At 62.8% G+C, this 55,684-nt stretch carries 55 protein-coding genes and 2 tRNA genes (2 of these 57 cut by a window edge); 32 read left to right on the top strand and 25 right to left on the bottom strand.

Annotation, left to right across the window (positions count from 1 at the left end; genetic code table 11):
- From NL154_RS00820 to NL154_RS00835, 4 genes are all read right to left on the bottom strand, one after another.
- Positions 1–366 carry the 5' portion of a thermonuclease family protein gene (locus NL154_RS00820; RefSeq protein ID WP_210629317.1) on the bottom strand. It extends 339 nt beyond the left edge of the window, so 366 of the gene's 705 nt are visible here — the first part of the coding sequence; it begins with the start codon at positions 364–366; its stop codon lies beyond the left edge, outside the window.
- Positions 367–377: 11 nt separating this feature from the next.
- The gene (locus tag NL154_RS00825; protein WP_221145892.1) at positions 378–1,049 is read right to left on the bottom strand and encodes a S24 family peptidase; all 672 of its coding nucleotides are present in this window, start codon (positions 1,047–1,049) and stop codon (positions 378–380) included.
- Positions 1,050–1,376: 327 nt separating this feature from the next.
- Entirely contained in the window at positions 1,377–2,024 is a 648-nt protein-coding gene (locus tag NL154_RS00830; RefSeq protein WP_221145894.1) for a response regulator, read from the bottom strand.
- Positions 2,025–2,113: 89 nt separating this feature from the next.
- Complete coding sequence (locus NL154_RS00835) at positions 2,114–2,512, bottom strand: hypothetical protein (RefSeq protein WP_210629314.1); 399 nt, start codon at positions 2,510–2,512, stop codon at positions 2,114–2,116.
- 120 nt (positions 2,513–2,632) lie between these two features.
- On the opposite strand from NL154_RS00835, the gene NL154_RS00840 reads away from it, so the two are divergent.
- Both NL154_RS00840 and NL154_RS00845 read left to right on the top strand, forming a co-directional pair.
- Entirely contained in the window at positions 2,633–2,986 is a 354-nt protein-coding gene (locus NL154_RS00840; RefSeq protein WP_221145896.1) for a DUF952 domain-containing protein, read from the top strand.
- Positions 2,983–4,071, top strand: coding sequence for a quinone-dependent dihydroorotate dehydrogenase (locus tag NL154_RS00845; protein WP_434733432.1), 1,089 nt, complete (start codon positions 2,983–2,985; stop codon positions 4,069–4,071). The genes NL154_RS00840 and NL154_RS00845 overlap by 4 nt, the downstream gene beginning before the upstream one ends.
- On the opposite strand, the gene NL154_RS00850 is transcribed toward NL154_RS00845, so the two are convergent.
- Genes NL154_RS00850 through NL154_RS00860 form a run of 3 tightly spaced genes read right to left on the bottom strand, consistent with a single transcriptional unit; the run spans position 4,047 to position 6,183 of the window.
- Positions 4,047–5,390, bottom strand: a complete 1,344-nt coding sequence (locus NL154_RS00850) for an MATE family efflux transporter (RefSeq protein ID WP_210629311.1) — start codon at positions 5,388–5,390, stop codon at positions 4,047–4,049. The genes NL154_RS00845 and NL154_RS00850 overlap by 25 nt on opposite strands.
- A gap of 8 nt (positions 5,391–5,398) precedes the next feature.
- Positions 5,399–5,914: a CAP domain-containing protein gene (locus NL154_RS00855; protein ID WP_210629310.1), complete on the bottom strand. Its 516-nt coding sequence runs from the start codon at positions 5,912–5,914 to the stop codon at positions 5,399–5,401.
- Between the two features lie 2 nt (positions 5,915–5,916).
- The gene (locus NL154_RS00860) at positions 5,917–6,183 is read right to left on the bottom strand and encodes a DUF6460 domain-containing protein (RefSeq protein ID WP_064800579.1); all 267 of its coding nucleotides are present in this window, start codon (positions 6,181–6,183) and stop codon (positions 5,917–5,919) included.
- A gap of 143 nt (positions 6,184–6,326) precedes the next feature.
- Here NL154_RS00860 and NL154_RS00865 point away from each other — a divergent pair, with 143 nt between their 5' ends.
- Positions 6,327–7,259 (top strand): class I SAM-dependent DNA methyltransferase, encoded by a 933-nt coding sequence (locus tag NL154_RS00865; protein ID WP_221145900.1) that lies wholly within the window; start codon positions 6,327–6,329, stop codon positions 7,257–7,259.
- Between the two features lie 210 nt (positions 7,260–7,469).
- Complete coding sequence (locus tag NL154_RS00870) at positions 7,470–8,105, top strand: YitT family protein (protein ID WP_221145902.1); 636 nt, start codon at positions 7,470–7,472, stop codon at positions 8,103–8,105.
- Between the two features lie 308 nt (positions 8,106–8,413).
- Here the strand turns inward: NL154_RS00870 and NL154_RS00875 are convergent, their stop codons facing one another.
- From NL154_RS00875 to NL154_RS00885, 3 genes are read right to left on the bottom strand one after another with little or no spacing between them, the layout of a single operon-like run.
- On the bottom strand, positions 8,414–8,575 hold the full coding sequence (locus tag NL154_RS00875) for a hypothetical protein (protein ID WP_434734164.1): 162 nt from the start codon (positions 8,573–8,575) through the stop codon (positions 8,414–8,416).
- Between the two features lie 54 nt (positions 8,576–8,629).
- Positions 8,630–9,091, bottom strand: coding sequence for a carboxymuconolactone decarboxylase family protein (locus NL154_RS00880; protein WP_221145912.1), 462 nt, complete (start codon positions 9,089–9,091; stop codon positions 8,630–8,632).
- A 21-nt stretch (positions 9,092–9,112) separates the two neighbouring features.
- On the bottom strand, positions 9,113–9,613 hold the full coding sequence (locus NL154_RS00885; RefSeq protein WP_210629306.1) for an RrF2 family transcriptional regulator: 501 nt from the start codon (positions 9,611–9,613) through the stop codon (positions 9,113–9,115).
- A 126-nt stretch (positions 9,614–9,739) separates the two neighbouring features.
- Here NL154_RS00885 and NL154_RS00890 point away from each other — a divergent pair, with 126 nt between their 5' ends.
- From NL154_RS00890 to pdeM, 3 genes are read left to right on the top strand one after another with little or no spacing between them, the layout of a single operon-like run.
- Entirely contained in the window at positions 9,740–10,372 is a 633-nt protein-coding gene (locus NL154_RS00890; protein ID WP_210629305.1) for a YitT family protein, read from the top strand.
- Positions 10,373–10,421: 49 nt separating this feature from the next.
- Positions 10,422–12,941 (top strand): ligase-associated DNA damage response DEXH box helicase, encoded by a 2,520-nt coding sequence (locus tag NL154_RS00895; protein WP_434733433.1) that lies wholly within the window; start codon positions 10,422–10,424, stop codon positions 12,939–12,941.
- A 23-nt stretch (positions 12,942–12,964) separates the two neighbouring features.
- Positions 12,965–13,690, top strand: a complete 726-nt coding sequence (gene pdeM / locus NL154_RS00900) for a ligase-associated DNA damage response endonuclease PdeM (RefSeq protein ID WP_210631697.1) — start codon at positions 12,965–12,967, stop codon at positions 13,688–13,690.
- 38 nt (positions 13,691–13,728) lie between these two features.
- Here the strand turns inward: pdeM and NL154_RS00905 are convergent, their stop codons facing one another.
- A complete protein-coding gene (locus NL154_RS00905; RefSeq protein ID WP_221163584.1) occupies positions 13,729–14,310 on the bottom strand; it encodes a transglycosylase SLT domain-containing protein in 582 nt (193 codons plus the stop codon).
- A gap of 287 nt (positions 14,311–14,597) precedes the next feature.
- Positions 14,598–15,155 carry a dihydrofolate reductase family protein gene (locus NL154_RS00910; protein ID WP_221145918.1) on the bottom strand — a complete coding sequence of 186 codons (558 nt, stop codon included), beginning with the start codon at positions 15,153–15,155 and terminating at the stop codon, positions 14,598–14,600.
- 194 nt (positions 15,156–15,349) lie between these two features.
- Between NL154_RS00910 and NL154_RS00915 the strand changes: the two genes are divergently transcribed.
- The gene (locus NL154_RS00915; RefSeq protein WP_434733434.1) at positions 15,350–15,958 is read left to right on the top strand and encodes a TetR/AcrR family transcriptional regulator; all 609 of its coding nucleotides are present in this window, start codon (positions 15,350–15,352) and stop codon (positions 15,956–15,958) included.
- A 12-nt stretch (positions 15,959–15,970) separates the two neighbouring features.
- On the top strand, positions 15,971–16,258 hold the full coding sequence (locus NL154_RS00920) for a YciI family protein (protein ID WP_210629300.1): 288 nt from the start codon (positions 15,971–15,973) through the stop codon (positions 16,256–16,258).
- A gap of 35 nt (positions 16,259–16,293) precedes the next feature.
- Here NL154_RS00920 and NL154_RS00925 read toward each other — a convergent pair whose 3' ends face one another.
- The 4 genes from NL154_RS00925 to NL154_RS00940 form a co-directional block, all read right to left on the bottom strand.
- Positions 16,294–17,094 (bottom strand): TIGR02186 family protein, encoded by an 801-nt coding sequence (locus NL154_RS00925; protein WP_221145923.1) that lies wholly within the window; start codon positions 17,092–17,094, stop codon positions 16,294–16,296.
- Positions 17,094–18,017, bottom strand: a complete 924-nt coding sequence (locus NL154_RS00930; RefSeq protein WP_210629298.1) for a sulfite exporter TauE/SafE family protein — start codon at positions 18,015–18,017, stop codon at positions 17,094–17,096. Before NL154_RS00930 ends, NL154_RS00925 begins: the two co-directional genes overlap by 1 nt.
- A gap of 315 nt (positions 18,018–18,332) precedes the next feature.
- Positions 18,333–22,085 (bottom strand): peptidoglycan-binding protein, encoded by a 3,753-nt coding sequence (locus NL154_RS00935; protein ID WP_221145925.1) that lies wholly within the window; start codon positions 22,083–22,085, stop codon positions 18,333–18,335.
- A gap of 338 nt (positions 22,086–22,423) precedes the next feature.
- The gene (locus tag NL154_RS00940; protein ID WP_210629296.1) at positions 22,424–23,107 is read right to left on the bottom strand and encodes a DNA-3-methyladenine glycosylase I; all 684 of its coding nucleotides are present in this window, start codon (positions 23,105–23,107) and stop codon (positions 22,424–22,426) included.
- Positions 23,108–23,347: 240 nt separating this feature from the next.
- On the opposite strand from NL154_RS00940, the gene NL154_RS00945 reads away from it, so the two are divergent.
- From NL154_RS00945 to NL154_RS00955, 3 genes are all read left to right on the top strand, one after another.
- Positions 23,348–25,144, top strand: a complete 1,797-nt coding sequence (locus NL154_RS00945; RefSeq protein WP_434733435.1) for an acyl-CoA dehydrogenase C-terminal domain-containing protein — start codon at positions 23,348–23,350, stop codon at positions 25,142–25,144.
- A 171-nt stretch (positions 25,145–25,315) separates the two neighbouring features.
- Entirely contained in the window at positions 25,316–26,524 is a 1,209-nt protein-coding gene (locus NL154_RS00950) for an acetyl-CoA C-acetyltransferase (RefSeq protein WP_210629294.1), read from the top strand.
- Between the two features lie 68 nt (positions 26,525–26,592).
- A complete protein-coding gene (locus tag NL154_RS00955) occupies positions 26,593–28,809 on the top strand; it encodes a 3-hydroxyacyl-CoA dehydrogenase NAD-binding domain-containing protein (RefSeq protein ID WP_434733436.1) in 2,217 nt (738 codons plus the stop codon).
- Between the two features lie 315 nt (positions 28,810–29,124).
- On the opposite strand, the gene NL154_RS00960 is transcribed toward NL154_RS00955, so the two are convergent.
- A complete protein-coding gene (locus NL154_RS00960; protein ID WP_210629293.1) occupies positions 29,125–29,625 on the bottom strand; it encodes a MarR family winged helix-turn-helix transcriptional regulator in 501 nt (166 codons plus the stop codon).
- A 58-nt stretch (positions 29,626–29,683) separates the two neighbouring features.
- Here NL154_RS00960 and NL154_RS00965 point away from each other — a divergent pair, with 58 nt between their 5' ends.
- Both NL154_RS00965 and NL154_RS00970 read left to right on the top strand, forming a co-directional pair.
- Positions 29,684–30,088 (top strand): GFA family protein, encoded by a 405-nt coding sequence (locus NL154_RS00965; protein ID WP_221145933.1) that lies wholly within the window; start codon positions 29,684–29,686, stop codon positions 30,086–30,088.
- Between the two features lie 102 nt (positions 30,089–30,190).
- Complete coding sequence (locus NL154_RS00970; RefSeq protein ID WP_221122733.1) at positions 30,191–30,634, top strand: YybH family protein; 444 nt, start codon at positions 30,191–30,193, stop codon at positions 30,632–30,634.
- 15 nt (positions 30,635–30,649) lie between these two features.
- Here NL154_RS00970 and NL154_RS00975 read toward each other — a convergent pair whose 3' ends face one another.
- Positions 30,650–31,846, bottom strand: a complete 1,197-nt coding sequence (locus NL154_RS00975; protein ID WP_210629291.1) for an MFS transporter — start codon at positions 31,844–31,846, stop codon at positions 30,650–30,652.
- Between the two features lie 135 nt (positions 31,847–31,981).
- On the opposite strand from NL154_RS00975, the gene NL154_RS00980 reads away from it, so the two are divergent.
- The gene (locus NL154_RS00980) at positions 31,982–32,539 is read left to right on the top strand and encodes a TetR/AcrR family transcriptional regulator (protein WP_210629290.1); all 558 of its coding nucleotides are present in this window, start codon (positions 31,982–31,984) and stop codon (positions 32,537–32,539) included.
- A 9-nt stretch (positions 32,540–32,548) separates the two neighbouring features.
- On the opposite strand, the gene NL154_RS00985 is transcribed toward NL154_RS00980, so the two are convergent.
- Positions 32,549–36,052: a PAS domain-containing hybrid sensor histidine kinase/response regulator gene (locus NL154_RS00985; protein WP_221153879.1), complete on the bottom strand. Its 3,504-nt coding sequence runs from the start codon at positions 36,050–36,052 to the stop codon at positions 32,549–32,551.
- Positions 36,053–36,274: 222 nt separating this feature from the next.
- On the opposite strand from NL154_RS00985, the gene mscL reads away from it, so the two are divergent.
- The 6 genes from mscL (at position 36,275) to NL154_RS01015 (ending at position 43,728) form a co-directional block, all read left to right on the top strand.
- Positions 36,275–36,712, top strand: coding sequence for a large conductance mechanosensitive channel protein MscL (mscL, locus tag NL154_RS00990; protein ID WP_037143248.1), 438 nt, complete (start codon positions 36,275–36,277; stop codon positions 36,710–36,712).
- 186 nt (positions 36,713–36,898) lie between these two features.
- On the top strand, positions 36,899–38,065 hold the full coding sequence (locus tag NL154_RS00995; RefSeq protein ID WP_434733437.1) for a pyridoxal phosphate-dependent aminotransferase: 1,167 nt from the start codon (positions 36,899–36,901) through the stop codon (positions 38,063–38,065).
- A gap of 203 nt (positions 38,066–38,268) precedes the next feature.
- Positions 38,269–39,303 (top strand): UDP-glucose 4-epimerase GalE, encoded by a 1,035-nt coding sequence (galE, locus tag NL154_RS01000; protein ID WP_210629287.1) that lies wholly within the window; start codon positions 38,269–38,271, stop codon positions 39,301–39,303.
- Positions 39,304–39,419: 116 nt separating this feature from the next.
- The gene (locus NL154_RS01005) at positions 39,420–41,381 is read left to right on the top strand and encodes a putative bifunctional diguanylate cyclase/phosphodiesterase (protein ID WP_221145947.1); all 1,962 of its coding nucleotides are present in this window, start codon (positions 39,420–39,422) and stop codon (positions 41,379–41,381) included.
- An 83-nt stretch (positions 41,382–41,464) separates the two neighbouring features.
- Positions 41,465–42,517 (top strand): enoyl-CoA hydratase/isomerase family protein, encoded by a 1,053-nt coding sequence (locus tag NL154_RS01010; RefSeq protein ID WP_221122735.1) that lies wholly within the window; start codon positions 41,465–41,467, stop codon positions 42,515–42,517.
- 242 nt (positions 42,518–42,759) lie between these two features.
- Complete coding sequence (locus tag NL154_RS01015; protein ID WP_434733438.1) at positions 42,760–43,728, top strand: MBL fold metallo-hydrolase; 969 nt, start codon at positions 42,760–42,762, stop codon at positions 43,726–43,728.
- Between the two features lie 47 nt (positions 43,729–43,775).
- Here the strand turns inward: NL154_RS01015 and NL154_RS01020 are convergent, their stop codons facing one another.
- Positions 43,776–45,836: an ATP-dependent helicase gene (locus NL154_RS01020; protein WP_434733439.1), complete on the bottom strand. Its 2,061-nt coding sequence runs from the start codon at positions 45,834–45,836 to the stop codon at positions 43,776–43,778.
- A 96-nt stretch (positions 45,837–45,932) separates the two neighbouring features.
- Positions 45,933–46,199, bottom strand: a complete 267-nt coding sequence (locus tag NL154_RS01025; RefSeq protein WP_210629282.1) for a hypothetical protein — start codon at positions 46,197–46,199, stop codon at positions 45,933–45,935.
- A gap of 227 nt (positions 46,200–46,426) precedes the next feature.
- On the opposite strand from NL154_RS01025, the gene NL154_RS01030 reads away from it, so the two are divergent.
- Positions 46,427–46,690 (top strand): hypothetical protein, encoded by a 264-nt coding sequence (locus NL154_RS01030; RefSeq protein WP_210629281.1) that lies wholly within the window; start codon positions 46,427–46,429, stop codon positions 46,688–46,690.
- Between the two features lie 222 nt (positions 46,691–46,912).
- Here the strand turns inward: NL154_RS01030 and NL154_RS01035 are convergent, their stop codons facing one another.
- Together NL154_RS01035 and NL154_RS01040 are read right to left on the bottom strand one after the other, a co-directional pair.
- Positions 46,913–47,155, bottom strand: coding sequence for a DUF982 domain-containing protein (locus NL154_RS01035; protein WP_210629280.1), 243 nt, complete (start codon positions 47,153–47,155; stop codon positions 46,913–46,915).
- A 346-nt stretch (positions 47,156–47,501) separates the two neighbouring features.
- Positions 47,502–47,576: transfer RNA gene (locus NL154_RS01040), tRNA-Thr, on the bottom strand.
- A gap of 156 nt (positions 47,577–47,732) precedes the next feature.
- Here NL154_RS01040 and NL154_RS01045 point away from each other — a divergent pair.
- The 10 genes from NL154_RS01045 (at position 47,733) to NL154_RS01090 (ending at position 53,817) form a co-directional block, all read left to right on the top strand.
- Entirely contained in the window at positions 47,733–47,927 is a 195-nt protein-coding gene (locus NL154_RS01045; RefSeq protein WP_011423945.1) for a hypothetical protein, read from the top strand.
- 92 nt (positions 47,928–48,019) lie between these two features.
- A complete protein-coding gene (gene murA, locus NL154_RS01050) occupies positions 48,020–49,312 on the top strand; it encodes a UDP-N-acetylglucosamine 1-carboxyvinyltransferase (RefSeq protein WP_210629279.1) in 1,293 nt (430 codons plus the stop codon).
- Between the two features lie 156 nt (positions 49,313–49,468).
- The gene (locus NL154_RS01055) at positions 49,469–49,900 is read left to right on the top strand and encodes a DUF2948 family protein (protein ID WP_210629278.1); all 432 of its coding nucleotides are present in this window, start codon (positions 49,469–49,471) and stop codon (positions 49,898–49,900) included.
- 57 nt (positions 49,901–49,957) lie between these two features.
- Positions 49,958–51,253 (top strand): histidinol dehydrogenase, encoded by a 1,296-nt coding sequence (gene hisD / locus NL154_RS01060; protein ID WP_210629277.1) that lies wholly within the window; start codon positions 49,958–49,960, stop codon positions 51,251–51,253.
- A gap of 10 nt (positions 51,254–51,263) precedes the next feature.
- Positions 51,264–51,737 (top strand): UPF0262 family protein, encoded by a 474-nt coding sequence (locus NL154_RS01065; protein ID WP_210629276.1) that lies wholly within the window; start codon positions 51,264–51,266, stop codon positions 51,735–51,737.
- Positions 51,734–52,219, top strand: coding sequence for a low molecular weight phosphatase family protein (locus NL154_RS01070; RefSeq protein WP_210629275.1), 486 nt, complete (start codon positions 51,734–51,736; stop codon positions 52,217–52,219). The genes NL154_RS01065 and NL154_RS01070 overlap by 4 nt, the downstream gene beginning before the upstream one ends.
- A gap of 122 nt (positions 52,220–52,341) precedes the next feature.
- Entirely contained in the window at positions 52,342–52,560 is a 219-nt protein-coding gene (infA, locus tag NL154_RS01075) for a translation initiation factor IF-1 (protein ID WP_003545338.1), read from the top strand.
- Between the two features lie 36 nt (positions 52,561–52,596).
- Positions 52,597–53,217, top strand: coding sequence for a Maf-like protein (locus NL154_RS01080; protein WP_210629274.1), 621 nt, complete (start codon positions 52,597–52,599; stop codon positions 53,215–53,217).
- A gap of 131 nt (positions 53,218–53,348) precedes the next feature.
- Complete coding sequence (yacG, locus tag NL154_RS01085; protein ID WP_064800614.1) at positions 53,349–53,561, top strand: DNA gyrase inhibitor YacG; 213 nt, start codon at positions 53,349–53,351, stop codon at positions 53,559–53,561.
- Between the two features lie 180 nt (positions 53,562–53,741).
- A tRNA-Phe gene (locus NL154_RS01090) sits at positions 53,742–53,817 on the top strand.
- Positions 53,818–54,031: 214 nt separating this feature from the next.
- On the opposite strand, the gene NL154_RS01095 is transcribed toward NL154_RS01090, so the two are convergent.
- Entirely contained in the window at positions 54,032–55,027 is a 996-nt protein-coding gene (locus tag NL154_RS01095; protein ID WP_210631695.1) for a HupE/UreJ family protein, read from the bottom strand.
- Positions 55,024–55,684 carry the 3' portion of a peptidyl-prolyl cis-trans isomerase gene (locus tag NL154_RS01100; protein WP_434733440.1) on the bottom strand. 257 nt of this gene lie beyond the right edge of the window, so the window shows 661 of its 918 coding nt (coding positions 258–918); its start codon lies off the right edge, out of view; its stop codon occupies positions 55,024–55,026. Before NL154_RS01100 ends, NL154_RS01095 begins: the two co-directional genes overlap by 4 nt.

Here is a 55,684-nt window from a genome sequence, read left to right on the forward strand (position 1 = left end):
ACTGCCCGCGTTCTCGACCAGCGGCCGCGGCAGCTCCAGCGCCTTTTTGCCGGCGGGACCTGCCGTTTCGCCGCCGACTGGCGCCGCTTGCTGCGCGATGGTGGCTGGTTTGGGCGCCGCGCCATCAGCCGCAGGCGGCGGAGCCGCCGGCTCCGCCGAGCGGGCGATCATTTCGGCGCGTTCGTCGGATATCGTCGCCGGTCCGGCGGTCTCGGGGGCAACATCGGGCGCTGCGACCGCCGTTTCCTCTGCGGCTGCGGTTTCTTCCCCTGCCGTGCCGCCGCGAAGCCTCGCTTCGCCTGCCATCAGCAGGCCGACCACCACCGCCATCCCCGTGATACCTGTAACGACGGCGGCAGGGCGCATGGAATATCTTCCTACTGACTGGCCCAGATGATGCGGGCGATCCAATCGACATCGGCGAGATCGAGCGTGCGGTTGGGATGTTCGGGATTGAGCGACATCAGCTCGATCGACCGCGGGCTTCGGCGCAGCAGCACCTTGGCCATCACCTCGCCCGCGCATGTGCGCACGACGACGCGGTCATTGCGGCGCACCTGCGCCCCGGGCTCGACGATCAGCACATCGCCGTCGCGATAAAGCGGCATCATGCTTTCACCCTGCACCTCAAGCGCATAGACGCCGGATCGCTGCGACGGGTTCGTCGGAAACTCCACCACGTCCCAGCCATGACCGGCCGGAAAGCCGCTATCGTCGAAGAAGCCGCCGGCGCCGGCCTGGGCGAAGCCGAGCAGAGGAATGGCGCTGCCCGGCGGGGGGGCGGCACGCTCGCCGATCCGCTCTCCGGCGGAACTGGCGGCCGGTTGCATGAAGGCGAAAAACTGCTCCATGCTCGCCCCTGTCGCGTCGAGCACCTTGGCGATCGATTCCGTCGACGGCCAGCGCAGCCGCCCATCGGCCGAAAGCCGTTTCGACTTGTTGAACGAGGTGGGGTCGAGCCCGGCGCGGCGCGCAAGACCGGATGGCGTCAGCTCGTGCCGTTCGGCAAGCCTGTCGATCGCCTCCCAGATCTGCTTGTGTGACAGCATATGCGCCCGATTCCGTGCGGCCTGTTAGAGGCCGCGCTTTAGAGCAATTCCAGGAAAAGTGCGAAGCGTTTTCCGTCCGGAATTGCGTAAATCCAAAAAGCTAGAGCGGCTCTGCCTTTCCGTGAAAAGCTGAACCGCTCCAGCGCGCGCCGGGCGTCCGTTCGGACGCACAAAGGACGCTCTGACCCTTCAAATCTACGCTTCGGCCCGAAAATCGATTCCGATTTTCGGGCCGAAGCGTAGCCGGACGGAATAGTAACCGACCGTCCGCCGCCCGTAAAGGTAAAGGAGGAATAAAATCCTGCTGTCGACGGTTTCGGTCGACCCTCAGGCTACCATCGCCATATTGATCTTGCCGAGCTGGATGACCGCCTGTGTGCGGCTGTCGACATCGAGTTTCAGCAGGATTGCCGATACATGCGCCTTGATCGTCGCTTCGGAGACGCCGAGTTCATAGGCGATCTGCTTGTTCAACAGGCCTTCGGCCAGCATGGTCAGCACCCGGCTCTGCTGCGGCGTCAGCGTGTGCAGGCGGCGGATCAGGTCGGCGACGTCAGGATCCTGCTCCTGGCCGTCGCGATAGCTTTCCGGTGTGGCGATATCGCCGGCAAGCACCGTCTGGATGCCGCGGCGAATGTCTTCGATGCCCGAGGATTTGGAAATGAAGCCGGAAGCGCCGAGTTCCAGCGCCCGGCGGATCGTCGTGGCGTCGTCGCTCGCCGAAACGATGATGATCGGCAGGCTGGCGAATTCGGCGCGCAGCGCCATTAGGCCGGAAAAGCCGCTGACGCCGGGCATGGCGAGATCGAGCAGCATCAGGTCGGCGTCTGGATGGGTGCCGGCGGCGGTGCGTGCGGCTGCGAAATCGCCGGCTTCGACGATCGACTGGCGTCCCTCCATGCCGATCACCGCCTGGCGCAGCGCATCGCGAAACAGCGGATGATCGTCCGCAATGATGATGGTCTGTTCCTGCATCGAAAACTCCCTCCCAAGAGTCCGATCATGCCGCATGCGCGCCGTCCCCTCGGCGTTGCATGCAGGCATTCTGAAATGACTATATCAGATCATGTCTTCTGCGGAAGGGGATTGGCTTTTTCGTCAGCCTGGAACTCCTTCACCATCCCCATGAAACTCTTCATCATCCGCTCCATGATGCTGATCGAGCGGTCGATTTCCGCATCGCTCGGCAAAGCCCGCTGGATGAGGCCGCTTTGTTCCAGCTTGGCCACCCGTTCTGAAAGCCGGTCGAGCTCATCCTCATAGGCCGCCCGCTCATCGGCCGCCATACGGCAGACCAGGGCGCCGTCCTTGTCCTGGCAGATCGACATGGCGCCGGTCTGGCGATCGAGCCGGACGAAATGGTCGCCGCTCTTCTCCAACTGGAACCGGCCCGCATCTGCCTCGGCCGCCGCGGCCGCGAGCGGCAGCAGAACAGCGCCAAGTGCGAGAACCAAAATCTTCATCGTCTCATCCTCCGGATTTTGCCTGGGCTGGCCCCGCTTTTTGAGTGCCGGGGCGTGGACATCGCCGCCTCTTTCCGGCAAAGCGCTCATGACCCAAGGATCAGCAATCGCGAGGCCATGATGACCGTGCCACCGACCCTTTACAAGATCGTGACGGAAACGCTTTGGCAGCAAGCCAGACAAAGCGGTGTTTTTCATGGCGCCGGCGTCGATCTCAAGGACGGCTTCATCCATTTCTCCACGGCGGACCAGGTGAAACAGACCGCGTCCCTGCATTTTGCCGGCCAGCCCGGCCTGGTGCTGGTCGCCGTCGATGGCCGCGCTTTCGGTGACAAGCTCCTCTTCGAACCCTCCCGCGGCGGCGATCTCTTCCCGCATCTCTACGCCGATCTGCCGCTGGCGGCCGTGCTCTGGGAGGCGCCGCTGCCGCTCGATGAGAACGGCGTTCATATCTTCCCGGAGCTGCAGCCATGATCGATCCCTTCAAGCGCCTCGCCCGCAAGGGTCTCTTCCTGTTCGACCCGGAAACGGCGCACGGCATGTCGATCGCCGCGCTGAAGTCCGGTCTCGTGCCCGCCTGCCGGATCGCTCCCGATCCGCGCCTGCGCCAGACCGTCGCCGGCCTCACCTTCGAAAACCCGCTCGGCATGGCGGCCGGTTACGACAAGAATGCCGAGGTGCCCGAAGCGCTCTTGAAGCTTGGCTTCGGCTTTACCGAGATCGGCACGGTGACGCCGAAGCCGCAGGGCGGCAATCCGCGTCCGCGCATCTTCCGCCTTGTCGAGGATGAAGCCGTCATCAACCGCCTCGGCTTCAACAATGAAGGCCATGATGCCGCTTTCGAACGCCTCTCGGCACTGACGGGTGGCGGCATGATCGGCGTCAATATCGGCGCCAACAAGGACAGCGATGATCGCATCGCCGATTATGTCGCCGGCATCCGCCGCTTCTATTCCGTCGCGCGTTATTTCACCGCCAATATCTCCTCGCCGAATACGCCCGGGCTGCGCGACCTGCAGGCACGCGAAAGCCTGGCGGCGCTGCTGTCGGCCGTGCTGGCGGCGCGCGACGAAATGGCGCAGAAATCCGGCCGGAAGATCCCGGTCTTCCTGAAGATCGCCCCTGACCTGACCGAGGAAGGCATGGACGATATCGCGGCGGAAGCGCTCGCGCATCCGCTGGACGGACTGATCGTCTCCAACACCACGCTGTCTCGCGACGGTCTCAAGGATCAGCGCCAGGCGAAGGAGGCGGGCGGTCTTTCCGGCGCGCCGCTGTTCGAAAAATCGACGGCGGTGCTTGCCCGAATGCGCAAGCGCGTCGGCCCTGATCTGCCGATCATCGGCGTCGGCGGCGTCTCCTCGGCCGAAACCGCGCTGGAGAAAATCAGGGCGGGCGCCGATCTTGTCCAGCTCTATTCCTGCATGGTCTATGAGGGCCCTGGTCTTCCCGGCGATATCGTCCGCGGTCTTTCGGCGCTGCTCGACCGCGAAAAGGTGGGCTCGATCCGCACATTGCGTGACAGCAGGCTGGATTACTGGGCGGCGCGGAAGGTCTGATCGGCCCGCGGCCTGACCAGCATGGCGAGGAAGAAGCCACGGAACAGCAGGAAGGCGTTCATACCAAGCCACAGGCCGTGGTTGCCGAAGAGCGGCACGAAGACGGCGAGCATGACGAGGTAGCCGGCAAAGGACATCAGCATCCGGTTGCGCATGTCGACCGACCAAGTCGCACCGATGAAGACGCCGTCCATCAGGAAGGCGAGCGCCCCCGTCAGTCCGGTAATGGCAGCCCAGGGCAGATAGGTTTCGGCCGCCTGCCGCACCTCCGGCGAGGTGGTCAGTACCGAGATCAGCCAGGGGCCGGCGAGAAAGAAGAAGCCGGAAACGAGGGCCGCCAATCCGAACGACCAGAAGGTGGTGAGCTTCAGCCCGCGCTCGAAGGCCGGCCGATAGCGCGCGCCGACGGCCCGGCCGGTGATCTGCTCGGCGGCGTTGGCAAGCCCGTCGAGATAATAGCCGGACAGCAGGAAGAAATTCATCAGCACGGCATTGGCGGCCAGCGTCACCGCCCCGAAGCCGGTGCCGATCCGCGTCATGATCGTGAAGGCGCCGATCAGCACGAAGGTGCGGATCAAGATGTCGCGGTTGAGGGCGAAAAGCTCCGCCAGCCGATGCCGGGAAAAGATCTCTGCCCAGGCCGGCCGCTCCGCCTTGGCAAAGCCGCGGAGCACGATAAAAAGCCCGGCGAGCGCGCCGGCCGTCTCACCGGCCATGGTTGCCCAGGCGACCCCGGCCACGCCCCAGCCGAGCGACAGGCCGAGATAGATGGAAAGCAGGATATTGATGCCGTTGATCAGTGCCTGCAGCACCAGCCCGACGCTGCCCTGTCCGCGCCCGAGGACGAAGCCGAGGATGGCGTAATTCGCGAGTGCGGCCGGCGCCGCCAGCATGCGGATCGAAAAATAGGTGCCGGTCGTCTCGGCGATCGCTCCTTCCGCGCCCATCAACCGCAATCCCGCCGTCTCGAGCAGCGGCGAAAGAAGGAGCAGCGCCAGCCCGCAGCCGAGGGCTGAAATAAGCGCTCGCCAGAAGACAGCCTGCTGCTCATGCCGGTCGCGCCGGCCATAGGCCTGTGCCGTCAGCCCCGTCGTCGAGGCACGCAGAAAGTTGAAACTGCCGAGGATCAGGTCGAAGAGCATCGCGCCGATCGCCAGCCCCGCCAGCGCTTCCGCGTTACCCATATGGCCAACGACGGCAGTGCTCGTCAGCCCGAGCAGCGGTGTCGTCATGAAGCCGAGTGTCATCGGAACGGCGATCGACAGCACCAGCCGATGCGTCACGTCGAAAGCGAGGGCGTTGTTGCTGCACGTATCCATGACCTGCCTCATATCGAGGCAGAATCGCCTCGGCTGGAAAGCACCATGGCCCAATAGGGGAGGTTCCTGGAAGCCGTATTATGGGCGACGGCGACGCCGAGGCCGTCATAACGACCGAGCATGTTTTCCAGGTGATGCGGCGAATTGATCCAGGCCGTCACCACGGCTTCGACGCTCTGCTGGCCGGACGCGATATTCTCGGCCGCCGGCAGCCGCACGCCGCTCGCCTTGACGCGGGCGCCGAAACTGTCGGTCATGCCCATGAGATGCGCCATCTTGCCGGCGCTCGCCATGCGCTTGGCCTGAAAAAGGGCGGCCGTCTGCGCCGCCGGATCGACCTCAAGCGGTGGCAGGCCGTTCTTGGCTCTCAGCTGGTTGACCAGCGGCAATACGCTCGCCGTCTCATCCTCGCCGTTCGAGGGCGTGTCGGCAATTTTCGGCGTCGTGGTGCAGCCGGCGACCGCGGCGAGTGCAAGTCCGGAAAGGCAGAGCAGGCTGCGCCTGGAAAGATCGATCGATGTCATGTTTACCGGCGATAGCTGAAAAGGCGAAGGATGACGAAGAGCGGGATGACGATCGTTGCCCCGAGGAGGAGATAGTCGCCGACGCGTCCGAGCGCTGCAAAGCCCCGGTGCCAGAGTTCCAGGATGAAGTCGCGGAATCCATAGATGATGTTCCACGGCGTCAGCCCGAACACAGTCATGACGAATCCGACGATCAGCGACACGACGACGAGTTTAATCAATGTGCGGCCGAGCGAATCGCCGAGGAACCTGTTCACCTGATCGGACATGCGCCATCTCCTGTTTGCCCCATGGAATAAGGTCGCGGCGCAACGCCCGCAAGCCCTTTCCGGAATTGGCCGCTTCGCCTCTGAATTAGGACTTGAGTTTTTTTGTGGCCGCCGCCAAATGCCAGCGAAACGATAGGTCCGTCATGCAGTCCCACCAGCTTTCCTCAGGCGATGTCATCGCCGACCGCCGCGCCGATTATGCCAGGATGCTCGAAGAAGGCGGCGAGGCGGAGGCAGCGGCCGAACTGATGGAACAGGCGCTCGAACTCGCGCCTGCCTGGGCCGCCGGCTGGTATCGGCTCGCCACCTATCTGGAAAAGGCGGGCAGGGGGGCAGCCGCGATCGAGGCCTATCGCCGGACGCTCGCCCTCGATCCCGAGGATATATTCGGCGCCACCCTCAAGCTTGCCCTTCTCGGCGACGCTGTGATCCCTGACCGGCCGCCGAGCCGCTATGTCGAGCGCCTGTTCGACGATTATGCCGACCGATTCGACACCGCCCTGGTCGACAAACTCGATTACAGCGTCCCGCAGAAGCTGGCGGCCCTCGTTTCTTCCACCGACAAGCGTTACGAATGCGCCGTCGATCTCGGTTGCGGCACCGGTCTGCTCGGCCAGGAGATCCGCGCTCTCGCCGGCCGCCTCGAAGGCTTCGACCTGTCGCAGAACATGCTGGCCAAGGCTTCCGACAAACGGGTCTATGATCACCTCGCCCAGGCCGATCTGTCGCTTGCGCCCGATCGCTCCTGCCTGTTCGACGATGCCGGGCGCCGGCGGGCCGACCTCGTGACCGCAGCCGACGTGCTGATGTATCTCGGCAACCTCGAGAGCGTCTTTGCGATCGCCGGCGAACTCGCCGCCGCCGGTGCGGACTTCGCCTTTTCCGTCGAGGATGCGGGCGACCGCGACGGCTTCCATCTTGCCCCGTCGCTGCGTTATGCCCATTCGGAAGCCTATGTGAGGCAGCTGCTTGCCCGCCACGGCTTCGAAATCCTCAAGATCGTCAGGACGGTCATTCGCAAAGATGGCGGAAAACCGGTTTCCGGCATTCTGTTCCTTACGCGCAGGGCAGTGTGAGCGAACATTTCTTGCTATTTTTTAATAGGTCAGCATTGCTTACCTATTTCGCTTGATGGCAATGGCAGAAGGCTGATATTGCAATGATATCCGCCAGAAGCGCGGCGATACAGGCAGGGCCTACCGGCTCATTTCACATTGGAAAAAACTCACCGCCTTCAGGAGTTCCTCCGAGGCGTTCGCGAACTCGTCTGCCATGGAGACTGGGATATGACACAGCGCATCAATGCCCTTGGCGTCTGGAACACCAGCGCGACGCGCCATACACCGATCGAAGACGTGCAGGGTATCTTCTCCGGCAGCCTGGTTGCCGCCCTCGGCCTTTATGTGCTCGCCAGCGCCGGCCTTCTCACCGGCAGCACCGCCGGTGTCGCCTTCCTCCTGCACTATGCCTTCGGCGTCAATTTTGGCCTCGCCTTCTTCCTGCTCAACCTGCCGTTCTTCTATCTCTCCTGGAAGCGCCTCGGCCTGGTCTTCACCCTCAAGACCTTTGTCGCCATCGGTCTGACCTCGGTGCTGGCTGAGGTGCAGTCGCGCTTCCTCTCGATTTCGAGCATCCACCCTGCCTGGGCCGCCCTTCTCGGCGGCCTGCTGCTCGGCTTCGGCCTGCTGGCGCTTTATCGCCACCGCGCGAGCCTCGGCGGCGTCGGCATTCTCGGCATCTACCTGCAGGAACGCTTCGGCATCCGCGCCGGTCTCGTCCAGCTCGCCATCGACATGTGCGTGCTCGCCGCCGCCTTCTTCGTCACCACGCCGCCCGTCGTCTTCTATTCGGTCCTCGGCGCCATCGTCCTCAACCTCTTCGTCGCCATCAACCACCGCGCTGATCGTTATATTGCGCTGTAAGGGTGGCTGCCTCATCCTAAGAGAAGTCCCCTCCCCAACCCCTCCCCACAAGGGGAGGGGCTTATATGCCGCTCTCGTTGCTTTCTATTTCACTCTTGCAGCCGCAGAAGCCTGACGTTTGTCTCAGTTGGTGCAACGCCTTAGCCCCTCCCCCTTGTGGTAGGGGTTGGGGAGGGGTCTCTTTCCTGGCGCCCACGGCCAAACTCAAACCTTACAAATCGGTAACCCACTCTAAACAAATCGTAACTTGCCTCAGATCAGCCCCGGCGCGACACTCCTGTCGCGCCGGATTGATGAGGTGAACCATGTCAGATCTGGAAAAACTCGTAAGACGCCGCATGCAGGAAGAATACGCCAAAGGCGCTTCCGCAGAGGAAATTACCAAGGTTGTCCGCGACATATTCAACAGCATAGACCTCTCCGGCAACGGCGCTGACGCCGTTGTCGCGCGGGCCGCTGCCGATCACCAATGATGAGATAATCGACCGACCCGAGATATTCGGGTCGGTTCCCGTGAATATCGCTTACGCGGCTTTCGTCACCTGGTCGATGGGATGCTGCGAGCGGAAGCCGACGGCAAGGCGGTTCCAGATATTGATCGCACCGATCGCCACCGTGATCTCGGTCATCTCCTTTTCGGAGAAATGCGCCTTCAATGCCTCGTAATCTGCGTCCGGCGCGCCTGTCTTGGCGACATTGGTCACCGCGTCGACCCAGCCGAGCAGCGCCCTTTCGCGCGCGTCATAGATCGGCGATTCCCGCCAGACGCACATCAGGTTGATCCATTGTTCGCTGAGCCCATCATGGCGGGCTTCCTTCACATGCATGTCGACGCAGTAGGCGCAGCCGTTGATCTGCGAGGCGCGTAGCTTGATCAGGTGGATGAAGCGGCGCTCCAGCCCGGAAGACTGGACATGTTGTTCGAGTGCGACCACTGCTTTGTAAGCATCGGGAGCGGCTTTGGCGAAGTTGAAACGCGGTTGCATGTCTTTCTCCTATGTTGTGGCTCAACGAGCCGTCTTGCGTTCATGGATTTCAAGGAAGGCGCAGCCCCGGGCTGCGATCGATCCGTCGTCGAGGGCGGCAAGTTCGATGCCGAGATCGGCAATGCTGGTCTTGGCGAGTTCGGCCCGGTAGACCCGCTCGGCCCGGAGCATCGCGGCGCTTATGTTGCAGGGCTTGGCGAAGAAGCGCTCGGAAACCGGGTTCGGTCCGCGCTGGCGGATTTCGGCACAGCGGAAGGCTGGCGCCGGCCCTTCGACCGCAAGCAATATGTCGAGCAGCGAAATGTCCGCTGGCGCCTTCGCCAGCCGATAGCCGCCCTTCGGCCCCGGCACGGTATCGAGGATGCCCGCGCCCGACAGTGCTTGCAGGTGTTTGAGCAGGTAGCTCGTCGAAACACCGTGGAATTCCGCCAGGGCAGCCGCCGAAAGCACACCGCCTTCGGAGAGGCCGGAGAGCATGGCGACGCTGTGAATGGCCTGCTCGACTCCATCGCTCATTTTCATCGATGCCATCTCCACTAATCATGGATAAAATATATCTATGATTATGTGCGCTGTCAACGGCGTCGCTGGGCACTTGTCTTTATCCCTGCGCCGGATAGAAAACGGCAAAGCCGATAGGGGAACATCATGGCCTCCAATGCCTTCACGGGCCTTCTGAATTCCAGCGCCGATCGCCATTCGCTGTTCGACGACGCGCAGGGTATCGTCGCCGGCAGCATGCTCGCCGTGCTCGGCGTCTCGCTGCTTTCCGGCGCCGGTCTGCTGGCCGGCGGCACCGCGGGGCTTGCCTTCCTGGCCCATTACGCCACCGGGATCAGTTTCGGTCTCTGCTTCTTTGCCGTAAACCTGCCCTTCTATTATCTCGCTTTCCGCCGTCTGGGCCCGGCCTTCACCATCAAGACCTTCATCGCAATCGGACTGACCTCGGTCCTGTCCGAGTTCGCGCCTGGATTCATCGGCGTGACGCATGTCCATCCGGTTGCCGGAGCGCTGTTCGGCGGCCTCGTCATTGCCGCCGGCATGCTGGCGCTCTTCCGCCACCGCGCCAGCCTCGGCGGCATCGGCATTCTCGCCCTCTATATCCAGGATCGCTTCGGCTGGCGCGCTGGCCTCGTCCAGCTCGGCTTCGACGGCATCGTGCTGGCGCTCTCCTTCTTCGTCGCCAGCCCCTTCATCATCGCCTGCTCCGTGCTTGGCGCCGTCGTGCTCAACCTGACGCTCGCCATCAATCACCGCAAGGACCGCTATATCGCGATGTAGGCGGCGGCCCTGCTCTTCTTTTTCGCCCGCTTTTCACTACCTTCAGGACGTGGACCAGATCGATTCCGACACCTTGCTGCCTGCCGCCTTTACCCGCTGGTTTGCGGAAAAGGGCTGGCGCCCGCGCGCCCATCAGCTGGAGCTGCTCGCCCGCGCCGAGGCCGGCCAGAGCACGCTGCTGATCGCGCCGACCGGCGCCGGCAAGACGCTGGCCGGTTTCCTGCCCTCGCTCACCGATCTCACCCGCCGCGGCAAAATTCCGCCCGGCTCCGCCTTCACCGGTATCCATACGCTCTACGTCTCGCCGCTGAAGGCGCTGGCGATCGATATCGAGCGCAACCTGATGAAGCCGGTCGAAGAGATGGGTCTGCCCGTCACGATAGAAAATCGCACCGGCGATACGCCGATTGCCAAGCGCCAGCGCCAGAAGCTCAATCCACCGGATATTCTGCTGACGACGCCGGAGCAGGTCGCCCTGCTTCTGGCCAACGGTGAGGCTGAGCGTTTCTTCAAGGACCTGAAATATGTCGTGCTCGACGAGCTGCACTCGCTCGTCACCTCCAAGCGCGGCCATATGCTGTCGCTCGGCCTTGCCCGCCTGCGCCGGCTTGCCCCCGACCTGAAGACGATCGGGCTTTCGGCGACGGTTGCCGAGCCGATGGACCTGCAGAAATGGCTGGTCGCCCAAAGGGAGGGCGGGGGGCAGGAGGGCAGGGAGCATCATGCCGGTCTCGTCGTCGTCGAAGGCGGCGCCAAACCCGATATCTCGATCCTGTCGACCGAGGAGCGCATTCCCTGGGCCGGTCATGCCGCCCGTTACGCCATTCCCGATGTCTACAAGCAGCTGCTCGAACACAAGACGACGCTGCTGTTCGTCAATACCCGCAGCCAGGCCGAGATGCTGTTCCAGGAACTCTGGACGATCAATGACGACAATCTGCCGATCGCCCTGCACCACGGTTCGCTCGATGTCGCGCAGCGCCGCAAGGTCGAGGCGGCGATGGCCGAAAACCGGCTGCGCGCCGTCGTCGCCACCTCAACCCTCGATCTCGGCATCGACTGGGGCGATGTCGATCTCGTCATCCATGTCGGTGCGCCGAAGGGTGCCTCGCGGCTTGCCCAGCGCATCGGCCGCGCCAATCACCGCATGGACGAACCCTCGAAAGCGATCCTCGTGCCGGCCAACCGTTTCGAGGTGATGGAGTGCCAGGCCGCCCTCGACGCCAATTATATCGGCGCCCAGGACACGCCGCCCGTCGGCCGCGGCGCGCTCGACGTGCTCGCCCAGCACGTGCTCGGCATGGCCTGCGCCGAACCTTTCGACATGCTGGAACTCTACGATGAAATCATCAGCGCCTCGCCCTATGCCGATCTCAGCTGGGAGACCTTCGAGCGCGTCGTCGATTTCGTCGCGACCGGCGGTTATGCGCTTCGGACCTACGAGCGTTACGCCCGCATCCGCAAAACCAAGGAGGGGCGCTGGCGCGTCTCCAATCCGGCCGTCGCCCAGCAGTACCGCCTCAACCTCGGCACCATCGTCGAAAGCCCGATGCTGAACATCCGCATGGTCAAGCGCGGCGAGGGCGGCCGGATCGGCCGCGGCGGCGCCACGCTGGGCAAGGTCGAGGAATATTTTCTCGAGCAATTGTCGCCGGGCGACACCTTCGTCTTCTCCGGCAAGGTGCTGCGTTTCGAAGGCATCCGGGAAAACGAATGCCTGGCCTCGCAGGCCTTTTCGCTCGATCCGAAGATCCCCGCCTATAATGGCGGCAAGTTTCCGCTGTCGACCTATCTCGCCGAGCAGGTGCGGGCGATGATCGCCGATCCCGATCGCTGGCGCCACCTGCCGGATCAGGTGCGCGACTGGCTGGCGCTGCAATCCGACAAGTCGATGCTGCCGAAACGCGACGAGTTCCTGATCGAAACCTTTCCGCGCGGCAGCCGCGGCTATATGGTCGCCTATCCCTTCGAGGGCCGTCTCGCCCATCAGACGCTCGGCATGCTGCTCACCCGCCGGCTGGAGCGGGCGGGCGCCAAGCCGCTCGGTTTCGTCGCCACCGATTATTCGCTGGCCGTCTGGGGCCTGGAGGATATGGGGCTGATGATCGGCAATGGCCGGCTCAGCCTCTCCGACCTCTTCGATGCGGATATGCTCGGCGACGATCTCGAAGCCTGGCTCGCCGAATCCTTCCTGCTGAAGCGCACCTTCCGCAATTGCGCCGTGATTGCAGGCTTGATCGAGCGCCGCCATCCGGGCAAGGAGAAGAGCGGCCGCCAGATCACCGTCTCGGCCGATCTGATCTACGACGTGCTGCGCAGCCATGAGCCGGATCACATCCTGCTGCAGGCGACGCGCCAGGATGCGGCGACGGGACTTTTGGACATAAGTCGTCTTGGCGATATGCTGATGCGAATCAGGGGCCACATCACCCACCGGCCGCTCGACCATATTTCCCCGCTCGCCGTGCCGGTGATGCTGGAGATCGGACGGGAGGCGGTGCCGGGCGAGGCCCATGATGCGCTGCTCGCCGAAGCGGCCGACGATCTGATCGCCGAAGCTCTGGCTTGACGAATTTGGAAACGACGACAGTGATGAACCGCTTGGCGCTCGCGCGCGACATATCGGGACTGGCCGCAATACCGGGCATCGAGACGTCGGTGAACGGTATTGCCGCCGTTTGCGATCCGCTCGGCGCCCTCTATCTGCCGGATGCCGGCCTGCTTGTCGTCTCCGACCTGCATCTGGAAAAGGGTGCCGCCTTCGCCCGCCGCGGCATGATGCTGCCGCCCTATGACACGCTGGCGACGCTGACCGTGCTTTCCGCCGTCATCTCGCGTTACGACCCGAAGCTCGTCGTCTCGCTCGGCGACAATTTTCACGACCGCATCGGCTCGAAGCATCTGCCGGACAATTTCCGCGCTTTGATCGTCGGCATGGCGCGTGGCCGCGAATGGATCTGGGTCAACGGCAATCACGATCCCGATGGCGTCGTCGATCTCCCGGGCGCCTGCGTCGACGAGGTGCACTATGCCGGCCTGACCTTCCGCCACGAGCCGAGAAACGGCTTACAGAGCGGCGAGATCGCCGGCCATCTGCATCCTTCGGCGACCGTGCGCCGACGCGAAAGATCGATCCGCCGCCCCTGTTTTGCCGCCGATGGCGCCCGCCTCCTGATGCCGGCCTTCGGGGTGATGAGCGGTGGTCTCGACCTCGGCCATCAGGCGATGAAGGGCCTGTTCGACAAAGCTTCGCTGATCGCGCACCTGTTGGGACGCGACAGGATCTATTCGGTCCGCTACGGGAATTTGCGGGGGTAGCGCCTGTCGATAGGGTGCCACACGGCACGCCTTTGAACTCAATCACACCCGTGCAACTGTTGCTGATACATCCCGGCCATGCGTGCGAACTTCTGCGCTGTCTGCTGCAATTGCCCGTTCGAGCGCCAGTCACCGCGCTTATATCCGGTCGGACCGGAATAATAGGCGAGATAGAGGTTATAGGCATCGTTCAGTGGAATGCCGGTGTCCACGCTGTTCTGGTAATGATACCAGCCGATGAAATCGATCGCGTCGGTAAAATTCGTCCGCCGCGCCGCCCAGTTCCCCGTCTGCGACTGATAGTGATCCCATGTCCCGTCGAGCGCTTGCGAATAGCCGTAGGCCGTCGACGGCCGGGTCCAGGGAATGAAGCCGAAGAGCTTGGTGCGCGGCGGCCGCGCATAGGGCTGGAAGCCGGATTCGGTGTACATCGTCGCCATCAGGATCGGTACGGGCACGCCGTATTTCTTCTCCGTCCGCTCGGCCGCCCTCTGCCAGCTGGAGAAAAGTCCTTCACGCTCGTCGAAGACGGCGCAGATGTTCCTCGTCTGCTTCGGCGCCGTCGCGCAGCCGGCAAGCAGCGCGAGACCCACGGCGGTCAGAACGATACGAGTACGCATAACAGAACCTCTCGTTTCCGAGAGATTACTAACTCGTAAATGTTAAAAACCGGTTTTTAGTCGAATACGAGCTTTTCCGAAGGGATGCCATTATGAAGACTCCTCCCCAATCCCTCCGCACAAGGGGAGGGGCTAAGGCGCTGCGCCAATTGGGCAGACGTCAGCCTTTCCGCAGATGCAAGGGTGATATGGAGAGCAGCGGGGGCGGCATATAAGCCCCTCCCCCTTGTGGGGAGGGTTGGGGAAGGGTCTTTTTCAGGAACTAGACAGCCAAGACCCACGGGCCGCTACGCCTCGACCGGCTCGTAGCGCAGGATCACCGCGCCACTTTGCGTGGTCGAGGATTCGATGAGCTTCAACGGCACTTGGGCCTCGTTCGCTTTGAAAAGGGGATTGCCGCCGCCGAGAATGACCGGCACCACGCAGACCCTGATCTCATCGATGAGGCCGGCCTTCAGCAGGCTGTCGGCAAGCACGGCGCTGCCGAAGATGAAGATGGTCTTGCCGTCTTCCTGCTTCAGCCTCCTCAACTCGGGGATAGGATCGCTGACGACACGCGCATTGTTCCAGCCGGGATCGGTCATCGTTCGAGAGACGGCGATCTTGGGAGTGCCGTTCATATAGGCCTTGATCTTGTCTTCGTCCTCCGCGGTCGGCCAGTAGGCGGCCATGCCTTCATAGGTCTTGCGGCCGAAGACCAGAAGATCACCTTCCTCGCCGAACTGCTCGGCATAGCGCTTGAGCTCCGGTCCCCAGGCGAGATTGTGGAAGTCGATGTCCCACGGTTTCGTTCCCTCGAAATAGCCATCGAGCGTCATCAGGTTCCACACGACAAGCTTCCGCATTTTTATCCTCCTCGAAAAACCAGTTTCAATAAGCAACTGGTTCACGATAGTACAACTGATTGCGAAAGGCAAGTGGTTCGAAAGGCTCCATCGACAAGGGTCTCGGCGCTTGACTCTTCAGGTCGATTGTCCAAATACCGTCTAGGTCAAATGACCTACGAGTCGTAGCCTATCGCGGATAGAGGGAGAATATAATGGTCGCTGCGGCCACCCGACAGCAGATAGTGGAAGCCGCCGACGGGCTTTTCTATGAAAGAGGCTTCGAAGCAACGTCCTTTGCCGACATTGCGGGAGTAGTCGGACTCTCGCGAGGCAATTTTTATTATCACTTCAAGACGAAGGACGAGCTTCTCGATGCGGTGATCACCCATCGCCTCCGCAAGACCAGGTCAATGCTCGATGGGTGGGAAGCGAAAGCCGAGACCCCTGAGGAGCGCATTCTCAGCTTCGTCAATCTCCTCATCGTCAATCAGGCGAAGATCATGGCCTATGGCTGTCCGGTCGGCACGCTTTGCGGCGAACTCGCCAAGCTCGATCACAGCGCCAAGGGCCGCGCTGCCGAACTTTTCGATCTGTTTCGCCATTGGCTCTCACGTCAATTCAGCGCATTCGGCCGCGAGGCTGAAGCCGATGCGCTTGCCATGCACATTCTGATGCGAAGCCAAGGTGTTGCGACGCTCGCGGCCGCCTATCACGACGAAATCTTTGTTCGAAACGAGGTGGAAAACATGCGCGCCTGGCTGTCTGCGCAGCGGCCCGGAACACCCGTCTTTCCCGAAACCTATTCCCGACAGCATTGCTAAAGGAGCCCTTGGATGTTTTTCATTACGCTGAAGTTTTCTGATGGCAAGGCCAAAGCGCCCGTTCTGATGGAGGCGCACAATGCCTGGCTCAAACGCGGCTTCGACGATGGGATTTTTTTTCTCGCCGGCGGCCTTCAGCCGAACGCAGGTGGAGCGGTCGTCGCTCACAACACCTCGCGCGCTGAACTCGAAACCCGGATCCGGCAGGATCCTTTTGTAGCGGAAGGCGTCGTCAGCGCCGATATTCTGGAAATTGCCCCCGCCCGCGTCGATGAGCGGCTCGCCTTCCTGAAGACATGAGACAAGGGCGCGATGATTTCGCCGTCGGCGCCGGATCATTCCTTGCGGAAGATCAGGCTGGCCCCCCAGCCGGTGACGACGGCGAGCGCCACGGCCGCAAAGCCGTAGAGGATCGGCTGATCATGGGCCGCATCGGTGATCGTCTGCTCGATGCCCGTCTTGATGACGCGCAGCGGCAGCGATTTATCGGTGATGAGATTGCCGCTCTTGAAGAGATAGGCACGCACCGTATGCACCCCGTTCGGAATATTTGCCGGCAGGCGCAGGCTCGCCTTGAAGAGGTTCGATGAAACGAACCGCACGCCGCTCGGGTTGCGGTCATAAAGCGCGCCGCCCTGCTGCAGTCGGAGGAAAGCCTGACGGAATTCGCCGAGATTGCTGCCGTCGCCGACGAAGCCGACCGGCGTCAGCGGAATGTGGTCGATGCCGATCCCCTGATCGGTGAGTTCGAGCGGCGTCGTCAGATCGTCGATCATGCGCGAGCTCGACATCGAATAGGAATGCGGCACCGCCTCGAAAGTCATCGAGCGCCTGTTCACCCAGATGCCGAAGACGCGTTCCTTCTTGCGCACCGTTGCGTCCTCGCGCGGGCCTTCCAGCACCACCACCACGTCATACTGGCCAATGGCGAGCAGCAGCTGGTCGGTGTTCGAGAGCGCCCCGAAGATCGTCAGATCCGCGCCATGGAAATCCGAAGTGATGGCGATTTCGCTGGTCGATGTGCCGATCTCGAGCCCCTCGCGCACCGCTTCCGTTGCCTGCCCCGGCAGCCACTGCGCTCCGGCAACCGCCGGCTGCAGACACAGGAGCAGGAGGATCGAGGCAAGCAGGCGCATCAGTTGCCGGTCCCCATCACCACCGAATAGACGTCCGCCGGCGTGACCACCAGCGCGATCGCCAGACGCAGGCCGACGGCCAGCACCAGCAGGCCGAGCAGGGCGCGCAGCTGTTCGCCGCGCAGCTTCTGGCCGACGCGCACGCCGTATTGCGCCCCGACGACACCCGCCACCATCAGGATGAAGGCAAGCACGATGTCGACGGAGAAGTTCGTCGCCGCCTGCACGATCGTCGTATAGGCGGTCACGAAGATGATCTGATAGAGCGAGGTGCCGACCACGACATTGGTTGGGATGCGCAGGAGGTAGATCATTGCCGGCACCATGATGAAGCCGCCGCCGACACCCATGATCGAGGTGAGGATACCGATCGCAAAGCCGAGCGCAATGATCGGAATGACGCTGAGGAAGATCTTCGATTTCTTGAAGCGCACCTTGAGCGGCAGCTTGTGCACCCAGTGCTGGTGGCCCGGCTTGCGCGGTACAGGCGGCTCATTGCGTGCCGCCCGCCGCATGGCATTGATGCTTTCGAGCAGCATCAACCCGCCGACCGTGCCGAGGAAGACGACATACATCAGCGAGATGATCAGATCGAGCTGGCCGATGGCACGCAGCAGCGAGAAGATCCAGATGCCGACGGTCGCCCCCGAAAGACCGCCGACCAGAAGCACCGTGCCGAGCTTGACGTCGAGCGTGCCGCGTCGGAAATGGGTGATCGCGCCCGAAATCGACGACGCCACGACCTGGTTGGCACCGGTGGCGACGGCGACGACGGGCGGGATGTTGTAGAAGATCAATAGCGGGGTGATGAGAAAACCGCCGCCGACGCCGAACATTCCAGACAGGAATCCGACGGCCGCCCCCATGCCGAGAATGATGAAGATGTTCACCGACAATTCTGCGATTGGCAGATAGATTGTCACAACCGACCCCGAATGATGACCGCTCCTGCCGGGCGGTTCCTGTCATGTCCCCGTTCGAATGCACACCATACTGTGAAATCGTTGCCAGAGGCTTTCGATCGGCCCTGATGGATGGAGATCGATGGCAGGAGATTCGGCGATGCGCGGATCGATATGTCCGCCATAATCGGGCTTTTTTCAGGTTTTGTGACGACCGTTGGAAAAATTCGGAAAAGCTTGCGGCAAAGCGCCGCGGGGCCGGCGAAGACCCTCCCTAACCCCCTTTGTGGCGAGGGGTTGGCGAGGGGTTTTAGGCTCGGCCTTCGTCGACGCGCCTCAGATCGCCTTGGCGACCTGCTTGTTGCGTTCGAGCAGCGCCTTGACGGTCGCGTCGCTCACCTTGCCGTCCGGCTCCTGGCCGATCGACTTCTGGAAGCTCTTGATCGCGGCGACGGTTTTCGCCCCCATTTCGCCGTCCGGCACGCCGGCGTCGAAGCCGTTATTGTTGAGGATCGCCTGGATGTTGCGGATCGCCTTCTTCATGTCGACGGTTGCCGTCTTCATGCCCGTGCCCGCCCATTCGTCGGGAATGTCGATGCCGTTGGCGCGATGGTCGAGCGGTTCCGGCTTCCAGAGATCGGCCTTGGCGCGCGCCCGTTCGAGCTGGTCGGCCTTCATGGCGTTGGCCACTTCGTCGCGCTTCTGCGCTGCATCCTTGTCGCCGGCCTTGGCGGCGATCGCGAACCACTTGTAGGATTCTTCCAGATCCGCCGGAACGCCGTTGCCCCTCGCGCAGAGGATTGCCAGGTTGAACTGGCTATCGGTGATGCCGAGATTGGCGGCCTTGGTGAACCACGACGCCGCCGTCGCATAATCCTGCTGGCCGAGTGCGCCGGAGGCGTAGAGAACGGCGAGATTGTGCATGGCGCTGGCATTGCCCTGGGTCGCCGCCTGCTCGTAGAAGCCCTTCGCCTTGGCGATGTCGCGTTCGACGCCGTTGCCCTTCTCATACATGCTGCCGAGCCGGTATTGCGCCGGTGCAAAACCCTTGTCGGCCGAAAGCTGGTACCAGCCTGCGGCCTGTTTCTGATCGACGCCCATGCCGTTGCGGCCGTCCGAATAGCGCGCACCGATCTCGAACAGCGCCAGGGCGTCGCCGCCCTGCGCCGCATCGGCAAGTGATTTCGGCTGCACGCTGTCGGGGATGGCGATCGCTGCCTGCGGCGCGGCCGCCGCTGCGGTCGGGCTGTTCGGAGTGAAGCTCGAGGTTTCCTGCGTAGCCGCGGACGAGCCGGCGGGGGCCAAGGTTGCAGCCCCTTCGCCGTCGAGCGGGGTTGCATCGGTCAGATGATCGCCGGCGGCAGCCGGGGCTTTTTCAGGCTGCGCCTGATCGATGGCCGGCGCGCGCTCCGTTGCAGGGGCGTTCATATCGGCAGAGCCGGTGTCCGGCTTGGCGGGTGTTGCCTCAGGCAGGACCGGCTGCGGGTTGTCCGTCACCCCCGTCAGTGCCGAGACCTCCGCCGGCGGCTGCGGTGCGGGTTCGCCGCTCGTCAGCGTCCGGGCCAGCGGAAAGGCCATGATGGCGAGCAGCACGGCGCCGACGGCGAGAAGAATTGGCCGGCGGTAGCGCGAAAAGGCGCTGGTTTTGCCCGCCTTGCCGGCCTTGTCGGCATTCGCGGCCTTCTTCTCGGCCTTGACTGCCGCCTGCTTCGGATTGGCGTCCACTTCCATTGCGGCTGCCTGCGCCGCCCGGCGCGCAGCGGCGATGTAATCGGCGCGATCGGTCTCGACGGCAGGTTTGCCGCGTTGGGCATTCTGGCTGGCGCGCACCCGCTCGAGAATCTTCTTGACGTCGGGCGCGCCCGAACCCGGCTCGAGCAGTTCGTTCGCGGCATCCGTTGGAACCACGTCGGCGGGATCGATCGACGGCGCCGGGTCGATCACCGGTCGCTCGTTCGCCTGCGTCTCGGCTTTCTTGGCGGGCCGCAGCCGCTTGCCAAGGCTGGCGAGCAGGCTGGTTCTTACCGGTGCCGGCGTCGGGGCCTCCGGCGGCCGCGTTGCGGCTTCGATGGCGATTGCGCTCGTCGCGCTCATCGCCGTAGCCTGGGCGACCGGTTCGGCTGCGACCTCTGCCGTGCGGATGACCGGAGAGGCCTTCGCCGCCAGGACCGCCTCCGGTGTCTGGGCGGCTTCGGTCACCAACAGCGCGTAGGGGTCGACATCGAAATCGACGTCGGCCACCGGCATCTGAGCGATCGGCCGTCCGCGCTCTTCCATGCTGTCGAGGCGCTCGGCGATATGGACCAGCGTCTCGTGCAGCGCCTTGAAGGTCTTGTGCGTGCGCTCCTCGCTGTCGCGGCTGATATCCTCGAGATGGCGCAGATCCTCGGCCAGCGCCGTCAGCGCCGACAGGTCGGCGGCGGGCACGCCGCCCTGCAGGCCGCCATTGCGCGAATAGGCCTCGACGACGGCTTCCGCCGCCTGGCGCGCCGCCTCGATGATATATTCGTCGCTTGTCGCCATATAGTCTTCGATCGCGCCCATGCGCCGGTCGAGATCGGCCGGAATTGCGGCGCCTTCGCGCGGCTCGCTCATCAGCGCCGAAAGATTGGCGATCTGGTCTTCGAGGTTCTTCAGCGCCCGCGGATCGGTTGGCGGGGCCGCTGTGGTCTCTTCCAGCCGGGCGGCGATGTCGCTCAGCCGGCCTTCGAGACGCTGGAAGGCTCTGTCATCGATCGCCGCGGCAGGTGCGGGTTGCTGATGGGCCATCTCGTCGATCCGCCGGGCGAGATAATCGAGCCGCTGAGCCAGCACGTCGTTGACGGCGCCGTTCTCGAGCGCGTCGATCTTGCGGGAGATGTCGGAAAGCGGTCCGGTGAGGTCGGGTTGCGCGGCCGCCATCTGGGTGCGCTCCAGCAGGTAGGAAAGATGTTCCAGGCGCTCGTCGAGCCGCGACGTCGCTTCCGCCTTGGTCAGCTCCTCGACACGCTCCGTCAGCGCCTCAAGCCGCATCGCCAGCTCGTCGGCCGGGTTTGCGCGGCTGGCCGCGTCATGGCTCATCAGGTCGATCTGGTCGGCGAGCGACGAGAGGCGGCTTTCCAGCCGCTGCATCAGCGTCGGATCGTTGCCGGCGGCCGCGCGTCCGCTGGCAGCGATCGCCCGGCTGATCTCATCGAGCCGCGTGTCCATGGCCGCGAACTGCTCGGACATGACCCGGTCATGCGGCTGGATCATGTTGCCGAACTGCTCCATCGCCGTGGCGATGGCGATCAGCTTGTCTTCCAGTGCCCGCACCGCCGGGCTTTCGCCCATGCCGCCGATATGGCGCTTGATATCGTCGAGCCGGTAGGCCAGCGAAACGAGCTCTTCCTGCAGCCCCTCGGTATCGAGTGCGGCAAGCCGGCTCTCGACGCCGTCCCAGCGGTTTTCCATGTGGCGCAGCGAATCCTCGCGCGCCAGTCCGTCCATCAGCGAGCGCAGCTCCTCGAACTCCTCCCGCAGGCCGGCGGCCTCGGGGCCGCTCGAGCGGCCGGTCAACTGGCTGATGCTCTGGGCAAGACGGCCCATGTCGGCGCGGATGTCGTCGGCGAAGCGGCTGTCTCCGGCAGTAGCCTTGATCTCGCGGAGTTCGGCGCGCAGCGCGCTCATCTCGCGGGACACGCCCTCGGAAATGTCGCGCTTCAGGTCTTGGCGCAGGTTGACGAGCGCCTGGGCGATCTCGGTCATCGTGTCGTCGCCGGCGCGCAAGGCAGGGGCGGCGAGTGGCGCCGCGGCGCGGGGTGCGGGGTCGCGCAGCTGAGCGGCCTGCTCGCGCCCATAGGAGCGTTCGCGGCCCGCTTCCAATGCGCGCTGGCGCTGGCGAATTTCCGCCAGCGGATCCGGCCGCGGCTCGAGCGGCGCCCTTGCCGGCCGCGGCGCATGGGGGGCCGCATAAGGATCGCGCTCGGCCGTTGGCGTGCGCGGCCGCTGATCGCGTCCGCTGCCCATCAGCCCTTCGATGCGCGCCTCCAGCCCTTCGATCGTGCGGTTCAGCGCATCGAGCGAGGTCCTGTCGGACTGTCGGGAAGGATTTGATCGCGATCCGTTCATCTTCTTGCTCGCTTCGACTGTTCGACCTCTCGTCAGAGCTCGATCCGTGGCTTTTCCGTCTATGGCCCGCGCCTGTCACGGACCGGAGCGCCTTCATCCATGAGAAGATAGTCAATTAGACTTTCCTCGCGCTGAACGATGTAGCGGCATCCTTGGGAAACGCGAGACGGGGAAAAGGAATGCGGATCACTACGGCTCAATCCGCACCTTTCACGAAACGTGGTAAACAAGCCGTTAAGATCGATGAGAATTTTTTAACGTTTGCATCCGAAAGGCCATTTTAGACGGCAATTGCCGTGAAATTCGCCGGATCGAATGGACATCATCCGATCGGAATTTCAGCGCGCCGCGTCGATCGAATAGGCGCTGATGCGCGAGAGATGGATGAAGGAAAGCCCGGTCTCCTCGGCCCAGTCGTTGAAGGCCTGCTGGATCAGTTGCTGGTCCTTCTTCGCAGTGCCGGAGGAGGAGAGCGGCACGCCGGCCGATCTCAGGCAGGCGAGCACGTCGAGCGTGGCGACGAAGCCGTCGCGGCCGATGCCGCGCAGGAAATACTGGCCGGTCATGCCGCCGAGCCGGCTGCCGCGTTTGCTCAACAGCTCGAGAAGGCCGATCTGGTCCTCCCGCGGCCAGTCGGCGAAGAAGGCGCCGGCGCTGCCATGTTCCCTCGCCAGCTCTCTGACGAAGGCGGCATTGGCGCGAACCGACATGATCTTCGCGCCATTGCGGATGATCCGCGCGTCCGATGTCAGCTCATGCCAGTAATCGTCGGGCGCGATATTCAGCGCCGCAGGATCGAAGCCGCAAAACGCCGCCTCAAAGCCTGGCCATTTCGCATCGATCACCTTCTGCACGAAGCCGCTGTAGAAGATTCGGCGGGTCATGTCGGCCAGGATGCGGTCGTCCGGCATCGCGCGCAGCCGGTCGTGATCCGGCCGGTAATTCTGCAGCAGGGCCTGGAGGCCTGCCGCTCCGCCTTTTCGTTCTTCCGCGCGCTGCCTTATCGCCTCGAAACTGATCATGCCGACCCACCTGATGCATAGTGAAAGACGCTTGCGCTTATAAGCCATTCCCCAATGGACAAGGAAGATGAGATGACGTCTCCTGCCTCCGCATCAACGGCTTGCGGATTCGCGCTCTCAATTTTTTCATGAAAAGGCGATCGAGAGGCAGGATTTGACGTTTACGCAAACGTCAATATTTTGTAAGACGATGACCAAGGCCGGCGCGATCCGGTTATTTGAATGGGAGGAATTTGAGAGATGCCAGTCTACAAGGCCCCGGTGAACGATACGCTTTTCGTTCTGAACGACGTGCTGGGCCTCGAACGCTACAACAATCTTCCCGGTTTTGCCGATGCGACGCCCGATATGATCGAGGCGATCCTCGGCGAGGCGGCCAAGGTGGCCGAGGAAGTTCTTTTTCCGGTCAATTATTCCGGCGACCAGGAAGGCTGCAGACGCCAGGACGACGCCAGTGTCTCGACGCCGAAAGGCTTCAAGGAAGCCTATAAGGCCTATCGTGAAGGCGGCTGGATCGGCCTTGCGGTGCCGGAGGAATTCGGCGGGCAGGGGCTTCCCTATACGCTGCATGCCGCCGTCGGCGAATATACCTCCGCCGCCAACATGTCGCTGATGATGTATCCCGGCCTGACCCAGGGGGCGATCGCCGCGATCCTCGTCCATGGCACGCAGGAACAGAAGGAAACATATCTGCCGAAGATGGTCGACGGTTCCTGGTCCGGCACGATGAACCTCACCGAGCCGCATTGCGGCACCGATCTCGGCATGCTGCGCACCCGTGCGGTGGCGCAGGCGGACGGAAGTTTCAAGATATCTGGCCAGAAGATCTTCATCTCCGCCGGCGAGCACGACCTCACCGACAATATCGTCCACCTGGTTCTGGCCCGCATCGAGGGCGCACCGGAGGGCACCAAGGGCATCTCGCTGTTCATCGTCCCGAAATACCTGGTCGGCAAGAACGGCGCCCTCGGCGACCGCAACCCCGTCACCTGCGGCGCGATCGAGCACAAGATGGGCATTCACGGCAATGCCACCTGCGTCATGAACTACGACGAGGCGACCGGTTTCCTGATCGGCGCCGAAAACCGCGGCCTCAACGCCATGTTCGTGATGATGAACGAGGCCCGGCTGATGGTCGGCCTGCAGGGCATCGCCATTTCGGAGATCGCCTATCAGAATGCGGCGAACTACGCCCGTGACCGCATCCAGGGCCGCTCGCTGTCCGGCGTCAAGGCGCCTGATAAGAAGGCCGACCCGATCATCGTCCATCCCGACATCCGCCGGACGTTGATGACCATTCGCGCTTTCAACGAGGCTGGCCGCGCCTTCCTGCTCTGGACCGCGCTAAAATCCGATATCGCCCACCGCGCCACCGACGAGAGGGAGCGACAGACGGCGGACGACATTCTCGGCCTCGTCACCCCGATCCTCAAGGGCGTGATGACCGACAGGGGCTTCGACCACGCCGTCATGGCCCAGCAGGTGTTCGGCGGCCACGGCTATATCGAAGAACACGGCATGAGCCAATATGTGCGCGATGCCCGCATCGCGATGATCTACGAAGGCGCCAACGGCATCCAGGCGCTCGATCTCGTCGGCCGCAAGCTCGCTCTGAACGGCGGCCGCGCCGCCATGGCGCTGTTCAAGGAGATCGGCGATTTCTGCGAGGAGAACCGCAGCGACGAGAAGCTCTCGTTCTTCACCAAGCACCTGAAGAAAGGCTTGAACGACGTCCAGGGCGCGACCATGTGGTTCATGCAGAACGCCATGGCCAAGCCCGACAATGCCGGCGCCGGCTCGACCGATTACATGCATCTCTTCGGCCTCGTCGTTCTCGGCTATATGTGGGCGAAGATGGCGAAAGCCGCTGAGGAGGGCCTTGTGTCAGGCGATGCGAGCCGCGAGGATTTCCTGAAGAACAAGCTGGTGACCGCCCGCTTCTTCATGGAACGCATCATGCCGGAAACCGCCCTGCGCAAGGCCCGCATCGAAGCCGGCGCCGATACGATGATGGAATTGGCCGCGGAAGCGTTTTGAGCCGGTTCTCCCTCCCCCTTGTGGGGAGGGTTGGGGTGAGAAGCGGTCGGCGCAGCCGACGAAACGATCCGGTGAATCGTTTCGAGCGCCGAACGCCCTGAGTTTATACGAAGGGCTATTTGGTCTTCGCAGATTTTGAAGGCGCGTCGGCGCCGCCAGGGAGACGAGACAATGACCGAGGTTTTCATTTACGATCACGTCCGCACGCCGCGCGGCCGCGGCAAGAAGGACGGCGCCCTGCATGAGGTGCCTTCCGTCCGCCTCGCGGCCAAGACGCTGGAAGCGATCCGCGACCGCAACGGGCTCGATACGACAACCGTCGACGACATCATCATGGGCTGCGTCGATCCGGTCATGGATGCCGGCGCCGTCATCCCCAAGGCTGCCGCCTTCGAAGCCGGCTATTCCACCCGCGCGCCCGGCATGCAGATCTCCCGCTTCTGCGCCTCCGGCCTCGATGCCGTCAATTTCGCCGCCGGCAAGATCGCCCAGGGCGCCGACGACATCGTCATCGCGGGCGGTGTCGAAAGCATGTCGCGCGTCGGCCTGGGCATGTCCGGCGGCGCTTGGTTCATGGACCCTTCGGTGAACTTCCCGGCCTATTTCATGCCGCAGGGCGTTTCAGCCGATCTCATCGCCACCAAATATGGCTTCAGCCGGATCGATGTCGACGCCTACGCCGTCGAGAGCCAGAAGCGCGCCGCCCATGCCTGGGAGCAGGGCTGGTTCGACAGGTCGGTCGTGCCCGTCAAGGATCAGAACGGCCTGACGATCCTGGATAAGGACGAGCATATGCGCCCCGGCACCGACATGCAGGCGCTCGCCTCCCTCAACCCGTCCTTCCAGATGCCCGGCGAGATGGGCGGCTTCGAGGCCGTCGGCATCCAGGCCCACCCCGAGATCGAAAGGATCAATTATGTCCACCATGCCGGCAATTCCTCCGGCATCGTCGACGGCGCCGCCGCCGTGCTGCTCGGCTCGAAAACCGGCGGTGAAAGCATGGGGCTGAAGCCGCGCGCCCGCATCAAGGCTTTCGCCAATATCGGCTCCGACCCGGCTTTGATGCTGACCGGGCCGGTCGACGTCACCGAGAAGCTTTTGAAACGGACCGGCATGAGCCTGTCCGACATCGACCTCTTCGAACTGAACGAGGCCTTTGCCGCCGTCGTGCTGCGCTACATGCAGGCCTTCGACATCAGTCACGACAGGATCAACGTCAATGGCGGCGCCATCGCCATGGGCCATCCGCTCGGCGCCACCGGCGCCATGATTCTCGGCACCGTGCTCGACGAGCTGGAACGCCGCGACCTCAACACCGCGCTGGTAACGCTCTGCATCGGCGCCGGCATGGGCACGGCAACCGTTATCGAACGCGTTTGATGGAATCGGAACCCTCCCCTTGAGGGGACGGGCTTTACCGCAAGAGAATTCAGGGAGAGGAATTCCCAATGAGCACCTACACCAATTTCACGCTCGAAACCGACGCCGACGGCATCGCTCTCGCCACCTGGGACATGCCCGGCAAATCGATGAACGTCTTCACCGCCGAGGTAATGGAAGAGCTCAACGCCATCATCGATGCGACCACGGCTGACGCCGCCGTCAAGGGTGTCGTCTTCACATCAGGCAAATCCTCCTTCTCCGGCGGCGCCGATCTGTCGATGATCAAGTCGATGTTCAGCTCCTATCAGGACGAGAAGGCAAAGAGCCCGGAAAAGGCGGTGCAGACGCTCTTCGGTCTCGTCGGCCGTATGTCCGGCCTGTTTCGCAAGCTCGAAACCTCGGGCAAGCCATGGGTTTCGGCGATCAACGGCACCTGCATGGGCGGCGCCTTTGAACTGTCGCTCGCCTGCCACGGCCGCATCGCCTCCAATGCCAAGAGCGTCAAGATTGCGCTGCCCGAGGTCAAGGTCGGCATCTTCCCCGGCGCCGGCGGCACCCAGCGCGTGCCGCGGCTCGCCAACGCCCAGGACGCGCTGCAGATGATGACGACGGGCCAGTCGCTGAGCGGCTCGCGCGCCAAGGCGATGAACCTCGTGCATCAGGTGGTCGACCCGGATCAGCTGATCCCCGCCGCCAAGCAAATGATCAAGGATGGCCTGAAGCCGGTCGCGCCCTGGGATGAGAAAGGCTTCAAGCTGCCGGGCGGCGGCATCTGGACGCCGGCATCAGCCCAGCTCTGGCCGGCCGCGCCGGCGATCCTGCGCCGCGAGACCTCGGGCAATTATCCGGCGGCCCTCGCCATCCTGAAATGCGTCTATGAAGGCCTGCAGGTGCCCTTCGATACCGGCCTGAAGATCGAGCAGCGTTATTTCACCGAGGTGCTGCAGACCCGTGAAGCCTTCTCGATGATCCGCTCGCTGTTCATCTCGATGCAGGAACTCGGCAAAGGCGCCCGCCGCCCGGCCGGCATCCCCAAGTCCGAACTCAAGCATGTCGGCGTCGTCGGCGCCGGCTTCATGGGCGCTTCGATCGCCTATGTCACCGCCGCTGCCGGTCTCCCGGTGACGCTGATCGACCGCGACATGGAAGCTGCCGCCAGGGGCAAGGCCGTGTGCGAGGGCCTCGTCAAGGATTCTGTCGGTAAGGGACGATTTACGCAGGACGAGGCTGCAACCCTTCTCTCCCGCATCACTCCTTCGGCCGACTATGCCGGGCTCGCTACTGCCGATCTCGTCATCGAGGCGGTGTTCGAGGATCGCGAGGTGAAGAAATCGGTCATCGAGGCGGTTGAAGCCGTGCTGCCGGAAGGCGCGATCTTCGCCTCCAATACCTCGACGCTGCCGATCACGGGACTGGCGAAGAATTCCAAGCGCCCGTCCAATTTCATCGGCATCCACTTCTTCTCGCCGGTCGAGAAGATGATGCTGACCGAGGTCATCCTCGGCAAGGAGACCGACGACAGGGCTCTGGCCGTCGCGCTCGATTATGTCGCGGCGATCAAGAAGACGCCGATTGTCGTCAACGATACCCGCGGCTTCTTCGTCAATCGCTGCGTGCTGCGCTACATGTCGGAAAGCTACGATATGCTGATCGAGGGCGTGCCGCCGGTCATGATCGAGAATGCCGCTAAGATGGCCGGCATGCCGGTCGGTCCGCTGGCGCTCAACGACGAGGTGGCGATCGACCTGTCGCTGAAGATCCTCAAGGCCACCGTTGCCGATCTCGGCGAAAAGGCGATTGACCCCAGGCATATGGAGTTGATCTCCCGCATGGTCGAAAAGGAGGGCCGCTTCGGCCGCAAGAATTCCAAGGGCTTCTACGACTATCCGCCGAAGCCGGCGAAGAAATCGCTCTGGCCGGAGCTGAAGAGCTTTTACCGCCAGAAGAACGCCGACGAGGTCGACGTCGCCGTTCTCAAGCAGCGCTTCCTCGTCACCATCGCGCTCGAAGCCGCCCGCACGGTGGAAGAAGGCATCGTCACCGATCCGCGCGAAGCCGATGTTGGCTCGATCCTCGGCTTCGGCTTCGCGCCCTATACCGGCGGGGCGCTCAGCTATATCGACGGCATGGGTGTGGAGGCTTTCGTGGAACTGGCCGAAAAGTTGGCGGGAGCTTACGGAGAGCATTTCAGACCGACGCCGCTGCTGAAGGATATGGCCGCCAAGGGCGAGATATTTTATGGGCGGTTCGATCCCTATGCTGCAGCGAAGGCAGCGGCGTAAGCCGCTTCTGCGGCCTTGATCCGAAGGCGGCCTGTTTTAAAAAGGGCTGTCTTTGTCGTCGAGCAGTGTGGCACCCCCTCTGGCCTGCCGGCCGTCTCCCCCACAAGGGTGGAGATCGGCTGGGCGCGAGGGCTTCCCCAAACAACTAAGGGGATGGTGAGTGTTGCTGCCGTTCGAGAGGGAGCGATAGCCAAGCCTCCGCCGATCTCCCTCCTTGTGGGGGAGATGCCCAGCAGGCCAGAGGGGGTACCACACGGCACACGGTTAAGAGACAACTCTCCACCGCGAGCACAACCCGGAAGCATCGCCAGCAATTCAGCCGCGAGCCTCCTCCTTGGCCTCCAATATCTCCATCACCCGCGCCATCACCGCCCGCGCTGATTCAAGCTCCGCTGCCGTAAACGCCGCGCTCACCCCGTTCGCCCATTCCGCCTGCGCCACCTCGATCGCACCAAGCCGCTCCGCTCCATCCGCCGTCAGCAGCACCAGCTTGGCGCGCTGATGCTGCGGGTTATCGGCATAGGCGATCAGCCCTTCACCCTCCAGCACATCGGCAAGCCGCTGCACGCCCTGGCGGGCGAGGCCGAGCGTGCGGGCGATCTGCGCCACCGAAAGCTCGCCGCGCCTTGCCGCTGCCAGCACCTGCCAGCGCGCGCTAGTCTGTCCCGCCGGTTTTGACAACCGGTCGCCGGCGGCCGTCAGGTGACCGGCCAGACGCAGCGCTGTGATCGCGAAAGCGGAGAAGGCATCCCCTTCCATCGTTCGCTCCGGTCGATTATGTTTGACAATATGTTGTCTATTTCGTATCTCGTTCATGGTGACAACATATTGTCATATCCAAGTGTCTGATGCAACGTCGAAGGAGGAGCGCGCCATGAAGAAGACCTACCGGGGAAGCTGCCATTGCGGCAAAGTGCGTTACGAAGTGGATATGGACCTCGAGGCCGGGACCGGCCGCTGCAATTGCTCGATCTGCGCCAAGCGGCGTTATTGGGGCGCCAACGTCAAGCCGGAGGATTTCCGGCTGATGTGCGATGAGGCGGAGACATCAGACTACCAGTTCAACACGATGAGCGGCCATCACCGCTTCTGCCGCACCTGTGGCGTGCCGGCCTATGGCGACGGTTATGTCGAGGCGATCGGCGGCGCCTATGTCTCGATCAATATTGCCTGCCTGGATAATATTACGCCCGAGGAACTGGCGGCGCTGCCGGTTCGTTACGCCGATGGCAGGCACGATGCCTGGTGGAACGAGCCTGAAGTGACGAGTTATCTCTGAAGCAATTCCAGCAAAACGCGGAATGCCAAGATTGAAATGCATCATTGTCGGATCGTCCTCCTGCCGCGCGTCCTCTGTCCATAACGGAGAAGGAAAACGGCCGTGAAAGACGAAGCAAATGTCAGGCACGAGGAAGAGGCGGTCATCGCCATGCTGATGATGCGGGCCAAGGCGCTGGGGGAAAAGAACGCCGAGGAGGCGCTTTCCTACGAGGCCGAAGATTCCGTGGAATTTTCCCTTGCGCCGCCGCTGGTCATGAACGGCAAGGACAAGGCAGGCCTGCAGGCCTGGTTCGACACCTGGGAAGGTCCGATCGGCGGCGAGGTGCGCGACGCCAAACTGACGGTCGGCGAGGGTGTCGCTTTCTGGAGTGGCCTCACGCGGATGACCGGGAAGAAGACCGATGGCACCGAAGTCGATCTCTGGTTCCGTCAGACCCTCGGCCTCGTCAAGCAGGATGGCCGCTGGCTGGTCGCCCACCAGCACGCCTCGGTGCCTTTCGCCATGGATGGCAGCGGCCGGGCACTGCTGGATCTCCAGCCGTGAACACTCCCTCCGGAATCAGGCGGCATTCTCCGCCGTCTTTCCGGCGCGAAGGGCCACGATCCCGACGCCCAGCAACAGCAGGATCGCCGTCGCATAAATGTCCGTCGTCACCTGATAGCCGGCGGATTTCGCCAGGAAGCCTGCCAGAATCGCCGGCAGGCTGAAGGCGAGGTAGCTCTGCACGTAGAAGGCCGACAGCAGTCCGGCCCGCTCGTCCGCTTTGGCGAGCGGCATGATGGTGCCGAGCGAGCCGAGGAAATTGGTGCCGAAACCGGCGCCGGTCAAAATCGTGCCGATCAGCAGCAGCGGCACGTTTGCGAGATGCACGCCGGCAACGACCGTCAGGATACCGAGGGTCTTCGCCGATACGCCGAAGCCGAGATTGGCCTGGGCCGTCTTGCCGCGCCTGAGATAGACGGCGATCGCTCCGCTCGCCGTCAGTGCGGCGACGACCGCCCCGCCCGTCAGCGGCGCGGTGCTGCCGGTCGTGCTGGCGACCAAGGATGGGACCAGCGAAAGGTAGAAGCCGCCGAGCGTCCAGTTGGCGATATTGATCGGCGTCACCAGCGAGAGCGGCCGCTTCGCCTGCGGCGGAATGGAAACCCGCGGTATCAGAGAACCGAGCGCACCCGGCCGCGCGCCGCCGGTCTCGGGGATCAGCCAGATCGCGGCGGCCTGCAGCGCAAAGGCGACGAAGAGCAGCGCATAGACGAGATGCATTGGGAAGGGGCCATACTGGATCAGGGCGCTCGTGCCGACCGCACCCACCGCCATGCCGCAAAGCGGCGCAATCGAATTGACGATCTGGCCCTTCGCCCGGTCGACATCGACGAGGGCTGCTCCGAGCGAGGCGCCGGCGATGCCGGTGGCAATGCCCTGGACGATCCGCGCCGCGATCAGCCAGCCGGGACTGCTGGCGGCGACGAAGAGAACCATGGCGACGAGTTCGAGCAGCAGGGCAGAAAAGATCACCGGCCGGCGGCCGAGATGATCGGAAATCGAGCCGGCGGTCAGCAGTGCCGCCAGGAGCGCAAAGGCGTAGACTGCGAAGATCACCGTGATCAGCACCGGCGAGATGGAAAAGTTCTCCTGATAGATCCGGTAGAGCGGCGTCGGCACCGATGAGGCGCCGAAGAAGGTGGCGAGCGTCAGCGCGTGAAAACCGATCGAGGGACGCGGCGCATTCTCTGTGGATTTGGCGGCAGCGAACATATATAAGTCCCTTAAAGCTAACCCGTTGCGTTAGCTCCATGTAGGGTGAATAAGGCGCAAAGGCAAATTATTTGCGTTTATGCTCCTGTCAAAGATTTTGAACCATCAATGTCAGGACGAGGTCGGATTGCAGGCATGGCAGTGAAAGAGAATCTCCGTCCGGGCGGACGAAGCGCTCGGGTCCAGGCGTCGGTGCACAAGGCGGCGCGCGATCTGTTGGTCGAGATCAATCGCACGGAGGTGACGATCCCGCTGATCGCCGCCAGGGCGGGCGTGACGCCGTCGACCATCTATCGCCGCTGGGGCGATCTGCAGGAGCTTCTCGCCGACGTCGCCGTCGAGCGGCTGCGGCCGGATATGCAGCCGGTCGACGCCGGCAGCGGCAGCGCCGATCTTCAGGCCTGGGCCGAGCAATATGCCGAGGAAATGTCCTCCGGGCCGGGCCGCGAGATGATCCGCGACGTGTTGGCCGCGCAGGCCGGCGCCAATGCCTGCAAGTGCTGCGAATATACGCGTCAGCAGATCGTCGTTATCGCCGACAGGGCAAAGGCGCGGGGCGAAACCTTCCCGGACGTCGATCTCGTGATGGATCAGGTTGTGGCGCCGATCATGTACCGCATCCTGTTTGGCGAGGTGCCGGATACTGCGCGTGTACGCGATCTCGTCGCTCGCGTCATCAGCCCGGCCGGCTGAGCTTGCCGGCTATTCCGCAGCCGCGCGTTTGAGGCCGGCTATCTGGGTGATATAGGCGCGCAGCGCCGCCGGCCGCACCGGCTTGTGTTGAACGGCGATGCCGTAGCGCTCGGCTTCGCTGCGCACTTCAGGCGTGCGGTCGGCGGTAACAAGCAAGGCGGGGAGGTCGATGCCGAACTGCCGGCGCAGATGCAGGATTGCGGCAAGCCCGGTGCCGTCGTCGAGATGATAATCGGCGATGGCAAGATCCGGCGGCCCCTCCCGGCCGTCCATGGCGATCACCTCGGCAAGGCAATCCACCGCCGTCACCTCGCAACCCCAGCCGCTGAGCAGCAACCGCATGCCTTCCAGGATCTTCGGCTCGTTGTCGATGCAGAGGATTTTCAGTCCCTTGAGCGGCTGCCCCGGGCGGTCGGCGGGGCTGACGGCTGCCGCAGCCTCGGCCGGACGTGAGACGTCGAGCGGCATGGAGATGCGGAATTCAGTGCCTCTGCCATGCGTCGAGAGCAGCTCGACCGGATGGTTGAGCACGCGGGCGATACGGTCGACGATCGAAAGGCCGAGCCCGAGGCCGGAAGCAGTCTTGGCGCCTTCGTCCAGCCGCGCGAATTCCTTGAACACGGTACGGAATTTCGATGGCGGAATGCCGATGCCGGAATCGATCACCTGAATGATCACCTGGTTGCCGCGCCGCCGCGCCCCGACCAGCACCTTCCCGGTGATCGTGTATTTTATGGCGTTGGAAACGAGGTTCTGCACCAGGCGGCGCAGAAGATTCGGGTCTGAGCGGACGCGCAGCGATGTCGGCATGACCACCAGCTTCAGCTGTTTCTCCCGGGCGATCGGCGCAAAATCGGTCTCGATCCGCTCCAGGAGATCGGAAAGCGCAACCGAGGCAAGCCGCGGCCGCATGGCGCCGGTATCGAGCCTGGAGATGTCGAGCACCGCGCCCAGAATGGTTTCGACCGATTCCAGTGCTGAATCGATGTTGCGCACAATCGGGCTGTTGTCGGATTGCGCCATACGCTCGACCAGCGCCGAGGAATAGAGCCTGGCGGCGTTGAGCGGCTGCAGGATGTCGTGGCCGGCGGCGGCGAAAAAGCGGGTCTTGCCGATATTCGCCTCGTCGGCAGCCGCCCGCGCTTCGGCCAGTTCGTGGTTGACGCGGGTGAGTTCCGCCGTGCGTTCGGCAACGCGTTGCTCCAGCGTCTCATTCGCCTGTTTCAGCGCCTGGTCGGCGCTGACGCGTTGGGTGATATCGGTGAAGGTGGCGACAATGCCTTTGTCCGGCATGGCGTTGGAGCGCACCTCGATGATCCGCTCACCGCCGCCGAGCACCAGCGCGAAGGGTTTGTCGAGCGTGAGGAAATGCCGCACCGTCTGCTGCAGATCGCCCGGCGCGATGTCGCCGCGCTGGCTGAGGATATTGACGATCTCGGAGAGGGGAAAGCCGACCTGGCCGGCATTCTCCGGCAGGTCGAGCAATTGCCGGAAGCGGCGGTTCCAGATTGTCAGCCGGTTGGAACTGTCGAAAACGGCAATGCCCTGATCCATCTGCGATAGCGCCGTCTGCAGCATGTCCTGGTTGTATTGCAGCGCTTCGCTTGCCTGATCGAGCAGCCAGGCGGTGTCGGACGAAGCATCCTCGATCTTCTGCAGGATCAACGACAGCACCAGCCTTGCCGAGGACGAGCCGATGGCGCTGCCGAGCAGCTGTTCGCTGAAATGGATCAGCGCCATGTCGGCCGGCTGCTCGTCCTCCAGCTTGCGGCCGGAGCTTTGCTCATAGGTCGTCAACGAGCGCTGCATGCGCTCCTCGCCAAGATAGCGCGAGATCGCCGCCTTGAGGTCGCCGACGCTGATGCGGGTTTTCCAGCCCCGCGTGGCAAATTGCGAGCGTGAATGCCGTTTGACGAAAATGCCGGCCTGGATGCGTTCCAGCGGCCTGGCATTGCGGGTGAGCGATCCGACGATGACGAAAGCGGTGTTGACGAGCAGGCTCATCACGGTCGCATTGACCAGCGGGTCGGCGTCGGGCGCGGTAAACAGCGTGGCGCCGGGGAAGATGAAGCCGAGCACTACGCTTGCCACATGCGAATAATCGGGGCCGCCGAGCGACGGCAGGAACAGCAGGTAGACCCAGATGACGAAGCCGGACGTCAGCCCGAGGATGGCGCCGCGCGCATTTGCCCGCCGCCAGATTAGTCCGACGAACAGGGCAGGGGCGATCTGCGCGATCGCGGCGAACGAGAGAAGGCCGATTGAGGCCAGCCCCGCCGTGCTGTCGGTCGAGCGGTAGTAGGCGTAACCGAACAGCAGCACGGCGAAGATCGCGCTGCGGCGGATGTTCAGCAGCGTCTTGGCGAAATCGTCGCGCTGGCCGGTGCGGCCGGCGAGTTTGCGCCTCAGGAAGATCGGCATGATGATGTCGTTCGACACCATGATCGACAGCGCCACGGAATCGACGATGACCATCGCCGTTGCGGCGGAGAAGCCGCCGATGAAGGTGATCAGCGAAACCACCGGCATCTCGCCGGCAAGCGGCAGCGACAGCATGTAGAAGTCGGCATTGCCGGCGCCGCCGAAGGTCAGCAGCCCGCCGATCGCCACCGGCAGCACGAAGAGATTGATCGCGACCAGATAGAAGGGAAACAGAAAGCCGGCGAGTTTCAGCTGTTTCGCCGTCCGGTTTTCCACGACCGTCACGTGAAATTGCCGCGGCAGCATGATGATCGCGAAGGCCGACAGTGCGATCAGGGTGATCCAGCGGCTGATCGGCGTATGATAATTCAGCGCCGACATCACCAGGCTGTTTTCGACGGTCTTCTGCCAGAGGTCGGTCGGACCGTCGAAAAGAAACCAGATGACGCAGATGCCGGCCGTCAGGAAGGCAACCAGCTTGACCACCGATTCCATCGAAACGGCGAGGATCAGGCCGTCCTGGTGCTCCGTCGCATCGGTATGCCGCGTCCCGAACATGATGGCGAAGCAGGCAAGCACCAGCGTCGCGACGAGCGGCAGATCGAGAAAATAGAGATTGCCGCTGCCGATACCGTAATCGGACGGGTTGACCATGGCGCTGACGGTGCTGGAGATCGCCTTCAGCTGCAGCGCAATATAGGGAATGGTGCCGATCAGCGAGATCAGCGCGACGATGGTGGCGACCGTCGGGTTCTTGCCGTAGCGCGCGGCGACGAAATCGGCGACCGAGGTGAGCTTCTCCGCCTTGGCGAGCTCGATGATGCGGCGAAGCAGCGGCATGCCGAACGTGAAGACCAGGATCGGGCCGATATAGATGCCGGCAAATTCCAGGCCGCGCTGCGCGGCAAGCCCGACGCTGCCGAAATAGGTCCAGGAGGTGCAGTAGATCGCCAGGCTCAGCGCATAGACGACCGGCCATCCGCCTTCCAGCGAGCCCGGGCCGCGGTTCTTGCGGTCGCCATAGCTTGCCACGGCGAATAGCAGCAGCAGATAGCCGAAGGCAGACGCGAATATGACCCAGCCTGGAAGCATTGACCCTCCGCCGGTGACAGGTGCCGGCACCTCCCGCAATGCAGGTGAGCTTAAGTCATTTCAGGAGCCTTGAAAATTCCTGCCCGTCTAAGCCTTAAGTCAAAGACTGCACGCAGTCCTTTGCGGGATTATTGCGATTTGCAATTGATTAATTGCAGTGAAGATGTAGCTAGTGAAAACAACTGCATATCTCTGAAATGGGATCGAAGGGAGACGGATCCGATGCTCAATGAGTTCAAGGCCTTTATCGCCCGCGGCAATGTCATGGATCTTGCAGTCGGCGTCATCATCGGCGGTGCCTTCGGCGGCATCGTCAAATCCCTGGTCGACGACCTTATCATGCCGATCGTCGGCGCCATTTTCGGCGGCTTCGATTTTTCCAATTATTTCCTGCCGCTCTCGTCGGCCGTCAACGCGCCGACACTGGCCGCCGCCCGCGCCCAAGGGGCGGTCTTCGCCTATGGCAGCTTCCTCACCGTCCTCATCAACTTCCTGATCCTTGCCTGGATCATCTTTCTGATGGTCAAGGGCGTGAACTATCTGCGCATGCAGGTCGAGCGCCAGGAGAAGGCGGCACCGGAAGAACTGCCCCCGCCGCCGGCGGACGTCCAGCTGCTGACGGAGATCCGCGATCTCCTCGCCAAGCGCCCGGCGGTCTGATCGGAGCTGGGGCCGGCGGCTCAGGCTGGCGTGTTGAGGCAAGTCGTGGTGGCTCCACAATGGCTCCGCCCGCCCTCAGCACGTCGGCCGCGCCGGCCATCCATCACGAAAATCGATATGCCATCACTGGATATCATGGGATTTGCGGTCGCAAATCCTCTATGAAGGCGAAAACCGGAGATCTGCATGTCGATCATGAACAGCCTCAGCCCGCGCGCCGTGGCGGCGCCCGAAAGCGGGATCGTCGAAGTCGTCAATTATGCCCGCGGCCGCGAAGGCCTGCTGCCGCTCTGGGTCGGTGAAGGCGATCTGCCGACGCCCGATTTCATCAGCCGGGCGGCGATTGAAGCGCTGGCCGCCGGCGAGACCTTCTACACCTGGCAGCGCGGCATTCCCGAGCTTCGCCGGGCGCTGTCGGATTATTATGTCAGGCATTTTTCCGTCCGGCTGCCGGTCGAGCATTTCTACGCCACCGGCTCCGGCATGCAGGCGATCCAGCTCTGCGTGCAGGCGCTGACTTCGCCTGGCGACGAATTCGTTTATCTCACCCCCGCCTGGCCGAATATTGCCGCAGCCCTCGAAATAGCAGGTGCGCGCTCCGTCGGCGTCACGCTGCAGTTCGAAGGCGGCAAATGGACGGTCGATCTCGAGCGCGTCGAAGCCGCCATCACATCCAAAACCAGAGGCATCTTCATCAACACCCCTTCGAACCCGACGGGTTGGACCGCGACGAAGAAAGATCTCGGCAATATCCTGGCGCTCGCCCGCAAACATGATCTCTGGATCATGGCGGATGAAATATACGCGCGCTATTACTTCGCCGGCGGCCGCGCGGCCTCGTTCCTCGACGTGATGGAGCCGGACGACAAGATCGTCTTCGTCAATTCCTTCTCGAAAAACTGGTCGATGACCGGCTGGCGCGTCGGCTGGATCGTCGCCCCCCCAGAGATGGGCCAGGTGCTTGAAAACCTCGTCCAATATTCGACATCCGGCGTGGCGCAGTTCATGCAGAAGGGCGCCGTCGCAGCCCTTGATCAAGGCGATGATTTCGTTGCGGCCAACATCGCCAAGGCGGCGCGGTCGCGCGATATCCTCTGCGATGCGCTGATTGCCACCAATCGCGTCGAGACGCTGAAGCCGGACGGCGCGATCTATGCGTTCCTGAAGATCGACGGCGTTGCCGACAGCCGCAGCGCCGCCATCGACATCGTCGACAAGACGGGCGTCGGCCTTGCTCCCGGGGCTGCCTTCGGCGCCGGCGGCGAGCTCTTCCTGCGCGCCTGTTTCCTGCGCGATCCCGCCCAGGTGGCGATCGCGGCCGAGCGTCTCTGCGACTATATCCTCAAGCGCTGAGAGGGCGCGGGGCACGCCCGTGCGGGACGATTTCGTGCCGGAATCGCCTGATCGATAAAACTGTAGCGAAGAGCGAAATCAGCCTCTAACCACGACTCCAAACATACCCGTTCAAGCGCCTTACAACGGCGCCGTGATAAGAAAATTGGAAAGAAAACCGGCGCCTGATGCCCCTGCTTATAAATTGAGGCGGGGTGTGGGGAATGGCGGTTTTGGTGACGGGCGGCGCCGGATACATCGGCAGTCACATGGTTTGGGCGCTCATCGATGCCGGCGAGGATGTGGTCGTGCTGGACCGTCTCTCCACCGGCTTCCGCTGGGCGGTGGCGCCGGCGGCGCGTTTTTATCTCGGCGACATCGCCGATGCCGATATTCTGAAGAAGATCTTCATCGAAAACGACATCGAGGCGATCATCCATTTCGCCGGCTCCGCCGTCGTGCCGGTGTCGGTTGCCGATCCCCTCGCCTATTACGACAACAATTCCGGCAAGACCCGGACGCTTCTTTCCGCCTCGATCAGGGCCGGCATCCGCAATTTCGTCTTCTCCTCGACGGCCGCCGTTTACGGCCAGCAGCAGACGGACCTGCCGGTGAAGGAGACGGCTCACCTCAATCCGGAAAATCCTTACGGTCAGTCGAAGCTGATGACCGAGCTTATGCTGCGTGACGCCGCCGCCGCCTATGATTTCAACTATGTCGCGCTTCGCTACTTCAACGTCGCCGGCGCCGACCCGCACCACCGCACCGGCCAGTCGACTTCGGGCGCCACGCACCTCATCAAGGTTGCCTGCGAGGCAGCGCTCGGCAAGCGTGACAGCGTCCATGTTTACGGCATCGACTATCCCACCCATGACGGCACCGGCGTGCGCGACTACATCCATGTCACCGACCTCGCCGATGCGCATCTGAAAGCGCTGCAGCACCTGCGCAGGGACAAGGGCCCGCTCGTCGCCAATTGCGGTTATGGCAGCGGCTATTCCGTGCTCGACGTCTTGAATATGGTCACCCGCCTGCACGGGCATTCCTTCAAGATTCACATGGCGCCGCGGCGCGCCGGCGATTCGGCCAGCGTCGTCGCCGATCCTTCGCTCGCCCGGCAGGTGCTCGACTGGAAGCCCCGCTACGATTCGCTTGAGACCATCGTCCAGAGTTCGCTCGATTGGGAACTCTTCCTGTCGAACAGAAACGTCGACGACCTGCACAGCATCCACCGGGCACTTGCCGCCGCATCCTTCTGAGCGGTGTCCCGCGGCGGCTGCCGTTTACACCAGCGCCCGCGGGCTTCGAATGACGTGACGTGAATAAGGAAACATCAAGCTTTCGCTGCCTGGCTCTGGCCGACGGATAAGAGAAGATGAAGAACTTTCTGGCTTCATTGCAGCTGCAAAGAGACAATCCGACGCTTCTGATGGCGCAGTTCCAGGCCCTGTCGTCGCAGATCCCCATTCTCTATATCCTGCTGATCATCAATGCGCTGGCGGTGGCGATTACCCATCTGAAATCCGCGCCGCTGTGGCTGTCGCTCTATATTCCGGTGGCGCTCAGCGTCGTCTGTATGTTCCGTCTCTGCTGGTGGGAGATCAGGGGCAAGGAAAGCATCACTGCCGAGCGGGCCTACCGGCTGATGAAGGTGACGATATCGGGCGCCGGAATCCTGACCGTCGCTTTCGGCAGCTGGTCGGTCGCGCTTTACCAATATGGCGATGCGTCGCAGCAGGGCCAGATCGCCTATTTCCTCGTCGTGACCGGCATTTCCTGCATCTTCTGCCTGATGCATCTGCCGATGGCGGCGGCGATGACCACGGTCATTACCTTCTCCGCCATGATCACCACCTTCATGTTCTCGGGCAATCCCGTTTTCGTGGCGACCGCCGTCAGCGGGCTCTTCCTCATCCTGCCCTTCCTCCGGGTGATCAACAGCTATTTCCAGAATTTCGTCGGCCTGGTGCAACTGACCGAGGAGTTGAAGAAGAAGCAGGCGGAGGCCGAGGAGTTGAACCTCGTCAACAGCCGCAACGCGCTGCATGATCAACTGACCGGCCTTGCCAACCGCCGCAGCTTCTTTCTCTCCCTGGAAGAACGGTTGCAGAAGAATCCGTTCTCGACGCCCGTTCTCGGCATTATCGATCTCGACGGCTTCAAGCCCGTCAACGACGTTTTCGGCCATGCCGCCGGTGATCTCGTGCTCAAGGAAACGGCGCGACGCTTCACCGCTTTGGTCGGCGAGGAGGGTATCGTCTCCCGTCTCGGCGGCGATGAATTCGGCATCATTTTCCCCTCATCGATGACGCGCCAGGCGGTCGCCGATCTCGGTCAGGCGCTTTGCGCCGCCGTCCGTGATCCCATCGAAATCCCCGATGGCTCGGTCCGCGTCTTCGGCTCCTGCGGCATCGTCTATCCCGATCTCGGCGAATACACCGCCGAAGACCTCTACGAGAAGGCCGATTTCGCCCTCTACCAGGTCAAGAGCAAGCGCAGCAGCGGCGTCGAATTCTTCTCCGCCGAACACGAAAAGATCCTGACGCAGCGCTACCTGATCGAACTCGAGTTGCAGGCAAACGATTTCGCCGGGGAATTGAAACTCGACTACCAGCCGATCGTCGAATTGAAGAGCGGCCGCGTCGTCGCTTATGAGGCGCTCGCCCGCTGGGACAGCGCCCGTTTCGGACGCATCAGCCCCACAGCCTTCATTCCCGCCGCCGAGCGCACGGCGGTGATCGGCCGCATGACGCGCATCCTCTTTGCCCAGGCGCTCGAAGCGCTGGCGATCATTCCGCGCCATCTGAGGCTCTCCTTCAACCTCTCGGCACGGGATATCTGCGATCATGAGACCTCGATGGCGCTGCTTGCCATGATCACCCGCTCCGGCATCGACCCGAAGCGCATCGAATTTGAAATTACCGAAACCGCATTGCTCTCCGATTTCGACACGGCCGACCGGGTGATCACGATGCTGCGCGCCGCCGGCATCTCGATCGCCCTCGATGATTTCGGCACCGGCTTTTCCAGCCTCAGCCATATTCATCGTCTGGCCTTCGACAAGCTGAAGATCGACAAGGGTTTCGTGATGAATTTCGATCGCGACGCCCGTTGCATGAACATCACTCGATCGGTCGCCAACCTCTGTCAGAATCTCGGCATCGCCTCGGTCGCCGAAGGTGTGGAAAGCGAAGCGATCGCCGAGGGATTGAAGGCGATGGGTGTCCGTCTGGCGCAGGGCTATTATTTCTCGCGGCCGCTGCCGCTGGAACTCGCCATCGAATATGCGGACCGCTGCGAAGCCGCAGCGTCAGCCCGAGACGCCCTGTCGGCCTGAGCAATCGCTTGGTCCCGGCCCGCAAATACTCTGGAGCGATGCCGCATCCTCGTCTATGCATGGTTCAACAGACGAGGTGAACCATGCAGCACGGCGAAGTGATCATCGAACGGCGGGGCACTGCCGGCATCATCCGGCTCAACCGGCCGCGGGCGCTGAACAGTCTGACGCTGCCGATGATCCGCGCGCTCGCGGAGGCCCTTCATGGCTTTGCCTCCGGATCCGATGTGGCAAGCGTTGTGATCACGGGCGAAGGCGAACGCGGCTTCTGTGCCGGCGGTGATATCCGTGCGCTGCATGAAAGCGCCCGCGCCGGCGATGGTCTCGCCGGAACCTTCTGGCGCGAGGAATTCCGCCTCAACCATATGATCGCCTCCTATCCCAAACCCTATGTCGCGCTGATGGACGGCATCACCATGGGCGGCGGCGTCGGCCTGTCCTCGCACGGCCGCCACCGCATCGTCACCGAGCGCACGCGGCTTGCCATGCCGGAGACCGGCATCGGCTATGTCCCCGATGTCGGCGCCACATGGCTGCTGCCGAAGGCGCCCGGCGAGGCCGGAACATGGCTCGGCCTGACCGGGCTCGATATTGGTGCTGCGGACGCGATCTATGCTGGTCTCGCCGATCTTCAGATCGCTTCGGCGCGGCTCGACGCGGTGATCGATGGCCTTTGCGACCTGCCGCGCACCAGCGCGTCGACCGAAGTCGATGCCCTGCTGCAGGGATTTTCCGAACCGCTGGCGGAAAGCCGGTTGCGGCAGAATGTCGATGTGATCGACCGCGCATTTTCCTTCGACGGCGTCGAGGAAATCCTCGCGGCTCTCGCCAAAGAAGAGGGCGACTTTGCAGCCGAGACGCGCCGGGTATTGCTCAGCCGGTCGCCGACCAGCCTGAAACTCGCTCTGCTGCTGCTGAGGGCGGGCCGGCGCAGTGCCTCGCTCGCCGAATGTCTTCGCCGCGAACTCGGCGCCTGCCTGCAGATGCTTGATAATCCCGATTTCTTCGAAGGCATCCGCGCCGCTGTCATCGACAAGGACCGCAATCCGAAATGGTCGCCGGCATCAGTCGAGGCGGTGACGGCGGAAACGGTCGAGCGCTTCCTGAAACCGGCTGAGCCGCCGCTTTCGCTTTGATGTCGTAACTCCTGCGTTGCTGCTAGCGAGGGCACCGCCTGCCGGGCGGGACTCTGCGTCCTTTTGCTGGTCGCTCCACGCCAAATCTGCACTGCACCACGGCGAATCCATAGGCGGGCCTGTCCTAAAGCCTAGCCTTCCCTCTCCCTTGACCTGATCGACCGCCAAACGCGCTCCGGCATAGTCTCCGCTTCGTGATCATCGACCCGACATCTTTCGATCATGCAACACAGGAGCGCATCATGTCACAAGCAGAAGCAAGACCCCGTACGGCTGGCCAGCAGGAGACAAACATCAACCTCAACAGTACCTCGCAGCCCGGCAGACCGCGGCCGGATGAGCTGGTTCCGTCGCGCTACGCGGTGCGGATCGGCGAGATTGAAGTTCTGATCATCAGCGATGGTGTGCTGCCGCTCCCAACCGCGATGCTGGGGCACAATGTCGATGCGGCTGACAGGGCAGCGTGGCTGGGGGATATGTTCCTGCCGCCGGACGCTTTCGACTGGGCGCTGAACGTGGTCCTGGTCCGCAGCGGCGGGCAGACCATCCTCATCGACGCCGGGCTGGGGCTGGACCCGGACTTGAACTTGCCGCGGGCCGGGCAGCTGATCAGGAGGCTGGAGGCTGCTGGTATCGATCTTGCGGCGGTGACCGACGTGGTGCTGACCCACCTGCACATGGATCACATCGGCGGGCTGCTGGTTGATGGGGTGAAGGACCGACTGCGTCCGGACCTCAGGATTCACGTGGCGGCTGCCGAGGCGAAGTTCTGGGAAGCGCCCGATTTCAGCCAGGTGTCCATGCCGCCAGGCTTCCCTGACGCGCTTCGGGCGACCGCAAAGCGGTTCCTCGGCGAGTACGCCAGACATCTTAGGCTATTCGACGAGCAATCCGAGGTGGCGCCGGGTGTGGTCGCCCAACGCACCGGCGGCCACACTCCCGGACACAGCGTTGTTCGCCTGGCATCGGGCAGCGACCAGTTGACATTCGCCGGCGACGCCATCTTTGCGGTCGGGTTTGAGCACCCCGACTGGTACAATGGTTTCGAACACTATCCCGAAGAAGCGGCTCGTGTGCGCCGCGATCTTTTGCGGGAGCTGGCGGCGACCGGTGAACAGCTGGTGGCCACCCACCTGCCGTTCCCGTCCGTCGGCCGGGTGGCGGTAGACGGCGAAGCCTTCCGCTGGGTGCCGGTCTTCTGGGACTATTGAGCGCCGAACCAAAGAGCGTTGCATGGAGCCGATCTATGCAACGCACTCTATCGCCACATGCCGCGCATGCGGGCGCCGACGTCGATGCGCACCTGCCGCGCTTGCGCCTGGGCGGCGGCTTCCGATTTCACCTGCGGCCAGCTGCAGGCCTCGAAGAACTGCAGCAGCGTCGCGGGAATGAAACGGCTGCGCGCGGCATAGACGTGCCGATCGCCTTGGGCGTTCTGCCCATAGGTGAAGAAGCGTTGCGGCACGACAAGGTCGAGACCGTCCCGGGCGCGCGTCATCGCCACATAGAGCAGCCGGCGTTCCTCCTCGATTTCGGCGCTGGCGCCGACGGCAAGATCGCTCGGAATACAGCCGTCGACGACGTTCAGCATGAACACCCTCGTCCACTCCTGGCCCTTGGCCGAATGGATGGTCGAGAGGACGAGATAATCCTCGTCGAGCAGCGGCACGCCGGCCTGGTCGCTGGTCGCATCCGGCGGATCGAGGGTGAGCTCGGTGAGGAAGCGCTCGCGCGAGGCATAGCCGCCGGCAATCTGCTCGAGCTGCAGGAGATCGGCCTGCCGCGTCGCCGCGTCCTCATGCAGCCGTTCCAGATGCGGCGCGTACCATTGCCGCGCCAGCCCGATTTCAGCCGGCCAGCCGGCCTTGCCGGATTTCAGCTCCTGCAGCATCGAAACGAAGGCGGTCCAGTCCTCGCCGGAGCGCGGCGGCGCCGGCATGGCGGCCAGCGCCGACAGCGGGCTTGCATCCTCGGCCATCAGATCGAGCGCCTTCTGCGCCGTCGACGGTCCGACGCCTGGCAGGATCTGCATCAGCCGGAAGCCCGCCACCCGGTCGCGCGAATTTTGCGCAAAGCGAAGGGCGGCCAGCATGTCCTTCACATGCGCGCTGTCGAGAAACTTCAAGCCGCCGAACTTGACGAAGGGAATATTGCGCCGGGTCAGCTCAACCTCCAGCGGCCCGCTGTGATGGGCGGCGCGGAAGAGCACGGCCTGCTGCTTGAGCTTCAAGCCTTCTTCGCGATTGTCGAGCACCTTTTCGGCGATATAACGCGCCTGCTCGGCCTCGTCGCGCACCGAAACGAGGCGCGGCCGTTCCGCCGATTGCCGCTCGGTCCAGAGATTCTTGGTGAAGCGCTCCGAGGCGAGATCGATGACGGCATTGGCCGCGGCCAGGATCGGCTGCGTCGAGCGGTAATTGCGATCGAGCGTGACGATATTGGCGGCCGGGCTGAAGGCGGCGGGAAAATCGAGGATATTGCGAACCGTCGCCGCACGGAAGGAATAGATCGACTGCGCGTCATCACCGACGACGGTCAGCCCCTGGCCCTCAGGCTTCAGCGCCAGAAGGATCGAGGCCTGCAGCCTGTTGGTGTCCTGATATTCGTCGACGAGCACATGGTCGAAGCGGCTGCCGATATCCTCGGCAATCACGTTCTCGCCGACCATCTGCGCCCAGTAGAGCAGGAGATCGTCGTAATCGAGCACGTTCTGAGCCTGCTTCGCCTCGACATAACAGGCAAAGAGTTCGCGCAGTTGTTGCTCCCACGCTGCGCACCAGGGAAAGGCGTCGCGCAGCACCTGATCGAGCGCCGTCTCCGAATTCACTGCCCGGGAATAGATGGCGAGGCAGGTCCCCTTGGCCGGAAAGCGGCTTTCCGTTTTGGAGAAGCCGAGATCGTGCCGGATGAGGTTCATCAGATCGGCGCTGTCTTCGCGGTCGTGAATGGTGAAATCGGCATCGAGGCCGATCTGCTGGGCATAATCGCGCAGCAGCCGCGCGCCGATGCCGTGGAATGTGCCGGACCAGTTGAGCGCATCGGCCATGATGCCGGCATTCGAACCCAGCACATCACGGCAGATGCGCTCGACGCGCCGCGCCATCTCGGCGGCTGCCCGACGCGAGAAGGTCATCAGCAGGATGCGGCGCGGATCGGCGCCCTTGACGATCAGATGGGCGACGCGATGCGCCAGCGTATTCGTCTTGCCGGAGCCGGCGCCGGCAATGACCAGCAGCGGCCCGGCAATATGGCTGCCGTCAGTGAGCGTGCCGTGCTCGACGGCCATGCGCTGCTGCGGATTGAGCTTTTCGAGATACATCCAGCCGTCCGGTCGGGCTCCCGCAGAATCACTCCGGGAAGATTAGATGTTCCTTGAATGTTCGCGATTTTAGCCGCTGTCAAGCGGTTCGAGACCTTAATCGGGGAAATCCGGGCCGATCACGCGCCGCACCAGTTTCAGGCTGCGGTCGGGCTGGAGGATATAGGTTTCCTCCACGCGCTGGCCCGTCTCGTTGTAGAATTGATGATGGACGGCGCTGCCGATCGGCGACTTGGTGAGCTTGGTTCGCGGCTGGCCGCCATAGGTGATGCTGCCGGGGATGGGTTCGAGCGCGGCCGTATCGGCCGAGGAGCAGCCGGCCAGCAATGCCCCTGCAAACAAGGCGGGCAGAAACCCTTTCATCATCGTCGTCCTTCTCAGCTGATATGGAACGCGCAGCCTCTTTCGCCAAGAGCTGCTGCCCGTCACGTTCTCGAATGTTTCGTGCGCCGGCGCAGCGATGTCGACGGGGCCGAGATCGCGGAAAGCATCGCCGGCTGAGGCTATGTTGCAGCGCCTGCTGCGGCGCTGAGGGAACCAAAGCACTCTCCAGGTGTTGAAATGCCGGACCCGAAACGCTGGAGACCATCATGCAGACGCTTCTTCGCCTCTGGGCGTCCACCTTGATCATCGGCTGCGGCGTCTTTGTCGGCTCAGCCTATGCCTCGCTCGAGACGGGCATGGATTATTCCGCCTTGCCGAAGGATCAGATCGCCCTCAACGAATATACCGGCAGTGTCGCTTGTGAGCCGGCAGAGCCGCACTACCTGCCGTCCTTCATCCGCGCCGCCGACGGCACTATCATCGGTGTGGGATATATCGAGATGGAGAATGAGGCCGGTGCGGATTGCTGAAGCCGATCCGCTCGAACGAGGCTCGCCTGCGTTTCCGGATGACGAGCCTCTGACCGTCATCATGACGGCTGGATGTTTTCTATCGAAACAGCTGGCTCAGGCGCAACGCCCTTTGCGCCAAAACCCGGCACCTGCTCGATGCAGGGTTAAGTGAAAATTAAACAATGTATCGTTCCGGCACGGTTTGCTGACCAAACCGGAAACGGCCGGACGTCTGCTGCATCAATGCAGCTTCAGCTTCGCCTCTTCGGCCGCCGCCAGGAACTCGGCTCTAGCCTCCTCCATGCTTTTGCGACCGTCCAACGCAGCCCGGCAGGTGCTGCGGGCCTTGATGTAACGAAGCCCGCGCGAACTCGGCCAGAGATCTGCCAGGCATTTCAAGGCATCGAACGGCCCGTTGACCGTTCGCGCATCGGCTCCCTCGAAACCGACCGTGACCGGGCTGTTCCATCGTTCAGTTGCCATCGATTCTCCTCCACGATTGTCGACAGAAACAGGGTGCAGCGCCTCCCATTCTCAGGACGGACGCCGCTATGATAGGCATTCTAGCGCGATTTTTGCCGTCAACAATGGTGAATCGTTCGTTGCTGATGAGGCGAAATGCCAGCTTGGGTGAGGCGGATCGCCGGGGGTGCGCACGCCAGGGGAATGTTGAGCAGTCGCAGATAAGTTTTATGGAACTTGCGCGCTGGAGCCGCTAGGCACGGGGAGAGGTCGCGGCTTGGTCTCTTCGCCCCGTTCATGGGGAGAAGGTGGCGGCGGCCGGATCAGGGGTAGCCGGGCGCGTGAGAAATGATGTCCGGGAGAAAACTGGTGCTGCCGAGTGGGATTGAACCACCGACCTCACCCTTACCAAGGGTGTGCTCTACCACTGAGCTACGGCAGCAGGACCAGATCCGCATGGAGCCGGGCGGCTCAATTGCAGGAACGGGGCGGCTATTGCCACAGCTTGACGACAAGCGCAAGCCGCAAAATCCAACTTCGCGTGGATAGAGATGCAAGGGCCTTTTGGATCGGTGCGAATTCGGCTAATTCTGTTGACATGAACGACAAGACCGAAACCGGCCAGAAGAGCCGTAAAGAGGCGATCGAGGCACAGGCGAAACTGCGCCGCGAGCGCGCCGCCGAAAAGCTCAGGGAAAATCTCTCGAGACGCAAACAGCAGGTGCGTGCCCGCCGTTCCGGCCAGGCCGACGAAACAAACGGGCTGCCCGCCGCAAAAATGGACGAATCGTAATGTTCCGTCCCGGACGAATTGAAGCCTCTGCATAAATCCCCTAAACACCTCACTCCTTCTTTCAAGGCAGAACTTTCAGGAAGTAAGCGCACATGGATCGTATCAGAATTGTCGGCGGTAATGAGCTGAATGGCATCATTCCGATTTCCGGCGCCAAGAATGCCGCACTGCCGCTCATGATCGCCTCGCTTCTGACCAGTGACACGCTGACGCTGGAAAACGTGCCGCATCTGGCAGACGTCGAGCTTCTGATGCGCATTCTCGGCAATCACGGCGTCGACGTCGCCGTCAACGGCCGCCGCGAGCGCCAGGAGGATTCCTACGCCCGCACGATCCACTTCACCTGCCGCACCATCGTCGATACCACCGCTTCTTACGAACTGGTCTCCAAGATGCGCGCCTCCTTCTGGGTCATCGGGCCACTCTTGGCGCGTGAGGGCCATTGCCGCGTGTCGTTGCCGGGCGGCTGCGCCATCGGCACGCGCCCCGTCGATCTTTTCATCGACGGCCTGACGGCGCTTGGCGCGACGATGGAGATCGATGCCGGTTATATCAACGCCAGGGCGCCGGATGGCGGCCTGATCGGCGCGCGTTACACCTTCCCGAAAGTCTCCGTCGGCGCCACCCATGTGTTGATGATGGCCGCGACCCTTGCCCGCGGCACGACTGTCATCGGCAACGCCGCCCGCGAACCTGAAGTCGCCGACCTCGCCAACTGCCTGAACGCCATGGGCGCCAAGATATCAGGCGCCGGCACCTCGACCATTACCATCGAAGGCGTCACCTCGCTCTCGGGCGCCCGTCATCGCGTCCTGCCGGACCGCATCGAGACCGGCACCTACGCCATGGCCGTCGCCATGGCCGGCGGTGACGTCGTGCTCGAAAATACCGATGTGTCGCTGCTCGAAACCGCACTGGAAACCCTGCGCCGGGCCGGCGCTGATATCTCGGCGACCAATAACGGCATGCGCGTCAGGCGCAACGGCGCCGGCATCAAGCCGGTCGATATCGTCACCGATCCTTTCCCGGGCTTCCCCACCGATCTGCAGGCACAGTTCATGGCGCTGATGACCCGCTCCTCCGGCATCTCGCATGTCACCGAGACCATCTTCGAAAACCGCTTCATGCACGTGCAGGAGCTTGCCCGACTCGGCGCCAGGATTTCGCTCTCCGGCCAGACCGCGAAGATCGAAGGTGTCCAGCGCCTGCGCGGCGCGCCCGTCATGGCGACCGATTTGCGCGCCTCCGTCTCGCTCGTCATCGCCGGCCTCGCCGCCGAGGGTGAAACCACGGTCTCCCGTGTCTACCACCTCGACCGCGGCTTCGAGCGGCTCGAAGCGAAGCTGACCCGCTGCGGCGCCGTCGTCGAGCGCATCAGCGAGTAAGAGAGACCTTCATTCCGGTTGCGTAATCGGTCGCAGCATCTTATTTCCCTTGTCTGACGCATCGCCATTCCGGCGATGCCTGTTAAATAGCAAGAGCATGATGTCGTCCGAAAATCGCTCGCACTTTCGGCATCCTGCTCTGGGGATTGAGCCTGAATGACCGACCTGAAGCTTGTTGCGCTTGATGACGAGGACCTCGCGATCATTTCTGCGCATATGCAGGATAGCGTCTTCAAGGTCGGCGACATCGACTGGTCGCCGCGCGGCGCCCAGTTCGCGCTTGCCGCCAATCGCTTCGTCTGGGAAAGTGCCGCGCGCAAGCGCAGAGGTTTCGAGCGCCGCCGTGCCGTTCTGGCCTTCAAACGCGTGCTTGCCGTCCGTTCGCTCGGCGTCGATCGCGGCAATCGTGATCAGGTATTGTCGCTGCTGGCGCTGCGTTTCGACAGGAAGGGCGAGGGGCCGGATGGCACGATCGAGCTGGCGCTGTCGGGCACTGCCTCGATTGCGCTCGACGTCGAATGCATCGAGGTCCAGATGGCCGATATCGGCGGCGCATGGCAGGCGGCTTCCAAACCCCGCCACCCCTGAATGGCTTGACGCCTGAAGTTTGAACATCGCGGTTCGAGTTGAGAAGGAATATAGGTCTTGGCAATCTGGCTGGATCAGGCACTGGAAGGTTTCGAGCAGCATTTTGCCGCCTTTCTGACGACGAAGCGCGAAGTGTCCGAGGATGTGAATGCCGTCGCCCGCTCTATCATCGATGATGTCAGGGCGCGCGGCGATGTGGCGCTGGCCGAATATTCGCTGAAATTCGACGGCATCGATTTTGCCGTGGTACCGATGCGGGTGACGGCGGAGGAGATCGACGCGGCGATCGAGGCGGTGCCCGCCGAAGTGCTGGGTGCGCTGAAGCTCGCGGCGCTGCGCATCGAAAGCCATCATCGCCGGCAGCTGCCGAAGGACGATATCTACGAGGACGATCTCGGCGTCCGTCTCGGCTCGCGCTGGACGGCAATCGAGGCGGTCGGGCTCTATGTTCCGGGCGGCACCGCGAGTTACCCGAGTTCGGTGCTGATGAATGCCGTCCCGGCCAAGGTCGCCGGCGTCGATCGCGTCGTCATCGCCGTTCCTGCCACCGGCGGCGCCGTCAATCCGGCGGTGCTCGCCGCCGCCAGGCTGGCCGGCGTGACCGAGATCTATCGCGTCGGCGGCGCCCAGGCGATCGCCGCTCTCGCCTACGGCACCGAGACGATCGCTCCTGTCGCCAAGATCACCGGTCCCGGCAACGCCTATGTCGCCGCCGCCAAGCGCCACGTCTTCGGCACCGTCGGCATCGATATGATCGCCGGCCCCTCCGAGGTGCTGGTGATTGCGGACAAAGACAACAATCCTGATTGGATCGCCGCCGATCTTTTGGCGCAGGCCGAGCACGATGTCAGCGCCCAGGCGATCCTCATCACCGACGATGCCGAATTCGGCAAGGCGGTGGAGCAGGCGGTCGAACGCCAGCTGAAGACGCTGAACCGCGCCGACACGGCAGCGGCAAGCTGGCGCGATTTCGGCGCCGTCATCCTGGTTGCCGATCTGAAGCAGGCCATCCCGCTTGCCAATCGCATCGCTGCCGAGCATCTGGAGCTTGCCGTCGCCGATCCCGACCGGCTGCTCGACGGCATCCGCAATGCCGGCGCTATCTTCATCGGCGCTCATACGCCTGAGGTTATCGGCGATTATGTCGGCGGCTCGAACCATGTGCTGCCGACGGCGCGTTCGGCGCGCTTTTCCTCCGGCCTGTCTGTGCTCGATTTCGTCAAGCGTACCTCGATCCTGCGCCTGGGGCCGGGTGAGTTGCGCACCCTCGGCCCGGCGGCGATCGCGCTTGCGGTCTCCGAAGGCCTCGATGCCCATGCGCGGTCGGTCGCGATCCGCCTCAACCTCGATTAGGTGTGAGGGGATGGCGGCGGGCGATTTCCGGCTTTGCGACGTCGTCCTCGACGATACGATCGGCCGTTCGACGCCCGATGTCGAACATGAACGTGCCGTCGCCATCTTCGATCTGATCGAGGAGAACAGGTTCGAGCCGCTCGGCCATGCCGGCGGTCCCTACCGGCTGAACATCTCGCTGATGGATTCGAAGCTGGTGTTCGCCATCAAGACCGAAGAAGGCGGCGATGTCGCCACCCATATCCTGTCGCTCACCCCCTTCCGGCGGATCGTCAAGGATTACTTCATGATCTGCGAAAGCTATTACGAAGCGATCCGATCGGCCACGCCAAGCCGCATCGAAGCGATCGACATGGGGCGGCGTGGCATCCACAACGAAGGCTCGCAGACGCTGAAAGACCGGCTGGCCGGCAAGATCGAGGTCGATTTCGACACCGCCCGGCGCCTTTTCACGCTGGTCTGTGTGCTCTACTGGCGCGGATGACGGCGATGGAGCTTGCCGCCGACGTCGAGGACGCAAAGAGGCCGGGCGCCATTCTCTTCATGTGCGGGCTGAACGCCATCCGCTCGCCGATGGCCGAAGCGATCGCCCGTAGCATTCTGCCTGCCAATACCTATATAAGGTCCGCCGGCGTTCGCGCCGGCGAGCGCGATCCTTTCGTCGATGTCGTGCTCGAGGAAATCGGGCTGTCCCTCGGGCGCCGCCAGCCGCAGACGCTTGATGAACTCGAGGACGATTATTTCGATCTGATCATCACGCTGTCGCCGCAGGCCCATCACGCCGCACTCGAGCTGACGCGGTCGAACGCGATCGACGTCGTCTACTGGCCGACCATGGATCCGACGGTCGTCAGCGGCACGAGGGAGCAGATACTGCACAGCTATCGCGAGGTCCGCGATCACCTGGCCGGCCTCATCGAAAGCCGGTTGCTCAAACGAAATGGCATCGCCGCGCAATCGGCATGAAAACAAATAAAGGAAAGCCTGATCAACAAGGTTCACAAACCTGCCTTGATTGTGTAGTTTCCGCCCAAATTTAAAGGCGCGCGTTGCGCTGCCTCTGCAACCCACAGGAAGAAAACCACTATATGCCGAAAGAAGAAGTCCTCGAATTCCCGGGAATCGTCACCGAACTTCTGCCGAATGCGACGTTCCGCGTGAAGCTTGAAAACGAACACGAGATCATCGCCCATACCGCCGGCCGCATGCGCAAGAACCGCATCCGCGTTCTCGCCGGCGACAAGGTGCTGGTGGAGATGACGCCCTACGATCTGACGAAGGGCCGCATCACCTACCGTTTCAAGTAAGTCTGCCCGCTCCCGTCCGCCGATGGTCGAGGTTTCATGGCGCTGAAATACAAGCTCATTCTGGCCTCGGGCTCGCCCCGTCGCGTCGACCTCCTCAACCAGGCCGGCATCGAGCCTTCGCGCCTGATGCCGATGGATATCGACGAGACGCCGAAGAAGTCGGAGCATCCGCGTTCGCTCGCCCGAAGGCTATCGGCCGAGAAGGCCGAGGCCGCACTTGCCGCCATCAAGGGCGATATCACCTGGAAGGGCAGCTATATCCTCTCCGCCGATACGGTGGTCGCCGTCGGCCGGCGCATTCTCGGCAAGGCTGAATTCGCCGACGAGGCGCTGAGCTCGCTACATCTCTTGTCGGGACGCAACCATCTCGTCTATACCGGCATTTGCCTGGTGACGCCCGATCGCAAGATCCGCCAGAAGATCGTCGAGACCAAGGTGCGCTTCAAGCGGTTGTCCGGTTTCGAGATCGAGAATTATCTCGCCTCCGGCCAGTGGCGCGGCAAGGCTGGCGCTTACGGCATCCAGGGCATTGCCGGCACTTTCGTGCAGAAGATGGTGGGTTCCTACACCAATGTCGTCGGCCTGCCGCTCTATGAAACCATTCTGCTTCTGACCGGCGAGGGCTTCGATGTGCATAGCCGGTGGCCTGAGGGCTGACCGACGGCCGATGCTTAAAGCGCGTCACGATCTTTCAGATCCGCGCGTCGCGCTTTAAGGCTTTTTTCTCGCATGTCGTTGTTGCAACACCGCTGACACTGTTGCGCGCCATGCTCTAGGACGGACCGATCATGCCCGAAGACAAGAAAGCCGCCGCCAAGGTCGAACCGCTGCGCAAGACGCGCCCTTGCCCGGAATGCGGCAAACCATCGAACCGCGAACATTACCCCTTCTGCTCCAACCGCTGCCGCGAGGTCGATCTCTCCCGCTGGCTGACCGGCTCCTACGCCATTCCGGTGGCCGACGACGAAACGAAGGCCGATTACCCGGATGAGGAAAACTAGGAGATTTCCTCCCCGAAGCTCTTATTTTTCCACATGAATCCGCAAAATTGGCAAGACCGTCAAAAAAGAGTCATTTGACGCTTGCCATGGCCGAACAAGATGCTATAACCCCGCTCGCTTCCGGGGCGAACCAAGGCCCCGCAGTTCTTTTCATCAAGAACACCCTCGCGAAGCAGGTTGGCCCAGGTAGCTCAGTTGGTAGAGCAGCGGATTGAAAATCCGCGTGTCGGTGGTTCGATTCCGCCCCTGGGCACCATTCAGTCTTCGGCCCATTCTAAAAAACAGCCTCCATGCGTGGTTAATTTGATCTGCCCACCCGCTTCCCGTCGCCTTTCGGTCAGCACCTGATCGTTCGCGACCTGTGTAATCTTCGCTATCCAGTGCAAGGTGGTTCCGAGATCGGTGTTGATCGCCGACAGCCGGCGCGCCTCAAAGCGTCTGCGTGGTCGAGAATTCACGAGGTCGACTGTTCACGCGACCAATCCTGCGATGCGTGGAACAAGCCACAACATCGCCGCGGTTCCGATAATGTAGGCGCCGACCTGGCGGGCTTGTGCGGGTGGGACGGTCACCAGTGCTCCTGCCAATCCGAGCAAGACCGAAGCCGCGGCCACGAAGATCAGTTGTCCCGCCTCGACGCCCAGGTTGAAGGTTAGCAGGCTCAGCGGCACGTCGGATTGTGGCAATCCCATTTCCATCAGGGCGCCGGCAAAGCCGAAGCCATGCAGCAGACCGAATACGAAGGCTACCACCCATGGAAGCCTTTCGGAAAGCCGTGTCTCACCTGGCTTCATTCTAACAAGTTCGCTCGCAACGAAAGCGATGCTGAGAGCAATTGTCGCTTCGACCGGCTTCTGCGGCAGACTGAAATAGCCGAGCGAGGCCCCAGCCAAGGTGATGCTATGGGCAATCGTGAAGGCGGTGATGGTCTTGATCAGCATCCCGCGCTCTCGAATGAGCAGCAGAAGGGCGAGAACGAAGAGCAAATGATCGAGACCGGAAAGGATGTGTTCGACTCCCAGCAAGAAATAGATTCGAGCGATGTCGAGGCTGCTCTTTGCACCTGCCACGGCGAAAGAGGGTGCAGCCGGCATGAGGCGCACGACCTCTGTGTCGCCGTTTTGATATGCGATGCGAACGAGCGCTTCCGTCATGGTCGACCTGAGTCCATCGATGGTGATCTCGCCGCCTTTCAGTCCGCCTGCACAGATGACCGTCCAGCGCTGGAGATAGGCGCTGCCGCCGATCGATCTTGCTCGGTCTGTTTTTTCGACGCATGGCTTCGGCAGTATTGCATTGAGACTGAGGCGCATGTTGCCCTGCGCCGGCACCTTCCAGATGACCGCGAACTCGTCGCGTGCCGTTTCGCGCAGGTCGAGATAGGCAGGCCTGATTTCGTGAGCAATACCTGAGGTGGCCAGGAACAGCGGGACAAGCACCGCCAGCAATGCGCCGAACCGCATCATCGGCCGGCTTCCGCACTGACAGGGAATTCGATGCTTACCATATAGTGCTTGAGCAACTCGGCAAATCGCCCGTCTTCCAAGGCCCGCCGCTTGGCGTTCGTCCATTCCCGCGCAACGGCATCCCGCACCTCGTCGAGCGCTGGCACTCGGCCGGGCATGCGCCTGGACACCCGGACCAGATGGAGCCCGAAACTGCTGGCGATGGGGCCTGTCCATTGATCCAGGAGGGCCTTGTCGAGTTTCTCGGGGAATTCGACGCCGAAGGTTTGCCCGATCGCCGTCTTGCTCGAAAGCGGTAGGTCGGAGGGAAGCAGCGTCGGGTCGCCCAATAGGTTAGGATCCGCGGCGGGATTGGCCTGCAGCGCTTCGAGGATGGAGGCTGCGTCCCGAGCGGTGCTGTCGCCGTGCCGCTGCGGGTTGAGATATACTTGCTGGAAGGCAAGCATCGGATCAATCTCGAACGTGGCTGCGTTGATCTGCAGATAGGCTTGGAGGTCTGCGTCGGTCGGCGTCAGAACGTCGGCGGCGGCGTCGACGAATTCCATTTTCTGACGCAAACGGCGGCGAACGACCGTGTCGTCTCTGTCGAGCCCGAGCGCCAGCGCCTCGCGCACCAGGACTTCTTCTTTCACATAGTCGTCGATCAGGCCCTTCAAT

It is taken from the genome of Rhizobium sp. YTUHZ044 (assembly GCF_051123975.1).
In the GTDB taxonomy this organism is placed as follows: Bacteria; Pseudomonadota; Alphaproteobacteria; order Rhizobiales; family Rhizobiaceae; genus Rhizobium.

What these genes read in the sequence shown, in the direction of transcription:
- NL154_RS00825 (WP_221145892.1), bottom strand. Translation starts at nt 1,049, where the DNA reads ATGCTGTCACACAAGCAGATCTGGGAGGCGATCGACAGGCTTGCCGAA.
- NL154_RS00830 (WP_221145894.1), bottom strand. Translation starts at nt 2,024, where the DNA reads ATGCAGGAACAGACCATCATCATTGCGGACGATCATCCGCTGTTTCGC.
- NL154_RS00835 (WP_210629314.1), bottom strand. Translation starts at nt 2,512, where the DNA reads ATGAAGATTTTGGTTCTCGCACTTGGCGCTGTTCTGCTGCCGCTCGCG.
- NL154_RS00840 (WP_221145896.1), top strand. Translation starts at nt 2,633, where the DNA reads ATGACCGTGCCACCGACCCTTTACAAGATCGTGACGGAAACGCTTTGG.
- NL154_RS00845 (WP_434733432.1), top strand. Translation starts at nt 2,983, where the DNA reads ATGATCGATCCCTTCAAGCGCCTCGCCCGCAAGGGTCTCTTCCTGTTC.
- NL154_RS00850 (WP_210629311.1), bottom strand. Translation starts at nt 5,390, where the DNA reads ATGGATACGTGCAGCAACAACGCCCTCGCTTTCGACGTGACGCATCGG.
- NL154_RS00855 (WP_210629310.1), bottom strand. Translation starts at nt 5,914, where the DNA reads ATGACATCGATCGATCTTTCCAGGCGCAGCCTGCTCTGCCTTTCCGGA.
- NL154_RS00860 (WP_064800579.1), bottom strand. Translation starts at nt 6,183, where the DNA reads ATGTCCGATCAGGTGAACAGGTTCCTCGGCGATTCGCTCGGCCGCACA.
- NL154_RS00865 (WP_221145900.1), top strand. Translation starts at nt 6,327, where the DNA reads ATGCAGTCCCACCAGCTTTCCTCAGGCGATGTCATCGCCGACCGCCGC.
- NL154_RS00870 (WP_221145902.1), top strand. Translation starts at nt 7,470, where the DNA reads ATGACACAGCGCATCAATGCCCTTGGCGTCTGGAACACCAGCGCGACG.
- NL154_RS00880 (WP_221145912.1), bottom strand. Translation starts at nt 9,091, where the DNA reads ATGCAACCGCGTTTCAACTTCGCCAAAGCCGCTCCCGATGCTTACAAA.
- NL154_RS00885 (WP_210629306.1), bottom strand. Translation starts at nt 9,613, where the DNA reads ATGAAAATGAGCGATGGAGTCGAGCAGGCCATTCACAGCGTCGCCATG.
- NL154_RS00890 (WP_210629305.1), top strand. Translation starts at nt 9,740, where the DNA reads ATGGCCTCCAATGCCTTCACGGGCCTTCTGAATTCCAGCGCCGATCGC.
- pdeM (WP_210631697.1), top strand. Translation starts at nt 12,965, where the DNA reads ATGAACCGCTTGGCGCTCGCGCGCGACATATCGGGACTGGCCGCAATA.
- NL154_RS00905 (WP_221163584.1), bottom strand. Translation starts at nt 14,310, where the DNA reads ATGCGTACTCGTATCGTTCTGACCGCCGTGGGTCTCGCGCTGCTTGCC.
- NL154_RS00910 (WP_221145918.1), bottom strand. Translation starts at nt 15,155, where the DNA reads ATGCGGAAGCTTGTCGTGTGGAACCTGATGACGCTCGATGGCTATTTC.
- NL154_RS00915 (WP_434733434.1), top strand. Translation starts at nt 15,350, where the DNA reads ATGGTCGCTGCGGCCACCCGACAGCAGATAGTGGAAGCCGCCGACGGG.
- NL154_RS00920 (WP_210629300.1), top strand. Translation starts at nt 15,971, where the DNA reads ATGTTTTTCATTACGCTGAAGTTTTCTGATGGCAAGGCCAAAGCGCCC.
- NL154_RS00925 (WP_221145923.1), bottom strand. Translation starts at nt 17,094, where the DNA reads ATGCGCCTGCTTGCCTCGATCCTCCTGCTCCTGTGTCTGCAGCCGGCG.
- NL154_RS00935 (WP_221145925.1), bottom strand. Translation starts at nt 22,085, where the DNA reads ATGAACGGATCGCGATCAAATCCTTCCCGACAGTCCGACAGGACCTCG.
- NL154_RS00940 (WP_210629296.1), bottom strand. Translation starts at nt 23,107, where the DNA reads ATGATCAGTTTCGAGGCGATAAGGCAGCGCGCGGAAGAACGAAAAGGC.
- NL154_RS00945 (WP_434733435.1), top strand. Translation starts at nt 23,348, where the DNA reads ATGCCAGTCTACAAGGCCCCGGTGAACGATACGCTTTTCGTTCTGAAC.
- NL154_RS00950 (WP_210629294.1), top strand. Translation starts at nt 25,316, where the DNA reads ATGACCGAGGTTTTCATTTACGATCACGTCCGCACGCCGCGCGGCCGC.
- NL154_RS00955 (WP_434733436.1), top strand. Translation starts at nt 26,593, where the DNA reads ATGAGCACCTACACCAATTTCACGCTCGAAACCGACGCCGACGGCATC.
- NL154_RS00960 (WP_210629293.1), bottom strand. Translation starts at nt 29,625, where the DNA reads ATGAACGAGATACGAAATAGACAACATATTGTCAAACATAATCGACCG.
- NL154_RS00965 (WP_221145933.1), top strand. Translation starts at nt 29,684, where the DNA reads ATGAAGAAGACCTACCGGGGAAGCTGCCATTGCGGCAAAGTGCGTTAC.
- NL154_RS00975 (WP_210629291.1), bottom strand. Translation starts at nt 31,846, where the DNA reads ATGTTCGCTGCCGCCAAATCCACAGAGAATGCGCCGCGTCCCTCGATC.
- NL154_RS00980 (WP_210629290.1), top strand. Translation starts at nt 31,982, where the DNA reads ATGGCAGTGAAAGAGAATCTCCGTCCGGGCGGACGAAGCGCTCGGGTC.
- NL154_RS00985 (WP_221153879.1), bottom strand. Translation starts at nt 36,052, where the DNA reads ATGCTTCCAGGCTGGGTCATATTCGCGTCTGCCTTCGGCTATCTGCTG.
- mscL (WP_037143248.1), top strand. Translation starts at nt 36,275, where the DNA reads ATGCTCAATGAGTTCAAGGCCTTTATCGCCCGCGGCAATGTCATGGAT.
- NL154_RS00995 (WP_434733437.1), top strand. Translation starts at nt 36,899, where the DNA reads ATGTCGATCATGAACAGCCTCAGCCCGCGCGCCGTGGCGGCGCCCGAA.
- galE (WP_210629287.1), top strand. Translation starts at nt 38,269, where the DNA reads ATGGCGGTTTTGGTGACGGGCGGCGCCGGATACATCGGCAGTCACATG.
- NL154_RS01005 (WP_221145947.1), top strand. Translation starts at nt 39,420, where the DNA reads ATGAAGAACTTTCTGGCTTCATTGCAGCTGCAAAGAGACAATCCGACG.
- NL154_RS01010 (WP_221122735.1), top strand. Translation starts at nt 41,465, where the DNA reads ATGCAGCACGGCGAAGTGATCATCGAACGGCGGGGCACTGCCGGCATC.
- NL154_RS01015 (WP_434733438.1), top strand. Translation starts at nt 42,760, where the DNA reads ATGTCACAAGCAGAAGCAAGACCCCGTACGGCTGGCCAGCAGGAGACA.
- NL154_RS01020 (WP_434733439.1), bottom strand. Translation starts at nt 45,836, where the DNA reads ATGTATCTCGAAAAGCTCAATCCGCAGCAGCGCATGGCCGTCGAGCAC.
- NL154_RS01025 (WP_210629282.1), bottom strand. Translation starts at nt 46,199, where the DNA reads ATGAAAGGGTTTCTGCCCGCCTTGTTTGCAGGGGCATTGCTGGCCGGC.
- NL154_RS01030 (WP_210629281.1), top strand. Translation starts at nt 46,427, where the DNA reads ATGCAGACGCTTCTTCGCCTCTGGGCGTCCACCTTGATCATCGGCTGC.
- NL154_RS01035 (WP_210629280.1), bottom strand. Translation starts at nt 47,155, where the DNA reads ATGGCAACTGAACGATGGAACAGCCCGGTCACGGTCGGTTTCGAGGGA.
- NL154_RS01045 (WP_011423945.1), top strand. Translation starts at nt 47,733, where the DNA reads ATGAACGACAAGACCGAAACCGGCCAGAAGAGCCGTAAAGAGGCGATC.
- murA (WP_210629279.1), top strand. Translation starts at nt 48,020, where the DNA reads ATGGATCGTATCAGAATTGTCGGCGGTAATGAGCTGAATGGCATCATT.
- NL154_RS01055 (WP_210629278.1), top strand. Translation starts at nt 49,469, where the DNA reads ATGACCGACCTGAAGCTTGTTGCGCTTGATGACGAGGACCTCGCGATC.
- NL154_RS01065 (WP_210629276.1), top strand. Translation starts at nt 51,264, where the DNA reads ATGGCGGCGGGCGATTTCCGGCTTTGCGACGTCGTCCTCGACGATACG.
- NL154_RS01070 (WP_210629275.1), top strand. Translation starts at nt 51,734, where the DNA reads ATGACGGCGATGGAGCTTGCCGCCGACGTCGAGGACGCAAAGAGGCCG.
- infA (WP_003545338.1), top strand. Translation starts at nt 52,342, where the DNA reads ATGCCGAAAGAAGAAGTCCTCGAATTCCCGGGAATCGTCACCGAACTT.
- NL154_RS01080 (WP_210629274.1), top strand. Translation starts at nt 52,597, where the DNA reads ATGGCGCTGAAATACAAGCTCATTCTGGCCTCGGGCTCGCCCCGTCGC.
- yacG (WP_064800614.1), top strand. Translation starts at nt 53,349, where the DNA reads ATGCCCGAAGACAAGAAAGCCGCCGCCAAGGTCGAACCGCTGCGCAAG.
- NL154_RS01095 (WP_210631695.1), bottom strand. Translation starts at nt 55,027, where the DNA reads ATGATGCGGTTCGGCGCATTGCTGGCGGTGCTTGTCCCGCTGTTCCTG.